This window comes from Terriglobia bacterium, assembly GCA_020072845.1.
GTDB lineage: Bacteria > Acidobacteriota > Terriglobia > Terriglobales > Acidobacteriaceae > JAIQGF01.
The window spans coordinates 230,687-288,357 of record JAIQGF010000001.1 but is presented as its reverse complement, the minus strand read 5'-3'; the positions used below and the strand labels follow the sequence as shown (position 1 = coordinate 288,357).

Sequence of the window (57,671 nt, the reverse complement as noted above, 5' to 3'; positions counted from 1 at the left end):
CGGCGAACTGCCGGAAGCCGATGTCAATGTCGTACAGCACCTCGACGTGGTCGCAAACAAACCCAATCGGCTGGATGAACACGCCGCGGTGTCCTTGGGCTTGGAGCGCGCGAATCGTGTCCTCGACCGTCGGCCCGAGCCATGTGCCGCCGGACATGCCCTGGCTCTGGAAGGCGAAGGTCCAGTCGTCGCGGTGGAGCGACGGCACGTCCATGGCGACCATCTCCGCGGTTTCCTTCGCCTGCTGCTCGTAAGGATCGCCGGCCTCGATGGTTTGCGTTGGAACACTGTGCGCGGTAAAGATGATGGGCACGCGCGCGCCCATTTCGTCGCCGGCGCGCTTCCAGCCCGCTTGCAGCTTTTCGGCAAAGGCGCGGATGAGCAGCGGGTGATCGTGCCAGTTCTCAACAAAGTCGATGGCGAACGGTGGTTCGCCCAGCGCGCGCCGGTAAAGCCCAACGCTGGCCTGAGAATTCTGCGGCGCCAGGCAAATGACGACCGCGCGCGAGATTCCGTCGGCGGACATCTGCTGGACGGCGTCGGCGACGAACGGCTTCCAATTGCGCATGCCTACGTACACCCGCGTTCGAGGGCGAACGCGCTCCAATTCGCGTTCTACGCCAGCGGCCTGCTGGAGCGTGATTTCCGTGAGCGGCGAGTGGCCGATGAGCCGGTAGCGATGCTTGACCTCTTCCACGACGTGCGGAGGGAGATCGCGTCCGGCGATGTTGCGCAGGAAGTCCGGGACCTCGTCAGGCGTGTCGGGACTGCCGTGGGCGAGCAGGAGGACCCCCGTCGACGGTCGACGGTCGGCGGTCGACGGCCGATTGGAATTCGCGGTTGGAGAGGTCATTGTGATTCGCCGAACCATTCGACCCGGGCGGCCGTCGCGTACTTCGCCGAATAGTGGTGCACGAAGTCGCAGAGGTCCTTTACGTGGTCCACGGGGGTGTCGGGCAGAATGCCGTGGCCGAGGTTGAAAATGTGGCCGGGGCGTCCGCCGGCGCGCTGCAGCACGTCTTGCGCCTGCGCGTGGATTTCCTTCTTGTTGGCGAACAGCACCACGGGATCCAGATTGCCCTGCACGGCGCCGCCGCCGATGTTCTTCCACGCGGCGTCGAGCGGGATGCGCCAGTCCACGCCGATCACGTCGGCGCCGGTTTCCTTCATCGCCGGCAGCAGCGTGGCCGTGTCGGTGCCGAAATAAATCACCGGCACGCCGGCGTGCTTGACGCGCTGCACCAGTTCCGCGGTACGCGGCAGCACGAACCGCCGGTAGTCGGCGGGGCTGAGGCACCCGGCCCAGGAATCGAAGACCTGCACCACGTCGGCGCCGCTGCGCGCCTGCTCGATCACGTAATCGCCGAGCACGGAGATGAGCTTGGCCATCATCTCGTCCCAGGCGTCGGGGGTGCGGTACATGAGCTTCTTGGTCTCGACGTAGTTGCGCGAGCCGCCGCCTTCGATCATGTAGCTGGCCAGGGTAAAGGGCGCGCCGCAGAAGCCGATGACCGGCAGCTTCGACCCGCAGTGCTGCACCACCAGCCGCACCGATTCCGCAACGTAATTGAGATCGCCGGCCAGGTCCACGCGCAACGCGTGCACATCCCCGGCGGTGCGCACCGGTTTCTCGATCACCGGACCTTCGCCCGCCTGGAAGTGGAAGGGAATGCCCATCACTTCAAGGGGCAGCAGCAGGTCGGCAAAAATGATGGCCGCGTCCACGCCGAGAATCTCCGCGGCTTCAATGGTGACCTGCGCCGCCAGCTTGGGGGTTTTGCAGATTTCGACGATCGAATGGTGCTTGCGCACCTCGCGGTACTCGGCCATGTAGCGGCCCGCCTGGCGCATGAACCACACCGGCGTTACCGGCGTTGGCTGGCCCTTGCAGGCACGGACAAAGTGGGATTCGGGGGCGGACATGAAGCTATCAATGTAGCATTTCGCGGGGGCGTTAGCCGTTGAAGGATCTATCGGTCAGTCAGTCTGTCGGTCTATCCGCCTCAAGGTTCCAGGTGACGCATCTAGACCGAAGGACCGAACGACCGACAGGCCAAGGGGTTTGACAGGGGTGGGCGGCGGAACTACTGTTTCAAGGCTGGTTGTAGCCGGGCCGAACGGCATGCCAGGCAGCGCAACAAACGTACAGCACGTGTGTTACCAATGTCAGCCACTTGGTCAACCGAAAGTTTCCCCTGCGGGCCGGTAACTCCGTGCCCCCACAGGTTGGAGGTGAACATGACATCAAGAATTACGAAGGTGGCCTTAGCAGTGGCGGTATTTTTCCTGATGACCAGCGCCAGCTTCGCACAGGCGCCCTGGTGGCAGGGCAACGGCAACGACCGCTGGGGCACCTGGGGGTACCAGAACGGCCGGGACAACGCCTATGATCGCGGGTTGCGTGACGGCCGCGAAGACCGGGAGCACAGGCGCGGCTTTCATCCGCGCAATGAAGGTCAGGCGTACCTGAACGGCTACCGCGCCGGTTATGGCACGAATGAGGGTTACAGAGGCGGCAACAATGGCGGCCCGTACCGCGGTCCCTCCGGACCCTACGGCGGCAACAATCCGTACGGCGGCTACGGCGCCAACGATCCAACCAGCATCGGGTACAGGAACGGCTATAACACCGGCCTGTCTTACGGGGGGGCGGACCGCAACAATGGTCACAGCTACCGTCCGACCTACAGCAGCACCTATCAGAACGGCACCAGCGGCTACAACTCCTCGATGGGCAGCCAGACGGCGTACAAGAATGCGTTCCGCAACGGCTATCGCGCCGGATACGACGCCGGGTACAACGACCGCGGAGGACGGAGATACTAGTCGCGCGTCGCGCGTAAGTAAGAATTGCGGGCTATACGGCCCGCAATTTTTATTAGCCAACGTAGGCGTCGGCCTCGATCTCAACCAGCATCTCCGGAGAAATCAGGCGTGCGACCGCGATCATGCTGGTGGCGGGGCGGATCTCGGCGAAGACTTCGCCGTGCGCTCGCCCGACCTTTTCCCAGTCCTCCATGTGGACCAGGTAAATGCGGGTGCGAACCACGTTTTCCAGGCGCGCGCCGGCCTGCCCCAGCGCCCATTCGATATTGCGCAGCGTCTGCACCGCTTGCGCGTAAGCGTCGCCCGCGCCAACGATGCCGCCCTCCGGCGCGGTGGCGGTGGTTCCTGAGACATGCACGTACGGTCCGATACGCACCGCGCGCGAATAGCCGACCACGGGCTCCCACGGCGTCCCGCTGGCAATGTTGAGCCGAGTCATATTCCGACCTCAGGGTTCTAGTTTGTCAGTAATTCAGTTTCTCAGTTTCTCAGTTGCCATCGCTGAATCGGACTCCTGCTGTACTGACAAACTGACATACTGACATACTGACCGGCTGAAAAACTGACTTGCTGATGAGCCGGCAGCCTGGCGGATTGCAATAAAAAGGGCGGCCCGGTTTAATACCCAAGAACCGAGGTGCAAGATGCGAGTTCTGGTGACGGGCGGCGCCGGCTATATCGGCAGCCACGGCGCGCGGGCCCTGGCGCGGCGCGGACACGATGTCGTGATCTACGACAATCTCTCCACCGGCCATCGCGAACTGGCCCAGGGCTTCGAACTGGTGGAAGGCCACGTGGGCGACGCGGCCACGCTGGGGCGCGCCCTCCGCGGCGCGGATGCCGTCATGCACTTCGCGGCTCATTCGCTGGTGGGCGAATCGGTGCAGAATCCGCGCAAATATTTCGAGAACAACGTCCGCGACGGTCTGGTGCTGCTCAACACCTGCCTGGAAGCCGGCGTCCACCGCTTCATCTTCTCTTCCACCTCGTCGGTGTACGGCGATCCGCGCGAAGTGCCCATCGTGGAAGACGCGCCCAAGGCGCCGATGAACCCCTACGGCATGTCGAAACTCGCCTTCGAATACGCCCTGCAGTCCTACGATGCCGCCTACGGCCTGCGTTTCATGAGCCTGCGTTACTTCAACGCCGCCGGATGCCACGAGAGCGGCGAGATCGGCGAGCTTCACAGCCCGGAGACGCACCTCATTCCCGCGGCGCTGCAATCGGCCACCGGGGCGCGCGCCGAGCTGCAAATTTTCGGCGACGACTACAACACGCCGGACGGCACCTGTATTCGCGATTTCATCCACGTCGAGGACCTGGCCGAAGCGCACGTGCTTGCCCTGGAATACCTGGCCGGCGGCGGCGCGTCCGGATTCCTCAACCTGGGCACCGGAACGGGTCACACGGTGAAAGAGGTGGTGACCACGATTGAGCGCGTGCTCGGGCGCGAGCTGAAGAAACGCATCGTGGGCCGCAGGCCTGGTGATCCGCCCGCCTTGCTCGCCGATCCTTCACGCGCGGAGAAGCTGCTGGGATGGAAAGCCACACGCTCGCTGGAGGATATGGTCGCCAGCGCCTGGAAATTCCATCAACTGCACTCCCAGCGCGCCCACGCCGTCTCCGAGCGGTAGGTCAGCCGCCTGGCGGCGAATGAAAATGGCCCGGCACCTCAGAGTGTGTGTGAGAGCTTCAGTCGTGCCTACGGCACTGGGCGATTTCTCCCACTAAGCCCCGCCGCTGAAGCGGCGGGCTATTCTCAATCGCCCCGCTGGGGCTGTGATTTCGCTGTTTCGTACCACGGGCACACACGGCAGACCAGTCGTCACACAAACTCTTGAGTGCCGGGAATGAATCTGTGCGAATGGAGGCGAGATGCGGGACGTCGCTGTCGCGGGACGGCGCTGCCGCTCAAGCCGCGTAGCGGCGAATGAAAATAGCCCGGCACTTCAGTGCCGGGAATGAATCCTGGTGAACACGAAGTCCCGTAGGGACGGCTGAAATTCAGCTTCTCCGCGCTTGCAGTAGCGCTGCATCGAACTCCGGGATCCTGGCCGCTTCTCCCTCCCAGAACGCTTGCGACTTCATGCTTTCCAGGTACGAATCGGAATAGCCGAACTTGCTCCACGTCTCCTGCTTGTAGCGGAAGAGCCGCTCCTTTTCCTGCCGAAGCCGGACGTCGAGAATGTCCGCGGAAGAGCCGCCGCGGAAGATGGCCTCGAACGAATCGTGCAGCGCATTGTCGGACGTCATCGGTTTGCGCTTCGCCAGATCGGCGAGGACGGAGGGATAACGATCAAAGCCATCCGTCGCAATCGTGACCACGTTGTCCTGCGGCCCGAGATTGAGATGCCGCGCCAGCCGTATTGCGCCCATGATGTTGCACACGCTGGAAATGCCGAAGACGCCGTCGAATGGGCGCAGCAATCCCGCGCGCAGCTTCAGCAGCTTCTCGAGGAACGCCTGCCGCTGCTGCAACAACTCGAGGCCGACGACGCAGTCGTCATCATGGATCAGCATCACGTAGTCGGTGGTCAGCACGTTGTGGATGAGGGTGACCATTTTGTCGCCGATGCCCTCGATGCGATGCGTTCCGCGGCCGTTGTTGGACAGCGTGGAGCACTCGCGCGGCTCCGGCGCGCAGATGACCGCGTCGGGAAATTGCGCCTTGATCGCGTCGCCCGCGGCCAGCGTACCTGCCGAGCCAGGAGCTGCGACGAACGCCGCCACCTGTCCGTTTCCGTAGGCGCGCGCCGCTTCCAGTGCGCTGCCGCCGGTCACGTGGCGGTGGAAGCGGTAATTCGGCAGCAGCTCGAACTGCGCCAGTACCTTGTTGCGCGGGTCCTTCTTGTATTCCTCGGTGCGCTCCAGTACCAGGATGACGTCGCTCTCCGATCCGGGCGTCAGATCGAGCTTGCCGCCGTATTGCCGGATGCGCTGGTAGCGCTCGGCGCTCATCTGCTCCGGCATGATGACGAGGGCGGGATACCCCATGAGCTTGGAGATATAGGCAACGCCGATACCAAAGTTGCCGGTCGAGGGGCCGATGATGGTGTTCTCGCCCCGATGGATCTCGCCCCCCAGTTCACCTTCCATCAGCGTCGCGTAGGCCGGGCCGACCTTGTGGCTGCCCGAGGGAAACTCGCGTCCCACGAGCACGATGATGTTGGCCTCCACGCCCGTCAGTTCCTTCGGAAGCACGATGTGGCGAATGGAATTGTCCGGCGCGCGCCAGGTGATGTTGAAAAGGTTGATCGGGTCCAACTCGTTGGCGCGCGCCGCCAGCGCCTTCTGCCGGATCGCGGAAGGCAGCATTTCGGGATGAAGCATTTCAGTGTAGGTCGGACCGAACCCGACTTCCGGCTTCAGGCGGGGTGCTGGCATCAGAATCTTCTCCATAATTCGCGTGCGCAGGCGGTGGCTTTTTCGGCGACGGCGCGCTCGTCCACGTGAACGAACTGCCGGTCGCGAATGACGAAGCGGCCGTTCACCAGCAGCGAATCCACCGGCGCGTGCGCAATGCCGAACAGCGCGTGGCCGAAGATGTTGTCGCGGGTGAACGGCGTGGGCGGAAAATAGTCATAGAGCACAAGGTCGGCGCGCGCGCCTGCTTCGATGCGCCCGATGTCCAGGTTCCAGACTTTACGGGCGATGGTGCGATTGTTGAGCAGCGCCAGCGCGTAAGCCTCCGCGTAGGCGACGCGCGGATCGCCGGCCCGCATTTTCTGGACGTGGAAGGCGGTCTTGAACTCGTCCCACATGCGCGGGCTGTAACCGTCGGAGCCCAGGCCGACCAGCACGCCGGCTTTCACCATCTCCAGCACGCGTGCCGCTCCCACCGCGTTGTTGCAATTCGATTGCGGGTTGTGAACCACGTTGATCTGGTGGCGCGCCAGCGCTGTAATGTCGGCGCCGCTTACGTGAATGCAGTGCGCGGCCAGCGCACGATCGTCGAGCACGCCGAGTTCATGCAGCCGGCGCACCGGAGACTTCCCGTACTTGCGGCGCGCGTCTTCGTTGTCACTGCGGTCTTCCGAGACGTGCACGTGGAACCCGGCTTTGAGCGAGTCGTTCGCTTCCACGCAGCGCCGCAGCGTGCGATCGCTCAGGGTAAACGAGGCATGCAGCCCGAAGCTGGCGTTCACCAGCCCATCTGATTTCCGTGCGCGCTCGATATGACGGACGTTCTCCTCCAACCCTTCCTGCGCGTTCTTCGGGCCGTTGCGGTCGGTGGTCTCGTAGCAGAGCACCCCGCGCAATCCGACTTCGCGAAAGGCACGCTCGATCACGTCGAGGCTGCCGCTGACCGCCGATGGACTGGAATGGTGGTCCACCAGCGTGCCCACGCCACAGCGCGCCGAATCCATGACGCCGACCAGTGCGCTGTAATAGATGTCCTGTTGGTTGAGCGCGCGGTCGAGCCGCCACCACAGCTTCTTCAGAATTTCGGGAAAATTCTTGGGCGGCGCGCCCGGCAGTGAGATGCCGCGCGCCAGCGTGCTGTAGAGATGGGTGTGGCAGTTGATGAGCGCGGGCATGAGCAAGCGGCCGCGCGCGTCAATCCGTTCCTGATCGCTGCGCGCAGCATCTTTGCCGACTGCGCCGATGCTGCCATCATCGCGCACCTCGACCGTGCCGCAATCCAGCACGCGGTTGTGCGAGTCGAAGGTCAGGATGCGGGCGTTCTCGATGATCATGGCGCGTTGAATGCCAGCGAACGGTTTCCCCAGGCTGCGAGGAGGTGCGTGCCGGCGCTGCCTTCGACCGCTTCGGCGACTTTCTCGGTCGAGGTGATAATGCACTCCTCGCCACCGTTCTCGATGAAATCAATCGCGGCCTCGATCTTCGGCCCCATGGAACCGGGCGGAAATTCGCCGGCGGCCAGCAAGCGGCGCGCATCGTCCACGCCAATGCTGCTGATCCACCTCTGCCCCGGCTTGCCGAAGGAGATGGCCACCTGGTCCACCGAAGTGACGATGATCAGCCGGTTGGCGCGCACTTGCTTGGCGAGCAGGCAGGAGGCGAGGTCCTTGTCGATGACGCCCTCGACGCCGACGAGTTTCGGGCCGTCCCATGCGACCGCAATTCCGCCGCCGCCGCAAGCAACGACGATGACCCCGGCTTCGAGCATGGCGGCGATGGATTCTTTTTCCAGAATGTCGAGCGGCCGCGGCGAGGGCACCACGCGCCGCCACCGGCCTGGTTCAATCTCCTTCATGCGCCAGTGCGGCTTCTCGACGCGCAGTTTTTCCAGCTCTTCCGGGGAATGAAACGACCCAACGGGTTTGGAGGGGTGCGCGAAATCCGGATCGTTGCGGTCGACCACCACCTGGGTGATCACGGTGGCACACTCGCGGCGGATGCCTTCGCGGCGGAACATTTGGTCGGCGACGCGCTGGATCATGTAGCCCATGCCGCCCTGCGAGTCGGAGACGCAGGTATCCAGCGGCAGCGGCGGGACGCGGCGCTCGCCTTCCTCGGAGCGGATGAGGATATTGCCGATCTGCGGGCCGTTGCCGTGCGTGATGACGAGGCGGCGGTCGCTGCGAAACAGCGGCACCAGGTGTTCCAGCGTCTCGGCCGTGTGCGCGAACTGCTGCGGAATAGTGCCGCGCTCACCGGGACGCGTGATGGCGTTCCCACCGAGCGCGATAACCAGGGTTTCCGTCATGCGCGTGCGGCCGCGGCCGGCTCCTCTTCGTACTCAATCTCGTGATCAGCCATGGTCAGCGCCATGATCGCCTTGCAGGTGTGCAGGCGGTTCTCCGCTTCGTCGTAAACCACGGAGTGCGGGCCGTCAATCACTTCGTCGGTAACCTCGTTGCCGCGGTCGGCGGGCAGCGGATGCATGTAGAGCACATCGGGCTTGGCGAGCTTCAGCCGGTTAGCGTCGCAGATCCAATGCTTGTACTGGGTGGCGATGCGCAGCGACTCCTGCGGGTTCTGGCCCATGGTGTCGAGGCAGCCCCAGCTCTTGGGAATGACGACATCGGCCGTGCGGAAAGCGTCGTCCATGTCGTTCGTGACGGAGAATTTGGTTCCGCAGCGCCGGGCGTTGTCGCGCGCCGCCTGCATAGTCTCCGGCATGAGGAAATATTCCGGCGGATGGGCCAGCGTCACGTCAATGCCGAAGCGCGGCAGCAGCATGATCAACCCTTGCGGCACCGAGAGCGGCTTGGCGTAGCTGGGCGCGTACGCCCACGAGACCGCGACCTTCAGCCCGCGCAGGTTGCGGCCGCGCTGTTCGCGCATGGTCATCAGGTCGGCCAACGTCTGGCAGGGATGGTCCACGTCGCACTGCATGTTGATGACCGGCACGTCGGCCCAGCGCGCCACTTCGCGCATGTAGGCGTTGCCCTCGCCGGGGATGAGGTCGTGGCGGATGGCGATGCCGTGGCCGTAGCGCGAGAGGATGACGCCGGTGTCCTTCGGGCTTTCGCCGTGCGAGACCTGCATCACGTCGGCAGTCAGGAAATGGGCGTGGCCGCCGAGCTGCGTGATCCCGGCTTCGAACGAATTGCGCGTGCGCGTGGACTTGTCGAAGAACATCAGGAAGATGGTCTGGTCGGGCAGGTAGCGGTGCGGAACGCGGTTCTTGAACTTGCGCTTCAGATCGGCCGAAACCGCGAGCAGGGTTTCGATCTGCGCCTCCGACCATTCCTCGGTGGTGATGTAGTCCTTACCTTTGAACAGCGCCTTATTGAGCAAGGTTGGCCCCCGTGAGTGCCGCGACATTGGCATAGTGCGCGCGCCGCGGATGGGAAACTGCGTCCATCAGGAACTTGAGCTGCAGGTAGGGCAGCATGTCGACATTATGCGGCGCGGCCGCGCCCGGTTTCAGTGACCAGGCCAGGACCGCGTGATCGGTAGTCCTGATTTGGATTTCCACGCTGCCGTCGTCGAAAACGGCGCGCTGCTGCTGCGCGACCGACGTGAGCCGGTACGGCTTGCCGGCGATGGTGCCGTGAATCGTACTGCCGCCATTGGAAAAATCCAGGAAGAAGCCATTGCGGCCGGCAAACTTCTGGTACGACTCCAGGCTGCCGAAGAAGCGCGGCTTCTCGATTTGCGGGCCGCCGTCTTCGGGGCAGAAGACGTCGCAATTGCCGCAGTCGTTGCAGGCGTCGGCATAATTGGCGAGCTGATGCGCGCGCGCCACCTTAAATGTGCCGCCGGGTACAGGGCGCGCTTCGGCGCCCCGAAGCAACTCGTAATTGCTGTAGGCGAAGTCGGCGGCGTCGGACTCGTAGACGAAATTGGCGTCGTTGGGGCAGACCGGAACGCACTTGTCGCAACTGATGCAGTCGTAGAGCCACAGCTTGGAGCCGATCTTTCGCGGCACCGCCTTGTTCTTTTCCCAACCATAGCGCGGGTCGGCGGTGGTGCGGTCCACGATTGAGGGCGTGTTGAGCACGCCCGCGGCTTCCACCAGCGTGCGCTCCAGTCCGACAAGTTCGTCCTGCAGGGCGTCGGCGAGCGAATGCGGAAGCTGCGGGATGCGGCCAGGAGTGAATTCGCGCCGGATGTCGGCGCAAACTTCATTCAGTGGTGCCCCACATCTGCCCGCAGTTGGCAGATGTGGGTCTGCGCTAGCGAGCCAGGCTTGCAGCCGCGAGGCGACGACGTCGTCAATGGCCGAGGCGGCGGCGGGAAAACGCTTTGCGAGTGCCGCCACCACGGAGTTGATGGCCACCTCGCCCTGGCCGGCGTAGCGGACGACGAAGTCATGAATCCGAGGCGCGCCGAGCTCGCGCATTTTCGCACCCAGGTTTTCCAGGTACTTGGGAAGCCGCGCGTAGCCGCCGGGGCGCAGCAGGTCGGTGCACGTGGTGACGGGCACGAAATTCATGGCAACGGCGTTGCACACGTTGTGCTGGTCGAGGCCGGCGGAAAACGAAATGGGAAACGCGGCGCCCATGTGCTCGCGGAATTTCTTCACCAGGTTGAGCGTGACCACGTGCAGCGGCGGGCCGGACATGTACATGACTTCGTCGGTGAACATCCGGCGGTGGTTCTTCACCACCAGCGTGTTGCTGAATTTGACGGCGAGGCGCTTGCCGCGGGAGCGCGCGACCCCGGCCAGGCGCGGCAGCATGGTGAGCGCATCGGCAAACTGAAGGTCGTGCTCGAAGGCGTCGGCGGCAACCTGGATGTCGCGATAGCCGAGCACGTCGTGCAGCACATGTTTCACCTGCTCGAAGCCGAGCAGCGTGGGGTTGAGCTTGATGCAGACGTGCACGTCCATCTCGGTGAGCAGGAAGGTGACGATGCCCTCGATCTCGTGCGCCGGGCAGCCGTGGAACGTGGAGAGCGTGATGCTGTCGCTGAGGCGCGTGGGGAACGGCAGATCGCGATAGCGCGCCCACGGGCCGGTGAGCGTGGCGCGCAGCTCGTCAATGATGGCGCGCGCGTCCTTCATGCTCTCGATCCACTGGCGCACGCGCGGCGAGCGGATGCCCTCCAGGCTGTAGCCCACGCTCATGTCGTAAATCGTGTCGGTGAAGGGGCCGGTGAATTCCTCGCCCAGCAGGCGCGAGGCTATGAGGATCTCGATGAACATCATCGCGCCGACGTACTCGCGCAACGATTGTTCCAGCTTCAGCTCCTGCGACCACTCGACGTTGTAGCCGACGTTGGTGGCGTCAATGCAGGGGCGCGGGATTTTGAGCTCGTCCATGATCTGCACGGTCTTGAGCTCGATGATGCGCGAGCCGGCGAGCCAGGAGAGAACGATGTTCTGCACCAGTTGATCGTGCGGGCCGGCAGCGGGCCCGACGGGATTGGCGGCGCGCCGGCCATGAAATGTCACGGAAGTATCCAGACCGCTCAGGCCGCGAAAGAACTTCGCCTTCGGCAGGTCGAAGATTTTCCCCTCGCGCTCATATTCCAGAAACGCGCGCGTGAGCTGCAGCGGGAGCGGGATGGGAATCAGCTCGGACATTTGGCAATTTGGTAATTGGGTAATCTCGTAATTTTCGAAACGCGTGCAGGCAGCGCGACAAATTACCAAATTACCAATTCATAAAATTACGAAATCCTTTACCGCGCGCCTGCCTTCGCCGTCTGCTCGCGCTCCAGCGTGTGCACGTACACCAGCGGAAACGCGGCGTAGAACTGCGCCGCCTGCACCAGGTGGTCGATCGAGACACGTTCGGTGACGGCGTGCGCGTCCACTTCGTTGCCCGGACCAAAGCCGACCGTGGGCACGCCGCACATTCCCATCGAGCCCACGCCGTTGGTGCTGAATACCCATTTGTCCACGACGGGCGCGCGGCCATGCAGTGCCTGGTAGGTCTCCACCGCGGACTGCACCAGTGGATGATCTTCTTCGACCAGCCACGTCGGATAGTACTTCTCCACCGGATACACCAGCCCGGTGTAGCTCGGCACTTCGTATCTCAGGATCTCGATCTCGGCGTCGCGTGCGCCGGATAGGGCGCGAACTTCGGCCACCGCGCTCTCTTTGGTGTCGCCGGTCGTCAATCGCCGATCGAGGTGAATCGAACACGATCCCGGAACCGCGCACAGCGAGGGCGAAAGCGAGCGAATCTGCGTCACCGTGATCGTGCCCTTGCCCAGGAACTTGTCGTCGCGCAGCCGGGTATTGAGTTGCTCGACTTCGCGCAGCAGCGTGGTCATCTTGTAGATCGGGTTGTCGCCGCGCTCGGGCGCGCTGGCATGGCAGGAGCGCCCGCGGATGTGGACTTCGATCTCCATGCGCCCGCGCTGCCCGCGGTACACCTGCAGGTTGGTTGGCTCGGTGATGAGGACGCAATCGGGCTTGATGCCGTCTTCGCGCAGGATGTAGAGCCACGCCAGGCCGTCGCAATCCTCTTCCTGCACGCTGCCGACGCACCATAGCGTGTAATCGCCGGCCAGGCCGAGTTCCTTGATCAGCTTGGCGCCGTACACCATGCTGGCCATTCCGCAACGCTGGTCGCAGGCGCCGCGGCCGTACACGTAGCCGTCCTCCACCTTGCCCTGGTACGGGTCCCACTTCCATTCCTTGAGGTCGCCGACGCCAACCGTGTCGGTGTGCGAGTCCATCATGATGACGCGCTTGCCGGACCCGATGCGGCCGAGAATGTTGCCCATTCTGTCGACGCGGACTTCGTCGAAGCCGACCTGTTCCATCTCCTGATTGATGCGCTGGATGACGGGCCCTTCCTGCGAGCTCTCGGCGGGAATGGCGATCAGGTCGCGCAGGAAGCGGACCATGGGCTGCTCGTACTTTTTCGCGCCGGCGGTTATGGCCGCGCGCTGCTGGCGAATGTTGTCGAATGGGTTCATGTCCTAGTCCGAAGCGACGGCCTTGCGCACGCCGCGAGCCGGCCTGGTGCGCGGTTTCTGTTTTTCCTGCTCGTGCAGCGCCTTGAGCACCATCTCCGGCCGGATCGGCAACTGCCGGAAGCGGATTCCGATGGCGTGGTAAATCGCATTGGCAATTGCCGGCGCCGGGCCGTTGATCGGTACCTCGGCGATGGACTTTGCGCCGTAGGGCCCGAGCGGTTCCTCGGTCTCCACCAGGATGGTCGTGAGCCTGGGCATGTCTTTTGCCGAGAAAACTTTGTAGTCGAGAAAATTCGGGTTGATCATGCGGCCGGTTTCATCGAGCAGCATTTCCTCGGTGAGCGCGTAGCCGAGGCCTTGCGCCACCGCGCCTTCGCTCTGGCCTTCCGCTGCCATGGGATTGATGGCAACGCCGCAGTCAACCGCGGTGACCAGTTCCAGGACGCGTACCTTCCCGGTTTCAGTATCAACTTCGACTTCGGCGAAGGTGGCGCAGAACGGCGGCGGGCTGTCGGTGTTCCAGTGCGAGGCGCTGTCCATGATCTGGACCTTGTCCTTGTACATGGCGTGGCGCGCGACCTCGGCCATACTCACGGCCTTGCGGCACTCGCAGGTGGTGAACGCTTCGTTGTTGCCGAGATTGACCTTGTCGGGCGTGACCTCGAGCAGGCGCGCGGCGACATCGAGAATCTGGGCGCGAACTTTTTCCGCCGCTTTCTTTACCGCGCCGCCGGAAATGATGGTCGTGCTGGAGGCGTAAGCGCCGACGTCGAAGGGCGTGAAGTCGGTGTCGCCGGAGCAGACGATCATCTTGTCGAGCGTGACGCCCAGCGTTTCGGCAGCGATCTGCGCCAGCACGGTGTCAGCGCCGGTGCCAAGATCGGCCGCCCCGACCTGCAGGTTGAAGGAACCGTCTTCGTTGATTTTCAAAAGAGCGGCGGCAAAGTCCACGCCGGCGATGCCGCTGCCCTGGATCGAACATGCCACGCCGACGCCACGGCGCAGATGCGTCGCCTTGCCCGGCAGCGCAGTTCGTTTCCGCTCCCAATCAATCGCCTTGGCGCCGCGCTCCAGGCACTCGGGCATGCCGCAACTCCGGATGTGACGCGGCAGGCCCTTGCGTCCTTCACCGAGTTGGGCGGAAAGCTCGTCAATGTCGCCGGCGCGGATCAGGTTGCGCCGCCGCAGTTCGATGGGATCCAGGCCGAGCTCGTGCGCGATCTCGTCAATCACGCTTTCCTGCGCAAAGAAGCCTTGCGGGCAGCCGTACCCGCGGAACGCGCCCGCGACCGGGCAGTTGGTGTACACCACGATGCAGTCGAACTTCATGTTAGGCGCGCGGTAGAGCGGCAGCACCTTGCTGCCGGTATTGCCCTGCACGGTGGCGGAATGGCTGCCGTAGGCGCCGGTGGTGGCGAGCACCGACATCTGGTTGGCCACGATGGTGCCGTCGCGTTTGGCGCCGATCTTCACCTTCAGGATCTGCGGATGCCGGCTGCGCGCCATATAGAACTCTTCCTCGCGCGTGTACTCGATCTTGACCGGACGACGTGTCGCCAGCGCGAGCGCGCCGGTGATGTCCTCGAGCAGCATTTCCTGCTTGCCGCCGAAGCCGCCGCCGATGCGCGGCTTGATGAGCCGGACCTTCTGCACCGGCAGTTGCAGGATCATCGCCACCTGCCGGCGCGAGTGGAACGGCACTTGCGTGCTGCTGCGGATGGTGAGCCGCCCGTCTTCGTCGAGCCAGGCGATGGAGACGTGCGGCTCCATCATCGCGTGCTGTTGGCGGTGGGTGCGGAATTCGCGCTCGATGACCACGTCAGCCTGGCGGAATGCCTGGTCAACGTTGCCCAGCTCTTTCTTGATGAACGCGGCGACGTTGTGCTTGGCATCGTGAATGCCGGTGGAGTCGGGCTCGTCGTGGATGACCGGCGCGCCGGGCTTGGTGGCCTGCTCCATATCGAGGATGGCGGGCAGGACTTCGTAATCCACTTTGATCAGGCGCAGCGCTTCCTCGGCGATGGCGCGCGATTCGGCAGCCACGGCCGCCACGCGGTCGCCCACGAAACGGACTTTGGAATCGAGCAAATAAGTATCGTAAGGCGATGGTTCGGGCCAGCTCTGGCCGGCGGTGGTATGCGGCACCCGCGGAACGTCCTTGTAGGTCAGGACGGCATGCACGCCGGGCAGCGCGCGGGCCCTGCTGACGTCAATGCGCTTGATGCGCGCGTGTGCGTGCGGGCTGGGCAGGATTTTGCCGATCAGCATGCCCGGCATGTGGACGTCGTCGGTGAAGCACGGCCGCCCGGTGACCAGCTTCACGCCATCGGTCTTCTGCAAGGAGTGCCCGACCACCAGGTGACGGCCTGCGGCGGGAGTTGCCTCGCAATGCTTGGGGCGGTTCTGCGAGACGGCCAGGACGGCCTCCACCGGCTTCTTGAAACCGGTGCAGCGGCAGAAATTGCCGGAGAGCATGTCGCGAACTTCGTCTTCGCCGGCGTGTGGATGTTCCCGCAGCAGGGCCTTGGTGTTGAGGATCATGCCGGGCGTGCAGAAGCCGCACTGCGCCGCGCCGTGGTCGAGAAACGCCTGCTGCACGGGATCGAGCGTATCGCCGTGCGCGACGGCTTCGACGGTGGTGATCTCGCAGCCGTTCGCCTGCGCCGCAAAGACGACGCACGAGTTGACCGGCTTTTCGTTCAGCAGCACGGTGCAGCAGCCGCACTCGCCGGTTTCGCAGCCGCGCTTCACGCCGAAATAACCTTCGCGGCGGAGCACATCCAGCAGCAGGTCGCCCGGAGCGATGGTCCACTCGCGGGATTCGCCGTTGATGCGAACCTTCAGTGCAATCGCGTTCTTGCCGTGTCCGTTGCGGCCGCTCATACGGTGTACTCCGCTTCTTGGGCGCACGCCAGCAGTGCGCGGCGGGCCAGCACCTGGCTGATCTCGCGGCGGTACTCCGCCGAGGCACGCTGATCGGTAATCGGCTGGACTTCACGCGCCACCGATTCGGCGGCGCGACCAATCAGATCGCGGGTGAGGGCTTTGCCGACGAGCACTGCTTCCGCTTGATCCGCGCGCATCGGGGCAGGGGCAACAGCGCCGAGCGCGATGCGTGCCCACGCGCACGTGCCATCGCGCGCGATGCCCAGGCCGGCGGCAACATTGACCACGGCAATGTCGGTTTCCGTGCGCCCGAACTTCTGGAACGACCACCCGGCCCGGCCTTTGTTCTTGGGGACGAAGATTTGCACCAGCAGTCCGCCGTTGATCCGCCGCTTCAGAGGCAAGGCGAAAAATTCGCGCAGCGTCATGCGCCGCCGGCCGCTTTTGGTTTGCACGACGACCGATGCGTCCATGGCGAGCAGCGGGGTCGCGGTATCGGCCGCGGGGGAACCGTTGGCGAGATTTCCGCCGATGGTTGCCAGGTTGCGAATCTGGATGGAGCCGCAGGTGGCGGCGGCGCGGGCAAGAATGCCGCCGGCGAGTCCACGTACGATCGGCGAATGTTCCAGCGCCGACATGGTGCAGGCGGCCCCGATGTCACATCCATTGCCATCGCGGCGGATGTAGTCGAGGCCGAGATGCTTGATGTCAACCAGGAACCGGACAGAGCGGTCGCGCAGCAGCGCAAGATCGGTGCCCCCGCCAAGGACGCGGCCCGGGCCGCTGTGCAGCAGGCGTACCGCCTCGCGGACGCTCCTCGGCTGATAGAAAGCTTGAATGTGGTCAAACACCGCGTTCTCCAATCTCCGCGTGGGGGGAGCACGGGCGAGAACTGCAAAATTGGTAAGCTAAGACAAACGGTCAATATATCAAAATATCAAAGCAGCGGAGTGCGGCCAACGATTCTTGCGGCGATGCGGCGGTGACGGTGCAGGATCGGGACAAGCGAAACACCTTGCAGGACGCCGCCTTCCACCACCACCCGGCCCTCGATGACTAAGGTACTGACGCGGGTCGGCGCGCACAGCAGCAAGGCGGAGAGCGCGTCCTCGGCGCCGCTGTAGCCGATGTCGCGCAAATCGAAGAGCGCGATGTCGGCGCGCTTGCCCACCGCGATGCTGCCGATGTCGTCGCGGCCGAGACAGCGCGCGCCCTCCAGGGTGGCCATGCGCAGAGCGTCATGCACCGTGATGGCGGAAGCGCCGCGCGCCAGCCGGTTCAACAGCAATGCCTGGCGCGCTTCGGCCAGCATGTTGGAGCTGTCGTTGGACGCGCTGCCGTCCACGCCCAACCCGACCGGCGATCCGGCGCGCTGCAACTTTTCCACCGGACAGATTCCCGAGGCCAGGCGCATGTTCGAGGTCGGGCAGTGCGCCACGCCGACCCCCGCGCGGCCCAGCCGGCCACATTCGCCGGCGTTGAAATAGATTCCGTGCGCCACCCAGGTATCTTCGTGCAGCCAGCCGCAGTCGCGGAAAAAGTCCAGCGGGCGTTGGCTGAAGCGCTTGCGGCAGTACTCTTCCTCGTCACGCGTCTCCGCCAGATGCGTGTGCAAGCGGACGCCATGCCGGCGAGCGAGCGCGGCAGTCTGGCGCATTAGTTCCGCGTCTACCGTGAAGGGAGAACACGGCGCGAGCGCGATGCGCAGCATCGAGCCCGGGCGCGGGTCGTGATATTTGCGAATCACGCGCTCGGAGTCTTCCAGGATTTCGCCCGTGGTCTGTACGACGGAGTCGGGCGGCAGGCCACCGCGGCTGACGCCCACGTTCATGCTGCCGCGCGTGGGATGAAAGCGGATGCCGAGGCGGCGCGCCGCCGCGATCTCGGCGTCAATCAGCTTCTTCTGCCCGCGCGGAAAAAGATAATGATGATCGCTTGTCGTTGTGCAGCCGCTGAGCATCAGTTCCGCCATGCCCACCAGCGCTGCCGTGTGCACCGCTTCCTCGTCAATGCGCGCCCAGCGCGGATACAGCGTGGTCAGCCAGTCGAACAATTCGGCATTGGCGGCGGCGGTGCAGGCGCGCGTCAGCGTCTGAAACAAATGGTGGTGGGTGTTGATGAGCCCCGGCACGGCGACGGCGTAGGGCGCGCGGATGGTTTTCGCGGCACGCAGGCCGGGCGGAACACGTGTGCCGACTTTCTTGATCTCGCCGTTTTCGCAATAAATGTAGGCGCCGCGGAGCAGGGGCGTGCCGGTGTGGCCCGGGTCTTTGACCCGGGAGCGCGGGTCGGAGACCCGCGCCACACGATCTGAATCATTTCCCTCCATCGAGACCAGCGTGTGAATGTCGCGAATCAGCAGCGAATTGGGCGTGGGCTTCGGGCTCATGAGGTGGCGGCGGATTTTGCGGAGGGAATCAGGCTCTGGCGCGCCAGGATCTCCTCCAGGCCACTGCCGTCGGGCGGAACTTCGAAGGGCTTGCCGGCCGCCTGCTGTGCGGCGCGAATGTCCTTCAACCCGCTGCCGGTCACCACCGCCAGTGCGCGAGACTTGCGCGGCACCAAGCCTTCGCTGAGCGCGCGCTTCAATCCGGCGACGGCGGTGGCGGCCGCGGGTTCGGCAAACACTCCGGTCAGATGGCCGGTGTAGCTCATCGCATCCAGGATTTCGTCGTCGGCGACATTGATCATGGCGCCGCCGGATTCCTCGATCGCCGTCACAGCTTTTTTCCAATTGCGCGGCACGCCGACGGCGATGCTATCGGCGATGGTGTTCGGCTCCATCGGCTTCATCGGCTGGTGGCTGCGAAACGCTTCGGTAATGGGCGCCGCGCCCGCCGCCTGGACTCCGAGCATGCGCGGCGTGCGCGCGATCAAGCCGATGGTTTTCAGTTCGCGAAACGCTTTCCATGCGCCGGCGATGCTGCAACCGTCGCCCACCGACATGGCAATCCAGTCCGGCGGATTCCACGCGAGCTGTTCCGCGATTTCCAGCCCGACCGTCTTCTTGCCTTCGACGAGATAAGGATTGATGGCGCAGTTTCGGTTGTACCAGCCCCAGCGCTCGCAGGATTGCTGGCACAGTTCGTATGCCTGCTCGTAGCTGCCGCCGACGCGCAGCACAGTGGCGCCGAAGATGAGCAGTTGCGTCACCTTGGGCTCGGGCGCGCGCTGCGGCACAAAAATCGCGCTGCGCAATCCCATGCTCGCCGCCATGCCCGCCAGCGACGAGGCGGCATTGCCGGTGCTGGCGCAGGCGATGATCTTACGGCGCTTCTCCACCGCCTTCACCACGCCCAGCGAACTGGCGCGGTCTTTCAGCGAGCCGGTGGGATTGCGTCCGTCGTCCTTGATGAGCAGTTCACGAACTCCCAAATGGCGCGCCAAGCGGCCGGCTGCGACGATCGGTGTCCATCCCACCGCCAGCGATGGAAGCGGCGCGCGCTCCGCGATGGGCAGCAGCTCGCGGTAACGCCAGTGGCTGTGATCGGTGCGCGCCGCGAGCTTGCGGCGGGTCAGCGCCTTCCGAATGGCGGGGTAATCGTATTGCACATCGAGAATGCCGGTGATCCCGCACCGCGGACACGTGTATCCCACGCGGGGAGAAAATTGCGAGCGGCAAAAAACGCAGCGCAGCCCTGTGACGAAGTTCGGCATAGTTGAGGATATCGTGCGCCAGTCACTATACAGCGGATCGGTAGGAGTGCGGATGACAGGAGAGTTCGAGAGCGCTAGTGAGTGGACGCGCCCGCTTGCGCCGCCGCAGACGCCGCCACCGGCATGAGCCGGCCGACGGCGTGGACGGTGATCTCAACCTTGTTGCTGACCCGCAGCAGCAGCACGCTCGGGTTCCTCATGCCCCATTGCTGGTACGGGACCACGAAGCGCAGGTCGGCGGAGACCTGGTCACCATTGATCTGCACGGGACCGGTGGCGGTCATGGCGTGGGTCTGGCCGTGCATCGTCATCAGCCCCTGGATTTCCATCTGCGACGCGCCTGCGCCCGCAATTTTTCCGATCACGTGCTGCGGTTGGAAGGTGATGTCGGGATAGGTGGCGCTCTCCAGCACCTGCTGGTGCATTTTGCGGTCGCGGCCCTTGCTGCCGCTCTCGCCGGTGGTGGCGTCCACGATCAACTGGCCGGAAGCGCCGCCGTTCTGCGCGTCGAAGCGCAGGAAACCGTTCTTCAAATGAAAAGCGCCGTGGACCGTGTGCACCACATCGGCAAGAACAAAATCGACGTGCGACTGCGCAGGATCAAGTTCGAACGCCAACTCCTGTGCGAAGCTTGTCGCCGCGAAGCAAACCGCCGCAACGATACACGCGGCGATCGCAATTGGGGAACGACGCAACATAGGCTTGCTCCAACCTCTCATGCCGTCAAGATCTCCCACCCCAAGTCCAGGAATCCGGGAATCGCAAACTTCAGCAACGAGAGTTCTCCGACGTGAACCGCCAGAAGCTGCCGGAACAGGCTGGGTTTCGCGGTCAGCGCGCACAACGCACGCCGGCGCACCCACGGGCGTTGGTCCATCAGCAGCATGGTGCGGCCCATGAAGTGGGGCATCCTGCGAATGTCGTCGTGCGCCGCCTGGTAGAGGGAAAGGTTGTCGGCGGCGAGCGCACGCGCGAGCGCGATGGCCTGGCGAAACGACATGGCGAGTCCCGCGCCGGTGATGGCGTCCGACGAACCGGAAGCTTCGCCGACCAGCGCGAACCGGCCGCGCGCCACCGACTTCAGCTTGCGGGTCACGGTGACCGCGCCCTTCATCTCGGTGGTGGTGTGCGCCGCTCCTAGCCGGCGGCGCAGAGCCGGAAATTCCTGCAACGCGGATGCGAAGTCGCTCACCGGCTGCCTGGAGAGCAGCGCGACGCAAACTTCGCGCGTTCCAATCGGGGTCACGTAAGCCTGGTTGTGCTCGCCCCAGTAGATCTCGACGTATTCGCTCCACGGCTCAATTGCGAAATGCAGCCGCACGCCGAGGCGGCGGTCGAATTCGCGTTCGCCGCTCAGCCCCGCCCAACGGCGCACCTGCGAGTTGTGACCGTCGGCGCCGATAATCCAGCCGCACGGAACGGCTCGGCCTTCCACCAGCACCGCGCCATCGCGCGCGGCCGCAACCCGCGCGCCCCACAACATGGTTACGCCGGCATCCTGTGCGCCTTGTACAAGGGCTTGATGCAGCAGAGTCCGGCGGATGCCGACGCCGCGGCCGTGCGGGAAGTCGGCTTCGACCACGCCTTCGTCACCGATAAAACGAATGCCGCGAAACGCGCCGGTGTCGAGATCGTCGAGATCGAGGCCAAGCTCGCGCAGGGCGGCGACGGAGTCGGGCATGAGTCCCTCGCCGCAAGCCTTGTCAATGGGCGGGCGAAACACGTCGGCAACGGTGACGCGGAACCCCTGCCGGCGGGCCGCGATGGCTGCGGCAAGTCCGGCGGGTCCACCGCCGACGACGAATACATCGGTTCGCTGGGGTACGGCTGACATCATCACCACCGCAACAGCACCACCTCGGAGCTGAATCCCGGTCCTAAGGCGGCGAGCACGCTGTAGGAACCCGGAGCGCCGCGCCGACGTGCCAGAAAATCCTGCAGCACGCACAACACCGATGCCGAGGAGAGATTGCCGACCTTGCGCAAGCACTCCCACGACGCATCCAGCGCGCCGTCCGGCAATTCCAGCGTGTCCTGCACCGCTTCCAGGACCTTGGGGCCGCCGGTGTGAAGGATCCAACTGGTGATGTCCTTGCGGCTGAGGCCGTGATCGGAGAGGAACGTATCAACGTCGGACCGCAAATGCTCTTTCACCACTTTAGGAACATCGGGCGAGAGCACGATGCGGAAACCATTCTCGGAAATGTCCCACCCCATGACCTCCTCGGTATCGGGATAGAACACGGAACGGGTATCGACAATCTGCACGCCCGGCAGTCCGCTCTCGGCGCCCGCGATCACCACGGCAGCGGCGCCATCGCCGAACAGGCCGGTGGCAACCAGGTTGGCGGCGGAAACATCGTCGCGGCGCCAGGTGAGCGAGCACAATTCCACGCACAGTACGACCGCAATCTGCTTGGGGAAGGCGCGCACGTAGTCAGCGGCGCGCGCGATGCCGGCCGCGCCGGCGACGCAGCCCAGGCCGAAGATCGGAACGCGCTTGATATTGGGCGACAGCTCCATGCGGTTGATCAGCTTGGCGTCCAGCGATGGGCTGGCAATGCCCGTCACCGACGCGACATAGAGCGCATGGATGTCGGAGGGAGCGATGCCCAGCGGCGTGATGGCGCGGCACATTGCCTGGTAGCCGAGCTCCTCCGCTTTTTCGATCCACAGCGAGTTCGCTTTTCCCCAGGTGTCCAAGCCGGCGTAGGCTTCGGTGGGCAGGACCAGGTGACGCTGCTCCACGCCGGTGCGCGCGTGCAGCCGCTCCAGGAGTTCCGGGCGTTCGAGCCGCTCGCCCCAGTAGTCCTTCAACGCGGCGACAATCGCCGGCTGGTCGTAGACATATTGTGGAAAGGCGCTGGCCGCGCCGGCTATTCTCATTGTCCACCTGAAGCGAGGAATTCACCCACACCCACTGCGAGAGCTGTTATTTCGTCTAAACGCGAGCCGCCGGCAAAAGTTGTCGTTGGTCCGAGGTTGATCTCCATGATCAAGAGACGCTCGGCCCGCGCGCTGGTTACATCTTATTGCAGCTTCGCCAGCTCGTTCCGGTAGAGGCGATTCTGCGGGAAGTTGGCCGCCAGGTCCTGCAGCAAGGCGCGCGCGCGAATGCGGTCGTTGTCGCGCAGCGCGGCGACGGCGAGCAGCAGGCGCGCATAGGGCAGCAGGTAATGTCCTTTATCGGCGGTGATGCGCAATTTCTCGATGCCCATTGCCTTGTCCGTCTCCGCGCCCGAGATGCGCAGGATCCAGCGCACCGGCGCCGGTTTCAGGCTGAGCAGGTAATTCTCGACGCCTACCGCCAGGTACGCGTCATAACAGGCCGGATCGGCCGCCAACAAACGCTCCGCGATCGAGCGGCCCTCTTTCATCAATTTCAGCGCCTGCATATCCCGCTTCTCGATCAGCGCCAGGTAATCGCCTTCCAGGCCGTCGGCCAGCACGTTGGAGAGCAACGCGTTGACGTCGTGAGGATCGCGCGCCAGCGCTTGTTGCGCGAGCTGGCGTGCCTTAGCCAGTTGTGACTCAAACGCCCGCTTCAATTCCGCATTGGGAGCCGGCCGCGAACGGCTCTCGAATTTCTGGTCGTTAACGAACAGTTCGCTTTCCAGGATGTGCAGCCGGTCGAACTCGGTAAACAGGTAAGCGGCGGCGTCGGACACCGGGCCCAGAGGATCGTCCGGATGTTCCTGCTGCCAGTTCTGGAATGCCTTGTGCGCCTCGTCGAATTGCAGGTTGTACATGTGGCGGTAGCCGGCATCCAGTTGCGTCGCAGTTATGGTATCGACAGCAATGCACGGTATCGCGCCCAGGCAGAGCAGCGCGCACACTGCAACCGCGATTTTGTGCCGGAGCTTCATCACCCACATCGAGACCGCTTGGTGAATATCAACCCCCGATAAGGATAAGAGTTGCAAAAAGGGCTGCCGTTACAAGGCAGCCCTTGGTTTGGACCCGTTCCTCCGGTCAATACTGCTTCTGCGCGATGCCCACCAGCACCCGGGTGCTGTCCGACTCCAGGAATAGCGCATCGCCGCTATCGGCGATGTACATGTTAAAAGTAGCGTTCGAGAACGCGTTTGGCGTCGTTGTGAGTGAGGGAATCGCACCGTGCCCGGAGGCAGTGACGGAATAGGAAGCTGACAGCGCGGCGGAGTGCGTCAGTACCCCGTTATCGCTGATGTCCACCGATCCCGTAATCGCGCTGCCGCCGTTCGGGAGCATTTGCCCCACCAAGTCCTCCTCGCCGGGATTCACCACAAAGTCATTCCCGGTGAAATTGAAGGCGTAGTTACCTTGGAACGACCCGCCGCTGAAGGGCCCGAGGGCTTGTGCCAACGCCCTGCCGGCGACGACGTTGGAGGTATCAATCTCAACCATGCTTAAGGCGCCGTTGGTCTGCGGATAGAGCGCGTATAGGTAAGTCGAACCGCCGACCGTCAGATTGGCCGTGGTCCTTCCGGTGGTTGCGTCGGCCACGTTGTACGTGCCCGACACGGCCAGCGAATTCTGCGGATTGCCATGTGCGTTGATGTCAATTGTGCTCGTGGCGCTGGTCACGTTTCCCGTGCCGTCCAGGGTAAGCACTCCACCCTCGCCGAATGCGCCGGCGCTGGTGGACCCGAGGAGCGCGAAGACGAACCCGCCGCGAACGCTGGCATTGGTAAACGGGCCGACCGGCTGCTTGTACACGTCGCCGACCAGTTGCGCGCCCGCATCCGTCTCGACCACCTTGATGTGCGTGGCGTCCACCACGTAATACGCCAGGTTTTGCGTGCCGAATGCGCTGTTCAGAGTCATGGTGCCTCGGCCCGAAGCGTTCGGTGCGGCATAAGTGCCCGCCAGGCTCAGGCCGGCCGAAGGACTGCCGGCGTTGTTGACGTCCAGCGCGCCACTGCTGATGATGCCGCCATTCGCGGCAAACGCGCCCGCCATCGCCAGCGATCCCGGCCGGTTCGTGCCGTTTGCGCCCGATAGGTTGAAAGCATAGTTTCCGGTGACCCCCGCCAGCGTGAATTGCGAAGCATCCTGAAGCTCCATCGTGCCGCTGGCGCTCTGCACTCCGGAGTCGAAGCGTTCCACGAAAACGCGCGCGTGGTTTACTACCGCGAACTGCCAGTTGACCGTGCCGCCGGACGTCACCACATTGGCATTGCCGCGTCCGTCGGTGCCGATGTGGTAGGTGCCGCTCGTGATGGTGACCGCTGAAGCTCCACCACTGTTGATGTCTTCCGTGCCGGCGGTGATGTTGCCGTTGCCGTCGAAGCTGATGCTGCCCGCCGCCACGTAGGACGCGCCGGCATTCTGGCCGGAGAAGGTGAAGGCGTATTTCCCGTTCAAAGTGCCGTTGGAGAATTGCACCGTGATCACGGCGCCGGCCGGCGGCACGCTGTTGTCTTGCGCCGTGGCAGTCACGGTCACGTTGGCGCCCGGCGGCGGCGACGGCGGCGCGGTGTACACGCCCGCCGTGGTAATGGTTCCGCAAGCGCCCGCCACCGCGGACTGGCAGTTCAGAGTCCAATTTACCGCGATGGGGATACCGCTTACCGTCGCCGAAAATGTCTGCTGCCCGCCGGCGGGGACGGTGACTGTTTGCGGGGCGACAACCAAGGGCGCCGCAGGAGTCGCGGGCGCGACAATCGTCACCTGTACGGATATCGTTACGGAGGTGTCCGCTTGCGAGGTTGCGGTGACGGTCACCGGGTTCGGAGTCGGAACACTGTTGGGCGCAGTGTACAGCCCGGTGGAGGAGATGAACCCGACCGTCGAATTGCCACCGACGATGCCGTTCACCGACCACGACAAGGCCGTGTTCGTGGTGTTGGTGACCGTGACCGTGAACTGCTGCGTCAACCCGGTGGTCACCGACGCCGATGTCGGCGAAATGGAGAGGACTACCGTGCTTGTCGATGTCGACGAACTACTACTTCCGCCACAGCCTGCCAGTACCGCGAGGATCAGGAACACTACCGCCCCTGACAAGATGACCCGTTTCATCAATCACTCCTGACTAGTGCCGAAGAATGCCGATCACGTTGTGAAAAGCTGGAAATGCATTATCTGCGCCCGGCTCGGTTTAATTCAAGCGGCGTGCAGCACTTCTTCGCCATGAGCGGATTCCTTGAGCTTCATTTCCGGCGATCTCGTCATGGTCCTGCTGCACGGATGAAACAAATTCCACTCCGTGTTCATCGGAGGAAGCTCTATCCGCAGTAACGGTCGTGAGCAAGCGCGTATGGCTACCGCCTTGCCCCCCGCCCTTGTCCACTGTGTCACCCCTGACACGCTCGTGTCCACCCGGACACATCCTGCACTGAAGCCACACTAATAACTATAACCTTATCAATAACTTACGTTATGGCAGCGGTAGTGCCCTATGCCTAAGCCGAGAGGCAAGGGCGATGAGCAAGATCAACGGAAACTCGATGCGGATGGCGAAGGCGAAGTGGATCGTGGCAGTCCTGCTGATGGTCACCGCCGACGCCCTGGCGCAGAAACAGCAGCCCGCGCGCCAGGTGCTGGTCAGCATCCCCGACCGCAAGCTCGCGGTCCTGGAAGACGGCCGCGTCCTCAAGGTATTCCCGGTTGCGGTCGGCGCCGACGACAGCCCCAGCCCCGACGGCGAGTTCCAGATCGTCAACCGCCTCAGCAACCCGACCTACTACCACCCGGGCAAGGTCATCCCCGCCGGGCCGGCCAATCCGCTGGGTTCGCGCTGGATTGGCCTGAGCCTCAAGGGATACGGCATTCACGGCACGAACGCGCCGCGCTCCATCGGCAAGGCTGCCTCGCATGGCTGCATTCGCATGGCGAAGCGCGACCTCGAGCACTTTTTCGAGATGGTGCGCGTGGGCGACACGGTGGCCATCCGCGCCGAAGCCGATGCCCAGACGGCGCAGATCTTCGGCTCGACCGAGACGGTTGTTGCCCAGGCGGAGACCACCTCGACAGTTGCGGCAGGCCAGTAGCCGATTCCTGACTACTGAGACGAGAGGAGAACGCAATGCAAGACGCGATGACAGCAACGGTGGCGGTAGCCGGGCTTTTCTTCTCGATCATGTGCGCGCTGCTGCTGGAGGAATTTATTTTCGGCGGACTGTTCCACCTGCTGCGTCCGATGCGGCGCAATGCGACCCGGCCGCGTCCGCAAGACGATCTTTTCGGTAACTCGGAATTGAAGTAACGGAGGAAGTCATGCTCGCACTGAAGTATTTGCTGCTGGCCGGCGCGATTGGGATGTTCATCGCCGCGCTCGCCGTCGTGGCGTACGATTTGTACGTCGAACTCCAACACCGCCGCGGCGTCACGCGCGGCGTCACCGGCTACCCTGAACCCGAACCGCTGCGCTGGCGCACCGCGGTCGCGCTGGTCGCCGTCGCCTGGGCGCCGCTGCTCATCGCCCTGAGTATCATCGTGGTCCCTAGCGGAATGGCTGGCGTGCGCGTCAGCCAGGTTGTGGGGACGCGTCCCGGAACGCTCTACCCCGGCGTGCACCTGGTCACGCCGTTCATTGATCGGGTGGAGATGTTCGACACGCGCGACCACCTCTACACCACCGGCGTAAGCAGCGAAGTCGCCAAATCCATGGACAAGAAGAAGCCCGAGCCCTTGAACGTGCAGGCAAAAGAAGGCCTGACGCTCGGACTCGCCATCACCGTCCGCTACAGCCTCGATCCCAACCGCCTCGACCACATTCAGAGCCACTTGCCGCAGCCGGTGGACACCGAACTGGTGCCTCCGGTGGTGGCCAGCGCGTGGCGCGAACTTGTGCCCAACTACACCGTGCGCGACGTCTTCTCCGCCAAGCGGGAAGAGGTCCGCCAGCGCGCGGAAAAAATCATCACCCAAAAACTCGGCCCCGACGGAATCCGCGTCAAGGAGGTCATGCTGCGCGACATCCAGCTTCCCCCGGAGTACGCCAAGGGCCTGGAAACCCTGCTGGTGCGCGAACAGGAGAACGACCGCATGGGCGTGGAAACCGAGATCCAGCAGAAGCAGGTGCGCATCTCCGAACTCCAGGCGGAAGCGCAAAAGGTGCGCGAAGTGAAGGGCGCCGAAGGACAGGCGCAGGTCCGCGTGCTGCAGGCCAAGGGCGAATCCGACGCCATGCAGTACACCCTGCCGCTGAAGCAGAAGCAGATCGAGCAATCGCGGCTGGAAGCCGAAGCGCGCAAGGAAACCACCATCAAGAACGCCGAAGCCGCCGCGCAAGCCAAGGTGATTGACAGCAAGGCGGAACTGGAGCGCCGCAACCTGCTCGCCGACGCCGAGGCCAACCGCATCCGTGTCACCGCCGCCGCCGACGCCGAGCGCATGAAGTCGGAAGCGCTGGTGCTCAAGCAGAATCCGCTGCTCATCAACAAGATCGTTGCCGAGCGACTCTCCGACAAGATCCAGGTGATGATGGTTCCTTCCGACGGGAAATTCTTCTTCGCCAACGACGTGTTCCGCAGCATGGGCGCGCCGCCGCAGTCTGGAGGCGAAGACGATCCGCCGCCGCGCGGGAAACAGGGCCAGCAGTGAAACGAGTCTACGGTCTACGGTCGACGGCTGGCAGCAATCGGCCGTCGACCGTCGACCGCCAACCGTCGACACGAGGAACCATGTTCATCCCGCGTTATAATCCGCGCAGCTTCATGACCCGCAAAGCAATCCGGCTCTGCGTCCTGGCCGCACTCGCACTCGCATTCTGCCTCCCCGCCGCGGCGCAATGGACAGAGCCCAGCGCCCAACTGGCGCGCGACATTGCCGCCATCACCGGGCCGGGCACGGTGACGCTCACCGTGCACAACGTTTCCTCTCTCACCGCCGACTACATTCCGGTCATCAAGCGCGATTTGCAGAACGACCTCCGCTCCGCCGGCGTGCGCGTGGTTGGCGCCAACGCCGCCGCCGACATCAAGCTCACGCTTTCGGAAAATGCCCAGGGCTACGTCTGGGTCGCCGAAGTGCATCAGGCCAACGAAACCAAGGTCGCCATGGTCACCGCACCGCGCTCGCAAGCCTCGGTGCCGGCGCTGAACGGGCCCTTGGTGGCCATTCGCAAGACGCCACTGTGGTCGCAGGATTCGCCCATCCTTGATGTCGCGCAGGTGCAGGCCGGCGCCGAGCCGCACATGATCGTGCTCGATCCGGCCGCCATATCGCTCTACAAAATGACCGCCGGCCGCTGGACGCCCGAGCAGCAGTTCGCCATCCCGCACGTGCGCGCCTGGCCGCGCGACATGCGCGGACGCCTGGTGCTGGCGCGCGATCATCTCTTCGACGCCTACCTTCCCGGCGTGGTGTGCGCCAGCACCGCGCAACCGCCGCTGACGGTGAACTGCCGCCCCGGCGACGATCCCTGGCCCATCGCCGGCGTGCAGACCGCTCTGTTCGGCGCGTCGCGCAATTTCTTTACCGGCGTGGTGACGCCCGCAATCGGCAAAGCGACCAGCGTGCCGGCGTTTTATTCCGCCGCCGGCATTCCGCGACCGACATACACGCTCTGGGTTTTCGCGCGCGCCGATGGTTCCGTGCACCTGATGGACGGTGTCAATGATGTTGGAGTGCGCTCGGCGCGCGATTGGGGCAACGACCTGGCGGCGGTCAAGAGTTCCTGCGGCGCGCAAACCCAGTTGCTGGTCACCGGAACCGGAGATGGCGACGCGCCGGACGTGGTGCGCGCTTTCGAGATCGCCGACCGAGAGCCGGTTGAGGTCAGTGCGCCGGTGGAGCTGGCTGGGCCAGTGACCGCGTTGTGGACTTCCTCAGACGCGCGCAGTGCCACCGCCGTCGTGCGCAATTTGAAAACGGGCAACTACGATGCGATCGAGCTTGCGATTACTTGCGGCCAGTAGACGACACAGGGTGGGGATTTTCCTCGCTTTGCTGCTGATCTCTCACGCTTCCGCGGAAACCCGCCCGCGCTACGGCGGCACGGTGCGGGTGGAAATGCGCGCCGCACCGCCTTCGCTTGATCCCGCCGCGCCTGCCACCGGCGACGACCCCAGCTTTGCCCAAATTGCGCCACTGGTTTATGACACCCTGGTTCGGCTGGATGCCACAGGCCGCGCAACGCCGTCGCTGGCATCCTCCTGGCAACAGGAAAGCGAACATCGCTGGCGCTTCACGCTGCGAGCCGGCGTGCACTTTTCCGACTCGACCGGGCTGACCTCCGCCGTCGCTGCGCAGTCCCTTCACGACTCCAATCCCGACTGGAATGTACGTCCGCTCAGCGACTCCATCATCATCGAATCCGAGCAGTCCTTGCCCGGCTTGCCCGCCGTGCTCGCGCTGCCACGCAATTCCATCGTGCTGCGCGCCGACGGCAAAATCCTCGGCACCGGCCCGTTCCGCGTCAACGATTTCCAGCCTGGCCGCCGCCTCACGCTCGCTGCGCTGGAAGAGGGCTGGCACGAGCGTCCATTCGTTGACGCCATCGAAATCCAGTTCAACCGCGGCGCGCGCGAGCAGATGATGGACCTGGAACTCAACCGCGCCGATCTGGTCGAAATCGCGCCCGACCAACTCGCCCGTCTCAACCAGTCCGGCCGGCGCGTCTTCTCCAGCGATCCGGTTGACCTGCTCGCGCTGCGCTTCAGCCATTCCAACCTGCGCGACGCCCGTGTGCGCGAGGCCATCGCTCTTACCGTCGATCGCGACTCGATTTACAACGTTCTTTTGCAGCGCCATGGCGAATCGGCCGTCGGCCTGTTGCCCAACTGGATCACGGGGTATTCTTTCCTGTTCGCGGCCACGCCCCAGGTGGCGCGCGCCCGCCAGTTGCGCACCGAGGCCAAGCAGACCGCCGCGCTGACGCTGGTGTATGACGCCGCCGATCCGCTGGCGCGCCTGGTGGCAGAACGGGTCGCTCTCAACGCCAACGATGCGGGAATCACCTTGAAGACGCTGCCCAGCACGCAAAACGTTACCGTGCCCGATATCGAACTGGTGCGCGTGCGCCTGGCGTCCGCCGATCCCGTTGTCGCGCTGGCGGAAGTCTCGCGTACCGACCGCCTGGCGCTGCCCGTGCCGGAGTTGGTTGCCCCACCCTTATCCGCTCCCGGTTCTGGAGCGGATAGGGTGGGTCTATCCGACGTTTATCGCGCCACCACCGCGGCGTTGCAGGATCATTGGGCCGTGCCCATCGCCTACTTGCCCGCCGCCAGCGCCGTCGGCCCGCGCGTCCGCAACTGGACACGGACTCGCGACGGAAGCTGGCAGCTCGAAAATGTCTGGCTCGCTCCGGAGGCACGATGAGTTTTCGCCGCCGGCTGCTGATCGCGCTCGCGCTCATCGTGCTGGTCACCGTGGGCGCGGTCTCGACGGTTGTTTCCTGGCGCACCCGCAGCGCCTTCGAGCGCGCCGATGGCGAGCGCACCGACGCCCTGATCGCGCAGTTCCGCCGCGAGTTTACCCGCCGCGGCGACGACGTTGTCCGCCGCGTTGATGCCATCGCCGCCGGAGACACCGTCTCGCGCATGGCTCTCGATCTCAGCCACGGCGCCGATTCGTCCGCCTACGTCACCGAAGCCAGGGCCGTCGCCGAAAGTCACCAGCTCGACCTGCTCGAGTTCGTCAACGCCGGCGGCAGCATCATTTCCTCGGCGCAATGGCCGGCGCGCTTCGGCTACCAGGAAGAGGTCGCGCCCGATTTGCCGTCCCAAGGCGCTGTGCTCCGCCTTGTCCCGCTGCCGGATGGCGCCACTCTCGGCCTGCTCGCCGCCCGCGCAGTCAATATTGGTGACAAGCCCCTCTTCATACTCGGCGGCCGGCGCCTCGACCGCGACTTTGTTTCATCGCTCACCCTGCCGGCAGGCATGCGCGCTCTGCTCTATCGCAACCTGCAACCGGGCTTTGCCGCGCCATCGCTCATCGGTCCCGCCGGTGCCGTGGACAATGCCGAGCGGCTTGCGCCGCTCATCGTGCGCGTGCAACAGCAGGGAAGCGACGCCGACGAAACCGTGCAGTGGTCCGCCGACACCGCCGACAGCGAGAGCTTCCACGCCATTCCGCTCAAGGGCGCGAACGGCGCGCTCCTGGGCGTGCTGCTGGTCGGCAGTTCACGCCGCAGCCTGATCGAGCTGCAGCGGCACATCGGCGCCTTCGCGCTCATCGTCGGCGGCATCGGAATCCTGCTCGCGATTCTGCTCAGCGGCTGGGTGGCGGCGCGCGTCACGCAACCCATCGAACGTCTGGCCGAAGCCGCGCGCGAAGTCGCCGCCGGCAATTGGGACGCGCACGTCGCAGTTACCTCGCGCGACGAAATCGGCCAGCTTGCCGAATCGTTTAATTCCATGACCCATCAACTGTTCGAACAGCGTGACCGCGCCGTGCAGGCCGAGCGGGTTGCCGCCTGGCGCGAACTTGCCCGCCGTCTGGCGCACGAGCTCAAAAATCCGCTCTTCCCGCTGCAAATCACGGTGGAGAACCTGTTACGCTCGCGCAGTTCCGCCGAATTCGACGAAGTCTTTCGCGAGAGCACCGCGACCTTGCTGGCTGAACTCGGCAACCTGAAGGCCATCGTCGGACGCTTCAGCGACTTTTCCAAAATGCCGCAGCCGCAGCTCCAGCCGGTGAACGTCAACGACATCGCGCGCCAGGCGGTCAGCCTGCACGACGCGCAGTTCCGCGCCGACGGCCGCCCGCCGGTCACCGCCAAGCTGGAGTTGGACGATTCGCTGGCGCCGGTTGACGCCGATCCCGACCTGCTGCACCGCGCCTTGTCGAACCTTGTGCTCAACGCGCTCGACGCCATGCCGGAGGGCGGCTCCATCACGGTCCGCACCAGCGCCACGCCCGAGCACGTGCGCATCGAAGTCTCCGACACCGGCAGCGGCCTGACACGCGAAGAATGTGAGCGCCTGTTCACGCCCTACTACACCACCAAGCGCCACGGCACCGGGCTGGGCCTGGCGATCGTGCAGTCGGTGGTGAGCGATCACGGCGGCAGCATCACGGTGGACAGCACGCCCGGCAAGGGAACAACATTTCGCATCGACCTGCCGCGGACAAGTTCCGCGCCCGCGGCATCGAACGATATGTTCAAATCGGCGATGCTGAATAATTAGCCACAGAGGACACAGAGGAAATAAAGAATCTAGCCACAGAGGAAACAGAGGAAACAAAGAATCAATGATCGACGCATTGCAGATTGAGTCTTCCTCTGTGTCCTCTGTGGCTAACCTGTAACCGAGGAATTGTGACGAAAGCGCAACTCCTGATCGTTGACGACGAGGCGAACACGCTGGCTTCGCTGTCGCGTGCCTTCCGCCTCGCCGGCCACGAGGCCACGGTCTGCGACAATGCCGCCAAAGCGCTGGAGCTGGCCCGCTCGCGCGAGTTCGACCTCATCCTCTCCGACGTGGTCATGCCCGGCCGCGACGGCTTGGCGCTGCTGGAAGACTTGAAGGCCAGCGGAGTCACTGCGCCCGTGGTGATGATGTCCGGCCAGGCGCACATCGAAATGGCGGTGCGCGCCACCCGGCTGGGCGCGCTCGACTTCCTGGAGAAACCGATCTCCACCGACAAGCTCCTGCTCACCGTCGACAACGCGCTCAAGCTCAAGCGCCTGGAGCAGGAAAATCAGCAGCTCAAGGCGCGGCTGGGCAAGCACGAAATCGTCTGCTCGGGCGAGGCGATGCAACGCGTGATGGCGCAGATCGAGCGCGTCGCCGCCAGCGTCACGCGCGTCTGCATCTGCGGCGAGACCGGCACCGGCAAGGAACTGGCCGCGCGCACGCTGCACGACAAGAGCCCGCGCCACGGCGGTCCCTTTGTCACCTTGAATTGCGCCGCCGTGCCCGCCGAGCTGATTGAATCCGAGCTCTTCGGCCACGAAAAAGGTTCCTTCACCGGCGCCGCCTCGCGCCATATCGGAAAATTCGAGCAGGCCAACGGCGGCACGCTCTTCCTCGACGAGATCGGCGACATGCCGCTCGCCATGCAAGCCAAACTGCTGCGCGTGCTGGAGGAGAGCGAGGTGGAGCGCATCGGCGGCGACCGCCCGGTCGTGGTGGACGTCCGGGTCGTGGTCGCCACGCACCGCAATCTGGAAGAGCTGGTGCGCGAAGGAAAATTCCGCGAGGATTTATTTCACCGCATCTATGTTTTTCCGCTGGTGCTTCCGCCGCTGCGCGCCCGCAGCGAGGACATCCCCGCGCTCGTCGAGCACTTTTCGCGGCAGGTGTGCGCCCAGAACGGCTGGAAACCCATGCGCTTCGCTCCCGAGGCCGTCGCCGCGCTCCTGCGCTATGGGTGGCCGGGCAACATCCGCGAGCTGAGAAATGTCGTGGAACGACTTATGTTGCTGGCCGTGAGCGGCGAGGTGGACGCCGCCACCGTCGCACTGGCATTGCCGCAAGCCCCGGCCACCGGTTCATCCACAACGGCCACCGGCACACTCTCCGAGCGCGCCGCCGCCTTCGAGCGCGAGACCATCCTCGCCGAGCTCAAGGCGCACCATCACCACATCACCAACACCGCCCGCGCCCTCGGCCTGGAGCGCAGCCACCTGTACAAAAAGTGCCAGCAGCTTGGTATTGACCTGCGCTCCGCCCGCGGCGGTTCAGCCTAAAACCTTTTTTTCTTCTTTGTCATTGGGGGCCGGGTTTTGACCCAGCGAGGAATCTGCTTTTCTCCGAGCTTGGCCTGCACACTGCGCGGCAACTTGCTCCGAATGTTCCGATACGACTCCGCAATCACCTCGCGCATCTCCGCATCGCGCAGCAGGTCCATGCGCTCCAGTTCCACCCAATCGTGCTTGCCGATATACGGCGCGCGCCGGATGCCCTCGATCTCCAGCAGTTCGGCGCAGCGCTCGGGCGTGCACTTCACCCAGACCCGCGGCGGCGTGTCGGCCAGAGTGACGTTGACGAAGAATTTGTTGGCCACGCGAAACAGCAGGCACTCGCCCCATTGCAGCCCTTCGCTGGCGCCGGGGAAAGAGAGGCAGTGTGCGCGCAGAGAATCCAGGTCCATTTACGAGTTGTTAGTTGCTAGTTGTTAGTTGCTGGCGGAGTAGGGGGCTTCTTTCCCCCACGGCTCAGGTCAGACCCGATGAGCCCATTAAGAATCTTCCCAAGCTCGTCAGCCATCTTGTGGATGACTTCATATTGCGCTGCGCTCAGGAACTGCAACCGGTACGCTATCTCTATTTGGGTCTGCAACTCCCATAGCGAACCTCTTGCCTGTCCCAGAAAATGCTTGAATTCTCCTTCGGTAAGCCGGCCCTGTCCCTCAGCGATGTTGCTCGGGACAGACACTGCCGCCCGCCTCAATTGAGATGTCAGGCCATAGATCTCTTCCTTCGGGAACGTAGCCGTGGCCCGGTAGAGAGCAACGACGAATTCCACGCCCTTTTGCCACGCAATGAGCTCGCGATATGAGTACGGCATCCCTGCCTCGTTTATCACCATTCGTAGAGGGCACGCAGCAAATCTAACAACTAACAACTAACAACTGATTCAGGCCTGTTCCCTCGCTTCCCCCAACGTCACTTTCACATCCATCTTCTCGTGCCCGCGGAAGATGGTGACGGTCACGATGTCTCCGGCGCGGTGATTGTTCATGATGTGCGACAGGTCCTGCTGGTCTTCCACCTGCTGGCCGTCAATGGCGACGATCAAGTCCCCGCCCAGCATGATGGGCATGTTTCCCAGGAACGCGCGCTTGGTGCCGCCGCGCAGGCCGGCATGTTCCGCCCCGCTTCCGGCAATGACGTCGTTGATCAGCAATCCATAGTCGGAGGAGAGGCCGAGTTGCGACGCCAGCTCCGGCCCGATGGGAATGGTATGCACGCCCAGCGCCGGCCGCCGCACCCGGCCCAGCGACACCAGGTCGTTGAGCACCGCCTTGGCCGTGTTGATGGGGATGGCGAAACCGATGCCCGCGCTCTGTCCCACGCTGGAGGCGATCAGGGTGTTGATGCCGATCACCTCGCCGCGCGAATTCAGCAGCGGACCGCCGGAATTGCCCGGGTTGATGGCGGCATCGGTCTGGATGGCCTCGTCAATGCCGGCGCCGCCCGGTTCCTGCACCGAGCGGATGGAACTGACGATGCCGCGCGTCATCGTGCCGCTCAGGCCGAACGGATTCCCAATGGCGAAGACTTTCTGTCCTACCTGCAGCCCGCGCGAGTCGCCCAGGGTCGCCGGCGTGAACCCGCCGCCATGAATCTGGATGACCGCCAGGTCATGCGCGCGATCCACGCCGACCACGTCGGCCTTGTAGGTCTTGCGGTTGTAGAGCGTGGCTTCGATCTGGCGCGCGGAGCCGGTGCCGGCGGCGTTGGCGATCACGTGGTAGTTGGTGAGAACGTGGCCTTCCTTGTCGAGGATGAACCCCGATCCCTGGCCTTCCTCGGGCACCACGCCGTAGAAAAAGTTAAACGACACCGAGCGCGACTTGATGTTCACCACCGAGGGCACGCCCTTCTTGTACACCGCGACGTTGACCTGCTCCTCGGGGTCGAGCGCCTCCGGCCCGGCCGCCTCGGTCAACTCCAGCTTGCCCGCTCCGCCCCCGAACCAGTTCGTGGGCGCTATTCCCGCGCGGTGCGAGGTGGTGTAGAAATAAAATGCGCCGACAAGCACGAGCGCGAGCAGCAGTACGCGTATTCCTCTCATAAAGGCAGCTCTTAGCTATTAGCTCTTAGCCTTTAGCTGTTAAGCGACAGCCAACGGCCAACGGCTAAAGGCTGATGGCTAACTGCTTCAGTTCACGAAAAACTTGTTCCACTTGCCGTTCCGTCTCCGCAGGCGAACCCGAATTGTCGATCACGTAATCCGCCGCGCGAATCTTTTCTTCATCCGAACGCTGCGCCGCCTGTCGCCGCGCAACCTCCTGCCGCGCCACTTCCACCGTGATGCCCTGGCGCTCCGCAAAGCGCGCCGCCTTCTGCTCCGGCCGGCAGGTCACCATGATGATCTTGTTGAAGCGCTTCTGTACGCCCGCTTCCACGATCAGCGCCGCCTCCACGATGACCACCGCGTTGCGATGGCGCGCCGCCTCCTCTTCCATCCAGCGCTCCTGGTGCGCTATGACCGCGGGATGGACCAGCCGGTTCAGTTCCTCGACGCGCCCGCCGCCGAAGGCCGCCTGCGCCAGCTTCTGCCGGTCGATGGTCCCGTCCTCATGGACGATGCCGCGGCCGAAATGTCGCACGACTTCCTGGTACACCGGCTGCCCCGGCCGCATGAGCCGGTGCGCGATCTCGTCGGCCTTGATCAGCCTGGCCCCGCGGGCCACGAGCATTTCGCCGACCGTGGACTTGCCGCATGCCACGCCGCCGGTCAACCCCACTTTGAGCAACCGCTGCCTCGCTCGATAAAAGTCGTATTACGACATGGTTGAATTACCGCGCCTCCGCCATCGCCGGAACCTTTGCGCCGTGGCGCATCTTGCACGCCCGGAGCGTGTTCACCATCAGCATGGCGATGGTCAGCGGGCCGACGCCGCCGGGCACGGGCGTGATGGCGCCGGCGATTTCCGCCACGTGCGGGTCCACGTCGCCGATCAAGGTCGAGCCCCTCTCCGCGAACGATTTCTCCCGCTTCTCGTTGCCCTTGAAAAATTTGTCGAACTCGGCGCGGTCGGTGATCTTGTTCATGCCCACGTCAATCACGGTCGCGCCCGGCCGCACGTAATCCTGGTTGATCATGCCGGTGCGGCCCATGGCGCACACCAGAATGTCGGCGCGGCGGCAGACGCCCGGCAGGTCGCGCGTCTTGGAGTGGCAGATCGTCACCGTCGCGTGGTTGTTGGTGAGCAGCATCGCCGTGGGCTTGCCGACGATGTCGCTGCGTCCCACCACCACCGCTTCCGCGCCCATGATCGGGATGTCGCTGCGCCGCAGGATTTCGATGATGCCCTCGGGCGTGCACGGCACCAGTCCCGGGCGCTGCGTCGAGAGGAACCCGACGTTGACCGGGTGGAACCCATCCACGTCCTTCGCCGGGTCCACCGCCATCAGCACCCGCTTGGAGTCCACCTGCTTGGGCAGCGGAAGCTGGACCAGGATGCCGTCAATTTCGTCGCGCGAGTTCAGGTCGTGCACCAGCGCGAGCAGTTCCTCGGTGGTGGAGGTGTCGGGCGGAGTGTGCTTCTCGCTGAAGATGCCCAGCGCCTCGCAGCTCTTCACCTTGCCGCGCACGTAGATTTCCGACGCGGGATTGTTGCCCACCAGGATGACCGCCAGCCCCGGCCGGATGCCGGCAGCGTTCATGCCCTTCACCTCGTCGGCAACCTCGGCCTTGATGGCGGCGGCGATTTTTTCGCCGTCCAAAATTCTGGCAGCCATGATTCCTCGCACAGTAGGAAGATAAATACAGCAGAACATTGTACTTTAGGCGCGAGGCATGCATACGCTGATATGAAGCCACAAGCGCAGGAGCGTCGTGTCGGACTGGCACGGGCGATGTCGAAGCGCGGGAGCTGCTCGCGTTCGCAGGCGAGCGAGCTGATCCGCGCCGGGCGGGTGCGGCTGAACGGCAAAGTGCGGCGCGATCCGGAAACGCCGGTGCGGCTGGAACAGGATCGGATCACGCTCGACGGACAGCCGCTCCAGGCACAAGAGAAGGTCTACCTGATGTTGAACAAGCCGCGCAAGGTGGTGACGACGGCATCGGACGAAGCGGGGCGGAAGACGGTGTATGCCTGCCTGCCACCGGGGCTGCCGTGGGTGGCGCCGGTGGGCCGTCTGGACATGGCGAGCGAGGGCCTGCTGCTGATGACCAACGATTCGGAGTGGGCGGCGCGGATCACGGCGCCGGAGTCGCACCTGGACAAGAGGTATCACGTGCAGGTGGGCGCGAGGCCGGAAGAGGAATTGCTTCAAAAGATCATGGCGGGCGTGGAGAGCGAGGGCGAGTGGTTGCAGGTGAAGCGGGTTGAGGTGCTGCGCCAAGGAGGGCGCAATTGCTGGCTCACGGTGGTGCTCGACGAAGGCAGGAACCGGCAGATTCGCAGGATCATGGAGGCACTGGGAGTGGAGGTGTTGAGGCTGGTGCGGGTAGCGATCGGGCCGGTGGAGTTGGGGGAATTGAAAAAAGGGCAGGCACGGAGGTTGAGCGCGGAAGAGAAGAAGGCGCTGGATGATTTGTGATTTAGTGATCTAGCGATTTGTGATTTGCGGGAACCGTCAGTCTGCGGCCGTCAGGCCAATGAATGAGGAGCGAAGACTGAAGCGCAATAGCTTCAGTGCCAGAAGGGATCGCCGATGCCGGTTGGCTTGAGGGCGGAGTCGGTCGCGTCTGCCGTACTGCTGAATTTTCCGGGCCCGGAATCGCGCTGCGGTAGCGGCGGAAAATCGGCTTCGCTACAGCCGCACGGATTCAGGTTCGAGTATTCGGAATGACAATTAGGGCAAACCATGGGATCGCCTCCCTATACAGATACGAGCTTAGGGAAATCCTGGCAGGCAGGGAAATTCAAAATTTTGCTGGGCGCGATTAAGAAAAACAATGGAAGAGCGGGGCGTGTGCGGTTTGCGAACGGGTGACAGCCGAGGCTTATTAGGAGTTCAGGAGGCAATTCCCGACTCGGGACTCGGGTCTGGCGACTCACTTGTGGTTTAATCCTGTTTCCATGTTCCGCTTTATCACTGCCGGAGAATCGCACGGAGAAGCGCTGGTGGCGGTAGTGTCGGGAATGCCGGCCGGGGTGGCAATTGAGCAAGTGTTTCTCGACCGCGAATTGTGGCGGCGTCAGCAGGGATATGGACGCGGCGGGCGAATGAAGATCGAGCGCGACACGGCGCACATTGTGTCGGGCGTGCGGCAAGGGAAGACGATTGGGTCGCCGATTGCGATCCTGCTGGAGAACAAGGATTGGAAGAACTGGCAGGAGTCGCTGCCGGTGGGCGAAGGCGATCCGGCGAAACATAAAAAGGTGGCGTCGCCACGGCCGGGCCACGCGGATTTGGCGGGCGCATTGAAGTACAACTTTCCCGAAGCGCGATACGTGCTGGAACGCTCGTCGGCGCGGGAGACGGCGGCCCGCGTGGCGGCAGGGGCGTTGGCGAAATTATTTTTGCGCGAGATCGGCATCGAAGTTCTGAGCCACGTGGTTGCGGTGGGAGCGGTGTCGGTGGAACGCGAGGTGACGTGGGAAGAAATCGCGCGGCTGTACGGGCGCGACGAGGTTGTGCTCAATTGCGCCGACGCGGACGTCGAACAGCGGATGAAGGCGGAGGTGGAGAAGGCGATCGAGGCGCGCGACACCGTCGGGGGCGTATTCGAGGTGCGGGCGCACAACGTGCCGCCGGGACTGGGCACGTACGCGAACTGGGACGAGCGTCTGGACGGGCTGCTGGCGCAGGCGGTGATGTCGCTGCAGGCGGTGAAGGCGGTGGAGATCGGTAGCGGGATCACGGCGGCGGGCGCCATGGGATCAAGCGTGCACGACGAAATCGGCTATGCGAAACAGGGCGGCGCCTTCACCGGCTTCACCCGCAAGTCGAACCGCGCCGGCGGCCTGGAAGGCGGCGTGTCGAACGGGCAGGACATCGTGGTGCGCGGGTATTTGAAGCCGATCTCGACGCTGCGGCGTCCACTGGAGTCGGTGGATTTCGCCACGCGCGAGCCGGTAAAGGCGGCGTACGAGCGCTCCGATGTATGCGTGGCGCCGGCGGCGGGCGTGGCGGCGGAGGCGATGGTCGCGCTCACCCTGGCGCGTTGCGCGCTGGAGAAATTTGGCGGGGACAGCATTGGGGAGACGAAGAGGAACTATGCCGGATATCTGGAGCAAATACGGAGGTTCTAGGATTTGTAATTTGTAATTTGTAATTTGCAATTGCTTACGCTCGATATCGCACGAGCGAAAATTGCAAATTACAAATTGCAAATTACAAATCAGCACGCATGATCTATCCCATCGTGAAGTTCGGCAACCCGGTGCTGGACAAGCCGGCGGAGAAGGTGACGAAGTTCGACGACGAGCTGCACAAGCTGCTCGACGACATGTTCGAGTCCATGTACGCGGCGCATGGCGTGGGCTTGGCGGCGCCGCAGATCGGCATTTCGAGGCGCATCGCGGTGATTGATATCAGCTTCAAGGAAGACCAGGACGCCAAACTGGTGCTGATCAATCCGGAGATCATCCACAGCGAAGGGCGGCACACGCAGCAGGAAGGCTGCCTGAGCCTGCCGGAGTTCCGCGAGAACGTGACGCGGCCGCGCGTGGTGACCGTGCGCGCGCAGGACGCGAAAGGAAACTGGTTCGAGAAAACCGGCGAGGACCTGCTGGCGCGTGCGCTGCTGCACGAGACCGATCACCTCAACGGGAAGCTGTACATCACGCACATTTCGGCGCTCAAGCGCGACCTGATCAAGCGCAAGGTGCGCAAGCTGATCAAGCAGGGAGAATGGAAGTGATTTGGTAATTTCGTAATTTGGTAAGTTGGTAATTTAAACAACCTCATGCGGTGCGGCAGACCTCTCCAAATTACCCAATTACCAAGTTACCCAATTACCAAATGGACGTAATCTTCTGTGGCACTCCGCAATTCGCCGTACCCGCGCTGCAGGCGCTAACCAACGCCGCCGCCGGGCATTCCGTGCGCCTGGTCGTGACCCAGCCGGATCGCCCCAGCGGGCGCGGCATGGAACTGAGCGCGCCGCCGGTGAAGCAACTGGCGCAAAGGCTAGGCCTCGAGGTGACGCAGCCGGAAAAGATCAAAAACAATTTGGACTTTCGCGCGCGGCTGGAGGAGATCCGGCCGGAGGCGATCGTGGTGGTCGGCTACGGGCGCATCATTCCGCAGTGGATGATTGACCTGCCGCCGCTGGGGAACATCAACCTGCATGGTTCGCTGCTGCCGAAGTATCGCGGCGCGGCGCCGGTGCAGTGGGCGATTGCGTCGGGCGAGACTGTCACCGGCGTGACCACCATGCGGATTGACCCCGGGCTGGATACGGGCGACATCCTGCTGCAGCGCGAGACACCCATTGCGGCGGAGGACACGGCGGTCACGTTGGCGCCTCGGCTGGCGGAGATGGGCGCGCCGCTGATGGTGGAAACACTCGCGGGATTGCAGGCGGGCACAATCACGCCGCGCAAGCAGGATAATGCGCAAGCGACCCTGGCGCCGATTCTCAAGAAAGAAGACGGGCAGATTGATTTTCGGCGCAGCGCGCGCCAGATCTGCAACCGCCTGCGCGGGTTTCAGCCCTGGCCGGGCGCGTACACCACGTTTCGCGGCAAGACCCTGAACGTGTGGGCGGCAAGGCCGGTAGAGGAGTCAGGAGTCAGGCGCCAGGAGTCAGCGGTCGCGCCCGGCGAGCTGAGCGTGGAAAAGGACCGGTTATTTGTCTTTTGCGGCGAGCGGACCGTGCTGGAGGTGCTGACCGTGCAGCCGGAAGGAAAGAAGCGGATGGCTGCGCGGGACTTTATTCACGGGTATCATCCTAAATCGAGCGAGCACCTCGGCACGGAAGAACACAGGGACACAGAGGCACAGAGGTAATTCTTCTTTCTGGGTCTCTGTGACTCTGTGTTCAGCTTTTTCATTGGGTCACCATGCCTTCTCCTGCGCGCGAAGCCGCGTTCGACATTCTGCTCCGCGTGGAGCAGCAGCAGGCGTACGCCTCCGAGCTGCTGCACTCCGATCGCCTGGAACAACTCTCCCAACAGGACCGCGCGCTGTGCACCGAGCTGGTGATGGGGACGCTGCGCTGGCGATCGCGGCTGGACCTGGGCATTGGCGCGGTGTCGTCGCAGCCGCTGGAAAAGCTCGATCCGGAGGTGCTGACGGCGTTGCGACTGGGCGCGTACCAGATCGGATTTCTGCGGCTGCCGGCGCGGGCGGCGGTGCATGAGAGCGTCGAACTGGTGAAGCGGGCGCGGCGGCGGTACTCGGTGCCGTTCGCCAACGCCGTGCTGCGCAAGCTGGCCGAGAAGCCCGAGCTGATGGAGCCGGCGCCATTCCCGCGTGGGAGGAGCGTGCCCGCAACCGCCGCGCTGCATGCCCATCCGCTGTGGCTGGTGGAGCGATGGGCGGAACACTACGGCATCGAAAACGCGGACAGGATCTGCGCATTCAACCAGCAGGTGCCCGAAACCGCGCTCCGGCTGCGCGATCCGGCGGCGGAAGAGGAGTTGCGGCGCGAGGGCATTCAATTGAAACGCGGCGCGCTGCTCGCTTCTGCACGGCGAGTGGTCAAGGGCGACGTGACCGACACGGCGGCGTTTCGCACCGGGCGGGTTGCCATCCAGGACGAGGCGTCGCAACTGGTAGGACTGCTGGTGGGAAGCGGTGAGCGATTGCTGGACTGTTGCGCGGCGCCAGGCGGCAAGACGGCGATCATGGCGGAGCGCAATCCCGAAGCGGAGATCATCGCCACCGACATTCATCCGCACCGGGCGGCGCTGTTGCAGGAGCGGCTGGCAGCGCTGCCCAACGTCACCGTCATGATGGCGGATGCGACCGAGCTGCCGGTATGCGGGCTGTTCGACTGGGTGCTGGCGGACGTGCCCTGCTCCGGCACCGGGACGCTGGCGCGCAATCCGGAGAGCAAGTGGCGGCTGACGGCCGCGGACCTCGCCGATCTGCACGCGCGGCAAGTGGCCATCCTGAAGGCGACCATGCAACACGTTCGCAGCGGCGGATGCCTGGTCTATTCCACCTGCTCGCTGGAGGCGGAAGAAAATGTGCAGGTGGTGGAAGAGGCGTTGCAGTCGCGCGCGGACTTCGAAATCGTGGATTGCCGGGCAGAGCTGGAGCGGCTGAAGGAATCGGGCGAGCTGGCGTGGGAGGACATTGACGCGTTACTCGACGGGCCATATCTGCGGACGATCCCGGGCGCGCCGCCGGGAGATGGTTTTTTCGCGGCGATGCTGGAAAAAGCTTAACCACGGATTGTCACGGATGAACACGGATCAGATTAGTGGAGCGCAGACGCGAGGAGGCCTGTGGCAGTCGTTTCTTGGGGCATCTACACAGCAGCCCCGTTGGGGCGCCGAGGCCGACAGGTCATTCTGAAAAATTGCCTTTCTACGATCCGTGTGCATCCGTGGAAATCCGTGGTCGACTACTTTGCGACTTCCAGCTCGACGCTGCTGCCGCGGGCAACTCTTTGTCCCGCGGTTGGAGATTGCCTGCTCACGACGGTGGGTGCGCCGGCGTTGGTGGCTGTGAGGTCGACCGCGGCGGTGCGCACATTGCCGAGCTTCAGCCCGGCGTCCTGGATGGCACGAGCCGCATCGGAGAGATGCCGGCCGACCAGGTTCGGCATGACGAAGGCGAACGGCTCCGGCGGCAAGGCAAACAGCATATTCACCTTGGGCGATGCCACGCCGACGGCAGCGGGCGGCGGGCTCTGCGCGATCACCTGGTCTTCGAGCCGGCCGGGGAGGTGCGCGTAGGCGACGGTGCCGGGCTCCAGGCCGCGGCGGCGAAGATTGATTTCGGCGGCGCGGCTGCTTTGGCCGACGACGTCGGGAATGACCACGTGCTGCGGGCCGAGGCTTTCGGCGAGCCGCACATGCCAGCCGCGGCGGACCTTCTCCCCGGCAAACGGCTCCTGCGACAGGATGCGCCCTTGCGGGATGTCGGTGCTGTAGAAGCGGTTCTCGAATTCAACCAGCAACCCATTCTGCAGCGCGAGGCGCTCCGCTTGTGCGGGCGTGAGGCCGACCAGTTTGGGCACCACGACTTCGCGCCCGTGAATGGCGACCCGCATGGCGGTCAAGGCCGACGTCATGGCGACGATCAGCAACACCAGTCCGAGGAGGAGGAATCGGAAAAATCCGCGCATGGCTGAGGGTCACGATTGTAGCGCGGAGCGGGGTGCGTGCGGCGGTTGGCGGCGGCCGGCGCCCCAACCGTCAGTGCCACGACTTTAGTCAGCCCCGGCAGGGCGGCGGGGCCTGCAGGCTGCGCGGCGAGACTGGGTCTAGTGGCTTACGGCGTCGCTGGGGCGGAAGTCGGGCGTGTCCACCCTGGCGGCGTTGTTGCGCGGCAGATCGGGAGGAGGAGTGAAGTCTTCCTTGTCGCGGCCCTTGAGCGCGACCTTCATGAAGTCAATCCAGACGGGCAGGGCGGCCAGCGCCCCGGTTTCTTTCTTGCCGAGCGTCTTCTTCTCGTCGTAGCCGATCCAGACGCCGCAGGCGATGGAGGGCGAGAAGCCGACAAACCAGGCGTCGGTGAAATCGTTGGTGGTGCCGGTTTTCCCGGCGAGCGGATGCTTGAGCTTGCTGGCCTGGTAGCCGGTGCCGTGCAGCACCACCTCGCGCAGCAGGGAAGTCATGATGCGCGCGGTGCGCGGGCTGATGACGTCTTTCACGTCGGGATAGTTCTCTTCCAGGGTGCGGCCGTCGTATCCCACGACCTTGCGAATGTATCGCGGCACGACACGAACGCCGTCGTTGGGGAAGGTGGTGAAGGCGGAGGTCTGCTCCATCAGCGTCATGTCGGCGGCGCCAAGGGCAAGCGGCAGCACCGGAGGGAGAGGCGAGGTGACGCCGAACTTGCGCGCGTACTCGATGACGGTGCTGATGCCGACGCGGGCCGCGGTCTTGAGCGCCGGAATATTGCGCGACTGCGCGATGGCGCGCCGCAGCGTGATGTTGCCCTCGAATTTTCCGTCGTAGTTGTGCGGCGAGTAGGGGCCGGAGGCGGTGGAGTAGGTCACGGGCGCGTCGAGGATGATGTCGTCGGGGGTGGCGCCGCCGTCAATTGCGGCGGTGTACACGTAGGGCTTGAACGAGGAGCCAACCTGCCGCATGGCCTGGGTGGCGCGGTTGAATTTCGATTCGTCGAAGTCGCGCCCGCCGACCATCGCCTTGATATCGCCGGTGGCGTTGTCAATGGCGAGCAGCGCGCCCTGCGTGCCCGAGTCCTGCTCGAGCGACACTTTGGAGGGGCCGGTTTCGGAGAGCGACACGACTTTGACGTAGGCAATGTCGCCGCGGGCGAGGATTTCATCCGGCGACTTGTGCGTGGTCCAGGCGATGTCCGCCGGCGCCAGGGTCGCCGTGTACCGTGCGAACTTTACCGTCGCCGCGGCCTTTCTGACGTCGAGAACGAGCGCGTGCACGTAGCTGCCCGGCGTCATGGGTTCGTCCCAATCGGGGTTCTGGTACTTGTCGATGTCGAGGCCGGCGGCGACCATGTTGGGCAAGTTGCCCTTCCAGCCGTGGCGGCGTTCGTAAGCGGCCAGGCCGTCGAGCAGGGCGCGGTTGGCGGCTTCCTGCATTTCCTGGTTGAGCGTGGTGTAGACGCGCAGGCCGCCCTGGTGGACCTCGTCGGTGCCGTACTTCTTCTCCAGATAGCGGCGGACTTCTTCCGCGAAGTAGGGCGCCAAATAGTTGGGGTCCTTTTGGAGGTGCAGCAGGATGGGCATGGACTTGGCGTGCGCGGCCTGGTCGGCGGTGATCTTGCCGTCCTCCAGCATGGCGTTGATGACCAGGTTGCGGCGGCGGGCGGCGCGCTCGGGATTGTTGAGCGGCGAATAGAAGTTCGGCGCCTTGGGCAGGCCGGCCAGCAGCGCGGCTTCCTCGATCGTCAGGTCCTTGGCATGCTTGCTGAAATAGAGCAGCGAGCCGGCTTCGAAGCCGTAAGCGCCGTGGCCGAGAAAAATCTGGTTGGCATACAGGGTGAAGATTTGCGGCTTGGTGAAGCGCCGCTCAATCTGGATGGCCAGCATGATCTCCTGGATCTTGCGATGGAAGCGGCGCTCGGGCGTGAGGAACAGGTTGCGCGAAAGCTGCATGGTGAGCGTCGAGCCGCCCTGCGCCTTCTGGCCGAGCGCGATGTCCTTGTAGGCGGCGCCGAGAATCCGCCAGAAGTTCACGCCCCAGTGTTTTTCAAAATCCTTGTCTTCGACGGAGATGATGGCGTCGCGCAGGACTTTGGGGAAATCGTCGTAACCGGCCACCACGCGCCGCTGCAACGCGAAGGAGCCGACCACGCGCCCCTGGTCGTCGTAAAGCTCGGTGATGGTGGAAGGGTGATAGCGCTGCAGTTCGCCGACCTCGGGCAGGTCGGTGGAATAGACCAGCAGCAGGCCGCCGAAGGCGCCGATCAGCGCGGACGCCAACACCAGCAGGGCGAAGACCACGCGTCCCACCAGCTTGGTTCCCGCCACTTCCACGGGCGGCAGCTCGGCATAGATCGACTTCATGGAAACTCAACGGGGCGCGAAATCAGAATAGCACGGGACGACGGCGGAGGTGGTTACCAGGAGAACTCCAAGAGATTGGACCCGGCCAGCATCGATTCGATCTTGCTGGCGAGATCGCCGGGCCCTTCCCTGGGGAGAATCATCTTGCCATTAAAAAAGACCGGGCACAGATTCAAAGATGCGCGGTGAAGAGATGCCAGGTGCTGCAGCAGCTTGATGCCGGTGTTACATTCGCGCGGAACCCGCATCACGAAGATTCCTGCCCGGTGGCCTCGGCCTGCCTGACCGCGTCGCCAAAGGAAAACGTGACCGGGACTTCCGCCAGTTCGGCGACGTGCTGAACTTCCGGCGCTGGCGGCCGCGGAACCGAGCTTGGCTTGACCGCGCGGGCGAGGGACATCTTCCAGGTCGCTTCCAGGAATCCGCCGCGCTGCGGCAAAGCTTCGCAAGCCGTGGCCATGAGCTGGCGCAACGTCTCCTCGTAGCGCTTGGGAGCTTCATCGCTGTCGAGCTCACCCTTCAAAGGCGCGTTGGCCAGATAGTCCGGCTTGCCGACCAGGAAGGCGACGAGCTGGCCCGGCCGCTCGGCCTTGATGTCGCGGCAAAGCTCTGTCGCGGCGCCATTTTCGTGGCGCAGGTCAAACAGGACCAGGTCATAGGTGTCCGGGTGCCAGAGCATGCGCGCATCGCCGATGTGATTGGCGCACACCACCTCCAGCCCGTGCTTCCGCAAGACATTGACGCGCAGGTTGTTCTTGGGGCTGCGGGTTACCACCATCAGAACGTGTTTCTTGACGGCAGAGAGGCTGGCTGCTCGCACTGGCGGCGGTCGTTTCATGCCCTACACCTATATCTTTCTGGCTGACCGGTTGGCGGATTGAAACCGTGGACATGGCCTCGAGTTACAGGCCCTAGATCGCGAAGGCGCAAGCGCAGGATCTGGTGCATCTCAGCGCTGGGTTCAGTATACGCCGAGTAGCGCGGCCCCTGCGGGTAATTCGCGCGCCACGCACCCTAATGAGGAAAGAAAAAACCCGGCCGAGGGCGGCCGGGCTACACATTTCACGAGAAATGAACGCCGGCTACTTGGCGGCGCTGGCGACCTTGGCGTCGCGGCTCTTCAGCACCTCGATGGCGCGCTTGAGCTGCTCATCGTTCTGCAGCGTACGCTGTTTCTTCGGCTGGTCGGGCGCGCCGGAGTTGTCGTCGTCGTCCGGCAGCACGAAGTCGTCGTTGCTATCGGCGACCAGGATGTTGGGAGTAATCGCCGTGTCCTGGATCGCCTTGCCGGCGGGCGTGTAGTACTTGGCGATGGACAGGATCAGCGCCGAGCCGTCGGGGATCTCGATCACTTTCTGCACCGAGCCGACGCCAAAAGTCTTGTCGCCCAACACGTCGCCGCGCGCGTTCTCCAGGATGGCGGCGGCCACGATCTCGGCCGGGCCGGCGGTGCCGCGATTCACCATCACCACCAGCGGCAGGCCGGTGACCACCTTATTCAGGTCGGCATTGAAGGTCTCGCGCGGGTAGCGCTGCCCCTGCAGATAGGCGATGATGCCGTGGTCCAGGAAAAGGTTGGCGGTGGCGACGCCTTCCTGCACGTCGCCCTCGGCGCAGTCGCGCAGGTCGAGAATGATCTTCTTCGCGCCCTTCAACTGGTCGGCCTTGAGCTTGTTGGCGATCTCCTGCGCCTTGCCCTTGTTAAAGGCATCCACCTTGATGTAGACGATGCCGTCCTCAAGACTCTTCTCGCTGACGTCGGGAATCTTGACGGTATTGCGGGTGATGGTGACCTTCTGCGGCTCGGCGCGCCGCGCGCGCACCACCGAGACGTTCACGTTCGATCCCGGTTCGCCCGCCAGCAGCGACTGAATTTCTGCCAGCGACATCTCGCGCGTGGTGCGCCCTTCAATGGCTTCGAAGATGTCGCCATTCTCGATGCCCGCCTTGTCGGCCGGGCCGCCGGGGATCACCGAGATCACCGCGCCGTAGCCGAAGCGCTTGGAAATGGTGGCCCCGATCTGCCCCTTGGCTTCGGCCTTATGCGAGCGATACTTCTTGTATTCGGCCGGCGTCAGATAGCTGGAGTTGGGATCGAGTGATTCCAACAGGCCGTGCAGCGCGCCGTCGGTCACCTGCGGGATGTTGGGCTCCTCCACATACTCGCTGCGGATGCGCGACAACACCTCGCTGTAAACACCGAGCTGGCGATAGGCGCCGTCGTTCGACGCCGCGCGGACTCCCAGCCCGCCGGCGATGGTGAACAGAACGATGGCGATGGAAACCGTCAGGATTACTGCTTTGACTTTCTTGGACATGAAACTCCCACGCGCTGCTGATTCGAGCCGACTCACTGGTGAGCCAGTGGCTCACATTATACCTGTGTTTGGATGCGGGAACCCTGCCCGACGCTACCGTTCTTTTCCCTCGAGGGGACATGGCCCGCGGTGAAAGTTTGACACTGTTTCCACGCGACTCATAGAATTGGAAGTGGTCTCGCTTGCCGCGCCACCGGGCGCGGCTTCCTATGTGGCGGTGTAGCTCAGGTGGCTAGAGCGAGGGTCTCATAATCCCTAGGTCGTTGGTTCGAGTCCAACCGCCGCCACCAGTTTCCCCCTCAGATCGGCTCTCAAGAGGTCCTTCGCCAAAGGCGGGCTCAGGATTTCGCCAGCGGGCTCCCGCTCCCCCTCGGCTGCGCTCGGGGTCGCTCACGCCCGCAAACCGGCTCAAGTTCGAGTCCAACCGCCGCCACCAGTTCCACTTCTCGAGGTTTTGGTCTGATTCTTCCGCGAGTTACAGTCGTAACCACCGCCGTCTCCGGCGTGGGATGAATTCAGGAATTCCTGTTGACACCTAAGCGCAGAGCGATAATATGCAGCCCTCCCCCGTTAATTCGAAAGCCGTAGTCCTCAACGGATTACCGCGGGTCGCAGCCATGTGAGTGGGGGCGGCGACCGCTGTGGAGTGTCGAAATGACCCAGCCATCAGTGTCCGCCCGGACCTTCATGAAACTACGTGCGTTTGTTGTCCTCGCACTCTTGTGCCTGGGGATTGGCAGTATAGCCATCGCACAGGCCCCGCCTTTTGCGTTTCCCACCGGCAGCATGAGCACGGCGCGGTATCAGCATACCGCCACGCTGCTGAATGACGGTCGCGTGCTGATTGCGGGCGGTCTCAACGGCAGCAGCACCCTCAATACCGCCGAACTCTACGATCCGGCGACCGGCACCTTCACGGCAACCGGCAGCATGGGCACGGCGCGGGGCTACCATACGGCAACGCTGCTGAATGATGGCCGCGTCCTGATTGCCGGCGGGTGGAACGGCGGCAACATCGTCAGCAGCGCCGAGGTCTACGATCCGGCGACGGGCACGTTCACGCCCACCGGCAGCATGAGCGCGGCGCGATACGGACACACGGCCACTCTGCTGAATGACGGCCGCGTCCTGACTACGGGCGGCATCAGTAGCAGTGGCGCTTCGGCCAGCGCTGAGGTTTACGATCCGGCGACGGGCACGTTCACGCCCACCGGCAGCATGAGCACGGCGCGGCAAGACCATACGGCCACGCTACTGAATGATGGCCACGTCTTAATCGCTGGCGGCTTCAACGGCAGCAGCTATCTCAGCAGCGCCGAGGTCTACGACCCGGCCTCGGGCACGTTCTCTGCCACCGGCAGCATGGGCACGGCGCGGGGCTACCATGCGGCCACGCTGCTGAAGGATGGCCGCGTCCTGATTGCGGGCGGTAGCAGCAGCAGCAGCAACCTCAGCAGCGCCGAGGTCTACGATCCGGCGACGGGCACCTTCACGGCATCCGGCAGCATGGGCACGGCGCGGCTAGACCATACAGCCACGCTACTGAATGATGGCCGCGTCCTGATTGCGGGCGGTTACAGCGGCAGCAGCTATCTGAGCAGCGCCGAGGCGTACGACCCGGCGACGGGCACGTTCACGGCAACCGGCAGCATGGGCACAAATCGGGCCTACCATACGGCCACGCTGCTGAAGGATGGCCGCCTCCTGATTACGGGCGGTTACAACGGCAGCTATCTCAGCAGCGCCGAAGTCTTTACCCCCTTCACCCCCACCACCGGCAGCATGAGCACGGCACGGGCGTACCATACGGCCACCCTGCTGAATGATGGTCGCGTGCTGATTGCGGGCGGCGCTCTCTTCGGCAGCAGCTATTTCAGCAGCGCCGAGATCTACGATCCGGCGAGCGGCACATTCGCTGCAACCGGCAGCATGAGCACGGCGCGGTACTTCCATACGGCCACGCTGCTGAATGACGGCCGCGTACTGATTGCGGGCGGTAACAACGGCGGCAGCGTTCTCAGCAGCGCCGAACTCTACGATCCGACTACAGGCACATTCACTCCGACCGGCAGCATGAGCACGGCGCGATACGTGCATGCGGCCACGCTGCTCAATGATGGCCGCATTCTTATCACCGGCGGTTTCAACGACACGAGCGGCTATCTCAGCAGCGCCGAGGTCTACGATCCGACGACCGGCACCTTCTCCCCAACCGGCAGCATGGGCACGGCGCGGTTCGCCCATACGGCCACGCTGCTGAATGATGGCCGCGTCCTGATTACGGGCGGCTCACCCAACGGTAGCGCCGCGCTCAGCAGCTCCGAGGCCTACGACCCGACAACGGGCACGTTCGCTGCCACCGGCAGCTTGGGCACGGCGCGGTACCTCCACACGGCCACGCTGTTGAACAACGGCCGGGTTCTGATTACGGGCGGCTCACCCAACGGTAGCGCCGCGCTCAACAGCGCCGAGGCCTACGACCCGACAACGGGCACGTTCGCTGCCACCGGCAGCATGGGCACGGCGCGGGACGCGCATACGGCCACGCTGCTGCAAGAAGGCCGCGTCCTGATTACGGGCGGTTTGAGTAGCATCGCGCTCAGCAGCGCCGAGGCCTACGACCCGACGACGGGTACGTTCGCTGCAACCGGCAGCATGGGCACGGCGCGAGGGATCCATTCCGCCACGCTGCTTAAGGATGGCCGCGTCCTGGTCGCGGGCGGCTTTGGCGGCGGCGGCGACCTCAACAGCGCCGAACTTTACACCGCCGCCAGCCTCACCCCGCCCAACCTGGTCTCCATCGCCATCTCGCCTGCGGCCCCAACCCTGGCTGTCGGCACGGCCCAGCCGTTCGTGGCGACCGGCACCTTCGCCGATAGTCACACCGAAATTTTGCAATCCGTCACTTGGAGCTCTTCCACCACCACGGTTGCTTCCATCACCAACGACGCCACCAATCATGGCCACGCCTACGGCCTGGCATTAGGGTCCACGAGCATCTCTGCCTGTGCCGGCTCGGTGTGCAACCAGACATCGTTGACCGTGACCGTGTCGGCAGGCGCCGATCTAGGCATCAGCATGTCCTCTCCGGTGGGCGCCACGCCGGCCGAGGGTACGACGTATGCCTACACCATTGTCGTGACTGACAACGGGCCGAATCCGGCGTCCTCCGTGGTGGTGTCCGGGGCTATGCCCACCAACCTCACCGTGAACAGCGTCATCGCCGGCCAGGGCACGTGTTCCGGCCTGCAGACGTTTACCTGCAGCTTGGGTACGGTAGCGTTTCCTGGAGCAGGCGTGGACGTCACAGTGAACGTTACTGCCAACACCCTGGCAACGCCGCCGGTCGGACCCACCATGACCGCCACGGCCACGGTGTCCACCGCCGCCGACGATCCCGTGCCGACGAACAACGCGACCTCAATGTCGGTGACCGTGCAGCGGCGGGCGGATTTGACGATTACCGGTATCAGCAGCCCCAGTTCCGTCACCAATGGCACTGCATTTAACTATTCCGTCACCGCCGCCAACAACGGTCCCAGCACCGCCACGGGCATCATTGTCAGCTACCCCTTGCCGGCAAGCGTGACGTTCAACCAAGGGGCATCGACTGCGGGCTGCGCTCTCTCTGCCGGCACGGTCACTTGTCCCGTCGTGAATCTCACGCCCTTTTCCAGTACGGTCATCGTCATCAACGTCACCCCGCACCTCGCCGGTTCGCTGAGCGCCACCTTTACGGTTTCCAGTTCGCAGGTGGTGGACGACGGCCCCAACGGCGGGCCGGGCGCGAACAACACGCCGCCGCCTTTTACCGTTACCGTCAAAGCCAACGTCAATCTTTCTGTGACCTTGGCGACGACTTCCCCAGTCGTTCCCGTCGGCGGCAGCGCCGCCTTCAATATCACCGTTACCAACAACGGGACGGATACGGCGACCGGCGTGTCTTTTACCGGCAGTAGCCCGACGGGCCTGTCGTACGTGGGCTTCTCTTCCTCCTCGGCCGGTGTGTCCTGCAGTGCCGCGGGGCAGGTCACCTGCACGCTGCCCGACATCCCGAGCCTGGGCACCGTCTCCTTTACCATCTTCGCCAGCGCGGCGCTGCAGGGAACCTACGTCGCGAACGCCTCGGTCAGCTCCTCGGTCACCGACGCCAACTCGGCCGACAACTCGGCCTCGACGACGGTCACGGTTACCGGGGCGCTAGGTTCCAATCTCACCACGCTGCTCACCGACTACGAAACCAGCACGGTCCAGGCCTACAGCGGCTACCCCAATCCCGCCCCGCTGTGCTGTGGGCTACCGACCCAGGTCGGCGCCAACCCCTCCAATGTCGTCATTGCGCCCAACGGCCGGCTCGCCTTTACCGGCAATGTCAATGGCAGCTACATCTCGGTGGTGGATCTCACGATTCAGGCGGAGATCGCGCGCATTCGCGATGTCGGCGGATGGAGCATCGCCATCACCTCGGATGGCCAAAAGCTGGTCTCGGTCAGCTACAACCGCGATGAGTTGGACATCATTGACATAGCGACCTTCGCCGTGACCAGGATCAGCCTCGACGGCAAGGTCCTCGACGCTGCGGGGGTCAACGACATCCATCCTTTCTCACTGGCACTGGTCGGATATCAAGCGTATATCGCCAACGAGTTCGGCCCGGTGATGGTGGTGAATTTCGCCAACCCGGCTTCGCCGGGCATTTCAACCGTGACCGGTACGGCCGCTTTGCTCGCGCTTCACGCCGGCCACCAAGTCGCCGCCACTCCCGACGGCAGCACGGTTGCCGTCTTCGATCGTCTGAAGACAGGCGGTTCGGCGCTCGTCTACCTGATTAGCACCTCCACCAATACGCTGTCACAAACGGTGACGATGACATTTGGGGGCGCGCGAACCATCGCCATCACGCGCAATCCGAACGCGGCCAGCGGTGTCGTCGCTTTCTTGGGATTCCCTGGCGGCGCGATTCGCGTCCTCGACTTGCGCAGCGGGTCTGCCACCTATGGCCAGTTGCTGACCGGATCGGTGGCTCTGGGGAGCCCGGTCACGGACATGGCGCTGACTCCTGACGGGAATACGCTTCAGGCCGTGAATGGGGTGTTCCAGGGATCCGCCGGCCCGCACAGCACGCTGTACACCTTGAACGCGGCATTGATCGTGACCAGCCCGTCAACCGCGCTCGTGTCCACGGTCGTCATCCCGAACTCGATTTCGGTGCGCGGGCTGGCCATCGGTTACGTGCAGAATTTCCCGCTGCCCTCAGCACCGCAAGTCTCCGACGTGGTGCCGCAGGAAATCACCAACGAAGCGCCCAAGCTCGTCCGCATCTTCGGCGACAACTTCACTGCCGGCGCCCTGGTCCGCATCGGCAACCTCGACCCGCTGCCCTCGACCTTCGTTTCGCCGCAGGAAGTTACGGTCACGGTTCCCGCCGGCGCCGCAGTACAGGTCGGGAGCATCGTGGTCACCCTGCCGAACTCGGCCGCCGGTGCGCTGGCCGCCAACGTCAGTGGCGGCGGTTCGTACGGCGGCGGGGAGAAACTGCGAATTGATCCTCCGGCGACCTTCGCGCCCTCGCATCCCGTCGCCATCTCCGGTTACGGCGTTCCGAAGCTCTCGCTTCTATTCCGCGATTCCGCGCTCCTGCCCGGCGGACCGTTTTCGCCCGGCATCGCCATTTCCCCGGACGGCTTGTACGCCTATTCCGGTTTGGCGGAAGTGGACGTTACCAATCTGGACACGCAGCAATCTCTGTCGCCCATACTCGGTCCAACATCGGGTTTCGGATCCCAGACCTTCTACGATTGCATTGGTGGAGGTGACAATTACGCCATCGCTCCCGACCCGACCACCGGCAAGAAGGTCCTTTACCTGGTAAGCTGCGACGCCGCCACCGAGAGTTCGGACACCTTGTATTTCGTGGATGTTGATCCGTCCTCGACCACCACGCGCAACACCTTGCTGGCGCGCACCATCCAGGTGCCGAATACGGACTTCTTCTCCTCGCAGGGTCTCGCCGTCACCCCCGACGGCCGCTACGTCTACTCCGTCGACGCCCGCAACGTCAGCCCAGCGGTTTCACGCCTGGTCATCTTCGATGTGCTGAACAGCACCTCGACCATCATTGCCGACATCACCACCCTGGGCGCCGATCCCACGCAGCAACACATCCACGTGACCCCCGATGGCCACTCGCTGCTGCTGAGCGGCACCGGAGGCGCCAGCATCAAGGTGTACGACATTCAGGGCGCCAACGCGCTTGCGCCCGTCCTGGTCAAGACCATCACCGGCTCCGGCGCCAATCCGCCGCTGCTGTACTGGTTCCAGGTCGTAGGCGCGCGGCTGTTCGCCTATGCCAGCGACCAGCGCTACGTCGAGGTTTTCAATTTCGACCGCGCGAACAACAACTTCGCTTCCATCGGTTCCTACACCATTCCCAGCCCACCGGGGAGGTTTGCCGGTGCACCCATGGCCGTGACCCCCGAGGGCACGCTCATCTATGCCGTCCTGGAGAGCGAAGACGCGGTCGCCGTGCTGGAATACAATCCGGTGGCCCTCAGCAACCCGATTTCACTCATCACCAAGATGAGGACGGCGGTCAACCCGGCCAACGTGGCGGTGAGCCCGCGCGGCAACGCCAGTGCTGACCTGGAAGCCGGCATTTTTAGTGCGCTGCCGTTGCAGGTCGACAGCACAACCGGCCTCGCCGCCCTGAACACGCCCTTCGACCTCTCCGTCCACGTCCTGAACAACGGCCCCTCGGCCGCCACCGGCGTCAACATGACGCTGGCCATTCCTGCCGGCGCGGTGGTGAACTCGGCGTCCGTTATCAGCGGGCCGCTCAGCATTGTGTGCACAATCACCACGAGCCAGGTCGCCTGCCCGGTGGGCACGTTAGGCACTTCCAATTCCATCACTGTCGACGTCAACGTGACGGCTACTTCCCTGGGCACGCTTGCCTTTACCAACACCGTCTCCGGCAACGAGAGTGACCCCAACCCGGCCAACAACGCCGCCACACTCAATGTTATGGTGGCGAACGGCGCCGACCTGGCCATCACGGGCAGCGTGTCGCCGAATCCTGCCGTCGCCGGCAGCCCGAACACGCGCACCTGGGTGATCACCAACAACGGACCCGACGTGGCTTCTGCCGTCACCGTTAACTTCTCCTCCACCGCGCATTCGCCCTCGACCTACACTTCCACTCAGGGTGGGTGCACGTCGACGCCCGGCGCCACGATTTGCTCGCCAGGCAACATTTTGCCGGGCGGGCAAGTGACCATCACATTCACCTCGACGTTCGTTGCCAGCGACGCGTCCGCGAACGGCACGGTGACCATCACCGGCTCGGTCTCTGCCAATACGGCCGATCCGAACTTCGCCAACAACGTCTTTGTCCTCAATCTGCCGCTCACCAATGCCGCGACCCCGATCGAGCACCTGTTCGTTGGCGACTTCTACACCGGTACCCTTACGTCGGTGAATGTCAGCGATAACGCCATCGTCGCCAGCGACATTCCAGGCGGCGTTGGGCCTAATGCGATCGCTTTCTCACCCAACCGTCACCTCGCGTTCGTAACTAACCAAGTTGACTACCTGACGGTGGTGGACCTGCCCACGCGCAGCGAGCTCAAGCGCATCCCGATCGTCGGTAGGGCACAGAATGCGGCCGTCACGCCGGATGGCAGCAAGCTGGTGGTGCCGAACTCCAATCAGGACAAGGTGCTGATCATCGATACGACGACCTTCCAGATCGTCCAGACCATCAACCTCAACGGCCTGGTGGGAGACAACGCGGCGGTCACCAACGATATTCAGTTCGGAAGCATCGTGATCGCCAACAACAAGGCCTACATCGCCACCACGAACACTTCTCCTAAACTGGGTGTGATCGTCATTAACCTTGCCACCAATGCGGTTTCGGTGGCGGCGGGCTCGAATCTGGCACACGGGATCAGTCTTCTGACCTCGACTATTGCCGCCCTGCCGGATGGATCCGCCGTGATCGTGCCCCAGCAGGGCCCCAATCAACTGATCCGCATTGACACTACCACCGACACGGTGACCGCAACGCTGCCGCTGTCGTTCACACCCGATGGCCTGGTAATCACTCCCAGCGCCTCCAACCCGACGGGGGTGTTTGGGTTTGTGACGACGTCGTCTTTCTTCCCGCCGCGACTGCAGCGGGTGAACGTGACCTCCGGCTTGGCCCTGCTGGGTTCAGGGTTCAGTCTGCCGCTGGACGACGATAGCTATATGGCCATCAATTCGGATGGCACGCGCCTCTACGTTGTCGCTTCAGTTGACCCGGCGGCATACGGCGCCACTCCTTTCAACGTCGCGGTCATTGACACGACGGTGTTCGCGTCCAACCCCAGCGCCTCGGTAGTGACGAGGCTGGCGATCGGCCATGGGCCGCAATTGGCCGGGGTCGGCTTCACCGACCTGCTCCCCGCGCCTGGTTCACCTGCGATCACGCAGGTTTCGCCGCAGGTCTTCACCAATGATGTGGCCACAACGCTGACCATCTCCGGCGCCGGCTTCGCTTCCGATTCCACGGTCAAGATTGGCACGCTGGCTGCGCTGCCGGCGA

Annotated in this window: 43 protein-coding genes and 1 tRNA gene (2 of these 44 running past the window's edge); 16 read left to right on the top strand and 28 right to left on the bottom strand. The window is 63.9% G+C overall.

Translation table 11 applies throughout. The features are described 5' to 3' along the window. Together hemH and hemE are read right to left on the bottom strand one after the other, a co-directional pair. Positions 1 to 853 carry the 5' portion of a ferrochelatase gene (hemH, locus tag LAN70_01290; GenBank protein MBZ5509782.1) on the bottom strand. 143 nt of this gene lie to the left of the window's left edge, so the window shows 853 of its 996 coding nt (coding positions 1–853); its start codon is at positions 851 to 853; the stop codon falls past the left edge of the window. Continuing rightward, positions 850 to 1,923, bottom strand: a complete 1,074-nt coding sequence (hemE, locus tag LAN70_01285) for a uroporphyrinogen decarboxylase (GenBank protein ID MBZ5509781.1) — start codon at positions 1,921 to 1,923, stop codon at positions 850 to 852. Before hemE ends, hemH begins: the two co-directional genes overlap by 4 nt. Before the next feature lie 315 nt (positions 1,924 to 2,238). Between hemE and LAN70_01280 the strand changes: the two genes are divergently transcribed. After that, a complete protein-coding gene (locus LAN70_01280; protein MBZ5509780.1) occupies positions 2,239 to 2,826 on the top strand; it encodes a hypothetical protein in 588 nt (195 codons plus the stop codon). Positions 2,827 to 2,878: 52 nt separating this feature from the next. On the opposite strand, the gene LAN70_01275 is transcribed toward LAN70_01280, so the two are convergent. Then, positions 2,879 to 3,265, bottom strand: a complete 387-nt coding sequence (locus tag LAN70_01275; GenBank protein MBZ5509779.1) for a RidA family protein — start codon at positions 3,263 to 3,265, stop codon at positions 2,879 to 2,881. Positions 3,266 to 3,470: 205 nt separating this feature from the next. Between LAN70_01275 and galE the strand changes: the two genes are divergently transcribed. Beyond that, on the top strand, positions 3,471 to 4,460 hold the full coding sequence (gene galE / locus LAN70_01270; GenBank protein MBZ5509778.1) for a UDP-glucose 4-epimerase GalE: 990 nt from the start codon (positions 3,471 to 3,473) through the stop codon (positions 4,458 to 4,460). A gap of 370 nt (positions 4,461 to 4,830) precedes the next feature. On the opposite strand, the gene LAN70_01265 is transcribed toward galE, so the two are convergent. The 15 genes from LAN70_01265 to LAN70_01195 all read right to left on the bottom strand — a co-directional run bounded on the left by LAN70_01265 (position 4,831) and on the right by LAN70_01195 (position 25,662). After that, entirely contained in the window at positions 4,831 to 6,210 is a 1,380-nt protein-coding gene (locus LAN70_01265; protein MBZ5509777.1) for a pyridoxal-phosphate dependent enzyme, read from the bottom strand. Then, positions 6,210 to 7,523, bottom strand: coding sequence for a putative aminohydrolase SsnA (ssnA, locus tag LAN70_01260; protein MBZ5509776.1), 1,314 nt, complete (start codon positions 7,521 to 7,523; stop codon positions 6,210 to 6,212). Before ssnA ends, LAN70_01265 begins: the two co-directional genes overlap by 1 nt. After that, positions 7,520 to 8,497: a carbamate kinase gene (locus LAN70_01255; protein ID MBZ5509775.1), complete on the bottom strand. Its 978-nt coding sequence runs from the start codon at positions 8,495 to 8,497 to the stop codon at positions 7,520 to 7,522. The genes ssnA and LAN70_01255 overlap by 4 nt, the downstream gene beginning before the upstream one ends. Next, complete coding sequence (locus LAN70_01250; GenBank protein ID MBZ5509774.1) at positions 8,494 to 9,561, bottom strand: ornithine carbamoyltransferase; 1,068 nt, start codon at positions 9,559 to 9,561, stop codon at positions 8,494 to 8,496. Before LAN70_01250 ends, LAN70_01255 begins: the two co-directional genes overlap by 4 nt. Then, a complete protein-coding gene (locus LAN70_01245) occupies positions 9,524 to 11,767 on the bottom strand; it encodes a glutamate synthase (GenBank protein MBZ5509773.1) in 2,244 nt (747 codons plus the stop codon). Before LAN70_01245 ends, LAN70_01250 begins: the two co-directional genes overlap by 38 nt. A 98-nt stretch (positions 11,768 to 11,865) precedes the next feature. Then, entirely contained in the window at positions 11,866 to 13,116 is a 1,251-nt protein-coding gene (locus LAN70_01240; GenBank protein ID MBZ5509772.1) for a YgeY family selenium metabolism-linked hydrolase, read from the bottom strand. Between the two features lie 3 nt (positions 13,117 to 13,119). Then, on the bottom strand, positions 13,120 to 15,999 hold the full coding sequence (locus LAN70_01235) for a molybdopterin-dependent oxidoreductase (GenBank protein MBZ5509771.1): 2,880 nt from the start codon (positions 15,997 to 15,999) through the stop codon (positions 13,120 to 13,122). Next, positions 15,996 to 16,853, bottom strand: coding sequence for a xanthine dehydrogenase family protein subunit M (locus tag LAN70_01230; protein MBZ5509770.1), 858 nt, complete (start codon positions 16,851 to 16,853; stop codon positions 15,996 to 15,998). The genes LAN70_01235 and LAN70_01230 overlap by 4 nt, the downstream gene beginning before the upstream one ends. 86 nt (positions 16,854 to 16,939) lie before the next feature. Next, on the bottom strand, positions 16,940 to 18,331 hold the full coding sequence (locus LAN70_01225; protein ID MBZ5509769.1) for an 8-oxoguanine deaminase: 1,392 nt from the start codon (positions 18,329 to 18,331) through the stop codon (positions 16,940 to 16,942). 56 nt (positions 18,332 to 18,387) lie between these two features. Next, complete coding sequence (locus tag LAN70_01220; GenBank protein MBZ5509768.1) at positions 18,388 to 19,659, bottom strand: threonine synthase; 1,272 nt, start codon at positions 19,657 to 19,659, stop codon at positions 18,388 to 18,390. Between the two features lie 74 nt (positions 19,660 to 19,733). Continuing rightward, entirely contained in the window at positions 19,734 to 20,357 is a 624-nt protein-coding gene (locus LAN70_01215) for a YceI family protein (protein ID MBZ5509767.1), read from the bottom strand. A gap of 17 nt (positions 20,358 to 20,374) precedes the next feature. After that, positions 20,375 to 21,493 (bottom strand): FAD-dependent monooxygenase, encoded by a 1,119-nt coding sequence (locus LAN70_01210; protein MBZ5509766.1) that lies wholly within the window; start codon positions 21,491 to 21,493, stop codon positions 20,375 to 20,377. A gap of 2 nt (positions 21,494 to 21,495) precedes the next feature. Then, positions 21,496 to 22,545 carry a type III polyketide synthase gene (locus LAN70_01205; protein MBZ5509765.1) on the bottom strand — a complete coding sequence of 350 codons (1,050 nt, stop codon included), beginning with the start codon at positions 22,543 to 22,545 and terminating at the stop codon, positions 21,496 to 21,498. Positions 22,546 to 22,688: 143 nt separating this feature from the next. Continuing rightward, the gene (locus tag LAN70_01200) at positions 22,689 to 23,525 is read right to left on the bottom strand and encodes a hypothetical protein (protein ID MBZ5509764.1); all 837 of its coding nucleotides are present in this window, start codon (positions 23,523 to 23,525) and stop codon (positions 22,689 to 22,691) included. A 106-nt stretch (positions 23,526 to 23,631) separates the two neighbouring features. Beyond that, positions 23,632 to 25,662, bottom strand: coding sequence for a hypothetical protein (locus tag LAN70_01195; protein MBZ5509763.1), 2,031 nt, complete (start codon positions 25,660 to 25,662; stop codon positions 23,632 to 23,634). 404 nt (positions 25,663 to 26,066) lie between these two features. Between LAN70_01195 and LAN70_01190 the strand changes: the two genes are divergently transcribed. The 7 genes from LAN70_01190 to LAN70_01160 all read left to right on the top strand — a co-directional run bounded on the left by LAN70_01190 (position 26,067) and on the right by LAN70_01160 (position 34,222). Then, positions 26,067 to 26,633 (top strand): L,D-transpeptidase, encoded by a 567-nt coding sequence (locus LAN70_01190; GenBank protein ID MBZ5509762.1) that lies wholly within the window; start codon positions 26,067 to 26,069, stop codon positions 26,631 to 26,633. Positions 26,634 to 26,668: 35 nt separating this feature from the next. Beyond that, positions 26,669 to 26,848: a hypothetical protein gene (locus LAN70_01185; protein ID MBZ5509761.1), complete on the top strand. Its 180-nt coding sequence runs from the start codon at positions 26,669 to 26,671 to the stop codon at positions 26,846 to 26,848. Between the two features lie 11 nt (positions 26,849 to 26,859). After that, positions 26,860 to 28,188, top strand: a complete 1,329-nt coding sequence (locus LAN70_01180; GenBank protein MBZ5509760.1) for a hypothetical protein — start codon at positions 26,860 to 26,862, stop codon at positions 28,186 to 28,188. Positions 28,189 to 28,268: 80 nt separating this feature from the next. Next, complete coding sequence (locus LAN70_01175) at positions 28,269 to 29,504, top strand: hypothetical protein (protein MBZ5509759.1); 1,236 nt, start codon at positions 28,269 to 28,271, stop codon at positions 29,502 to 29,504. A gap of 28 nt (positions 29,505 to 29,532) precedes the next feature. Then, positions 29,533 to 30,906 carry a hypothetical protein gene (locus LAN70_01170; protein ID MBZ5509758.1) on the top strand — a complete coding sequence of 458 codons (1,374 nt, stop codon included), beginning with the start codon at positions 29,533 to 29,535 and terminating at the stop codon, positions 30,904 to 30,906. Further along, positions 30,903 to 32,717 carry a HAMP domain-containing histidine kinase gene (locus LAN70_01165; GenBank protein MBZ5509757.1) on the top strand — a complete coding sequence of 605 codons (1,815 nt, stop codon included), beginning with the start codon at positions 30,903 to 30,905 and terminating at the stop codon, positions 32,715 to 32,717. The genes LAN70_01170 and LAN70_01165 overlap by 4 nt, the downstream gene beginning before the upstream one ends. Positions 32,718 to 32,845: 128 nt before the next feature. After that, entirely contained in the window at positions 32,846 to 34,222 is a 1,377-nt protein-coding gene (locus tag LAN70_01160; GenBank protein ID MBZ5509756.1) for a sigma-54 dependent transcriptional regulator, read from the top strand. Here the strand turns inward: LAN70_01160 and LAN70_01155 are convergent. From LAN70_01155 to LAN70_01135, 5 genes are all read right to left on the bottom strand, one after another. Then, positions 34,219 to 34,626: an MmcQ/YjbR family DNA-binding protein gene (locus tag LAN70_01155; protein ID MBZ5509755.1), complete on the bottom strand. Its 408-nt coding sequence runs from the start codon at positions 34,624 to 34,626 to the stop codon at positions 34,219 to 34,221. The two genes, LAN70_01160 and LAN70_01155, sit on opposite strands and share 4 nt — an antisense overlap. A 17-nt stretch (positions 34,627 to 34,643) precedes the next feature. Next, a complete protein-coding gene (locus tag LAN70_01150; GenBank protein MBZ5509754.1) occupies positions 34,644 to 35,042 on the bottom strand; it encodes a four helix bundle protein in 399 nt (132 codons plus the stop codon). 69 nt (positions 35,043 to 35,111) lie between these two features. Then, positions 35,112 to 36,272 carry a trypsin-like peptidase domain-containing protein gene (locus LAN70_01145; protein ID MBZ5509753.1) on the bottom strand — a complete coding sequence of 387 codons (1,161 nt, stop codon included), beginning with the start codon at positions 36,270 to 36,272 and terminating at the stop codon, positions 35,112 to 35,114. Between the two features lie 64 nt (positions 36,273 to 36,336). Then, positions 36,337 to 36,957, bottom strand: a complete 621-nt coding sequence (coaE, locus tag LAN70_01140; GenBank protein ID MBZ5509752.1) for a dephospho-CoA kinase — start codon at positions 36,955 to 36,957, stop codon at positions 36,337 to 36,339. A gap of 43 nt (positions 36,958 to 37,000) precedes the next feature. Beyond that, on the bottom strand, positions 37,001 to 37,945 hold the full coding sequence (locus LAN70_01135; protein MBZ5509751.1) for a bifunctional 5,10-methylenetetrahydrofolate dehydrogenase/5,10-methenyltetrahydrofolate cyclohydrolase: 945 nt from the start codon (positions 37,943 to 37,945) through the stop codon (positions 37,001 to 37,003). 72 nt (positions 37,946 to 38,017) lie between these two features. Here LAN70_01135 and LAN70_01130 point away from each other — a divergent pair, with 72 nt between their 5' ends. The 5 genes from LAN70_01130 to rsmB all read left to right on the top strand — a co-directional run bounded on the left by LAN70_01130 (position 38,018) and on the right by rsmB (position 43,494). Next, positions 38,018 to 38,749 carry an rRNA pseudouridine synthase gene (locus tag LAN70_01130; protein MBZ5509750.1) on the top strand — a complete coding sequence of 244 codons (732 nt, stop codon included), beginning with the start codon at positions 38,018 to 38,020 and terminating at the stop codon, positions 38,747 to 38,749. 482 nt (positions 38,750 to 39,231) lie between these two features. Continuing rightward, on the top strand, positions 39,232 to 40,407 hold the full coding sequence (gene aroC, locus LAN70_01125) for a chorismate synthase (GenBank protein ID MBZ5509749.1): 1,176 nt from the start codon (positions 39,232 to 39,234) through the stop codon (positions 40,405 to 40,407). Between the two features lie 98 nt (positions 40,408 to 40,505). After that, positions 40,506 to 41,018, top strand: coding sequence for a peptide deformylase (gene def, locus LAN70_01120; GenBank protein ID MBZ5509748.1), 513 nt, complete (start codon positions 40,506 to 40,508; stop codon positions 41,016 to 41,018). A gap of 101 nt (positions 41,019 to 41,119) precedes the next feature. Further along, positions 41,120 to 42,109: a methionyl-tRNA formyltransferase gene (fmt, locus tag LAN70_01115; protein MBZ5509747.1), complete on the top strand. Its 990-nt coding sequence runs from the start codon at positions 41,120 to 41,122 to the stop codon at positions 42,107 to 42,109. 53 nt (positions 42,110 to 42,162) lie between these two features. Continuing rightward, positions 42,163 to 43,494, top strand: a complete 1,332-nt coding sequence (gene rsmB / locus LAN70_01110) for a 16S rRNA (cytosine(967)-C(5))-methyltransferase RsmB (GenBank protein ID MBZ5509746.1) — start codon at positions 42,163 to 42,165, stop codon at positions 43,492 to 43,494. A gap of 179 nt (positions 43,495 to 43,673) precedes the next feature. On the opposite strand, the gene LAN70_01105 is transcribed toward rsmB, so the two are convergent. The 5 genes from LAN70_01105 to LAN70_01085 form a co-directional block, all read right to left on the bottom strand. Next, entirely contained in the window at positions 43,674 to 44,399 is a 726-nt protein-coding gene (locus LAN70_01105; GenBank protein ID MBZ5509745.1) for a PASTA domain-containing protein, read from the bottom strand. Between the two features lie 138 nt (positions 44,400 to 44,537). Beyond that, a complete protein-coding gene (locus LAN70_01100) occupies positions 44,538 to 46,766 on the bottom strand; it encodes a PBP1A family penicillin-binding protein (protein ID MBZ5509744.1) in 2,229 nt (742 codons plus the stop codon). Positions 46,767 to 46,819: 53 nt separating this feature from the next. After that, positions 46,820 to 47,014: a hypothetical protein gene (locus tag LAN70_01095; protein MBZ5509743.1), complete on the bottom strand. Its 195-nt coding sequence runs from the start codon at positions 47,012 to 47,014 to the stop codon at positions 46,820 to 46,822. Then, complete coding sequence (locus tag LAN70_01090) at positions 47,014 to 47,604, bottom strand: response regulator (GenBank protein MBZ5509742.1); 591 nt, start codon at positions 47,602 to 47,604, stop codon at positions 47,014 to 47,016. Before LAN70_01090 ends, LAN70_01095 begins: the two co-directional genes overlap by 1 nt. Positions 47,605 to 47,848: 244 nt before the next feature. Beyond that, positions 47,849 to 49,084 (bottom strand): PDZ domain-containing protein, encoded by a 1,236-nt coding sequence (locus LAN70_01085; protein ID MBZ5509741.1) that lies wholly within the window; start codon positions 49,082 to 49,084, stop codon positions 47,849 to 47,851. 213 nt (positions 49,085 to 49,297) lie between these two features. On the opposite strand from LAN70_01085, the gene LAN70_01080 reads away from it, so the two are divergent. Together LAN70_01080 and LAN70_01075 are read left to right on the top strand one after the other, a co-directional pair. Beyond that, a tRNA-Met gene (locus LAN70_01080) sits at positions 49,298 to 49,374 on the top strand. A gap of 364 nt (positions 49,375 to 49,738) precedes the next feature. Further along, positions 49,739 to 57,671: the 5' portion of a DUF11 domain-containing protein gene (locus LAN70_01075; GenBank protein MBZ5509740.1), read on the top strand. 5,045 nt of this gene lie beyond the right edge of the window; the window shows 7,933 of its 12,978 coding nt (coding positions 1–7,933); the start codon lies at positions 49,739 to 49,741; its stop codon lies off the right edge, out of view.

What these genes read in the sequence shown, in the direction of transcription:
- hemE (MBZ5509781.1), bottom strand. Translation starts at nt 1,923, where the DNA reads ATGTCCGCCCCCGAATCCCACTTTGTCCGTGCCTGCAAGGGCCAGCCA.
- LAN70_01280 (MBZ5509780.1), top strand. Translation starts at nt 2,239, where the DNA reads ATGACATCAAGAATTACGAAGGTGGCCTTAGCAGTGGCGGTATTTTTC.
- LAN70_01275 (MBZ5509779.1), bottom strand. Translation starts at nt 3,265, where the DNA reads ATGACTCGGCTCAACATTGCCAGCGGGACGCCGTGGGAGCCCGTGGTC.
- galE (MBZ5509778.1), top strand. Translation starts at nt 3,471, where the DNA reads ATGCGAGTTCTGGTGACGGGCGGCGCCGGCTATATCGGCAGCCACGGC.
- LAN70_01265 (MBZ5509777.1), bottom strand. Translation starts at nt 6,210, where the DNA reads ATGCCAGCACCCCGCCTGAAGCCGGAAGTCGGGTTCGGTCCGACCTAC.
- ssnA (MBZ5509776.1), bottom strand. Translation starts at nt 7,523, where the DNA reads ATGATCATCGAGAACGCCCGCATCCTGACCTTCGACTCGCACAACCGC.
- LAN70_01255 (MBZ5509775.1), bottom strand. Translation starts at nt 8,497, where the DNA reads ATGACGGAAACCCTGGTTATCGCGCTCGGTGGGAACGCCATCACGCGT.
- LAN70_01250 (MBZ5509774.1), bottom strand. Translation starts at nt 9,561, where the DNA reads ATGTCGCGGCACTCACGGGGGCCAACCTTGCTCAATAAGGCGCTGTTC.
- LAN70_01245 (MBZ5509773.1), bottom strand. Translation starts at nt 11,767, where the DNA reads ATGTCCGAGCTGATTCCCATCCCGCTCCCGCTGCAGCTCACGCGCGCG.
- LAN70_01240 (MBZ5509772.1), bottom strand. Translation starts at nt 13,116, where the DNA reads ATGAACCCATTCGACAACATTCGCCAGCAGCGCGCGGCCATAACCGCC.
- LAN70_01235 (MBZ5509771.1), bottom strand. Translation starts at nt 15,999, where the DNA reads ATGAGCGGCCGCAACGGACACGGCAAGAACGCGATTGCACTGAAGGTT.
- LAN70_01225 (MBZ5509769.1), bottom strand. Translation starts at nt 18,331, where the DNA reads ATGGAGGGAAATGATTCAGATCGTGTGGCGCGGGTCTCCGACCCGCGC.
- LAN70_01220 (MBZ5509768.1), bottom strand. Translation starts at nt 19,659, where the DNA reads ATGCCGAACTTCGTCACAGGGCTGCGCTGCGTTTTTTGCCGCTCGCAA.
- LAN70_01215 (MBZ5509767.1), bottom strand. Translation starts at nt 20,357, where the DNA reads ATGTTGCGTCGTTCCCCAATTGCGATCGCCGCGTGTATCGTTGCGGCG.
- LAN70_01210 (MBZ5509766.1), bottom strand. Translation starts at nt 21,493, where the DNA reads ATGTCAGCCGTACCCCAGCGAACCGATGTATTCGTCGTCGGCGGTGGA.
- LAN70_01205 (MBZ5509765.1), bottom strand. Translation starts at nt 22,545, where the DNA reads ATGAGAATAGCCGGCGCGGCCAGCGCCTTTCCACAATATGTCTACGAC.
- LAN70_01200 (MBZ5509764.1), bottom strand. Translation starts at nt 23,525, where the DNA reads ATGAAGCTCCGGCACAAAATCGCGGTTGCAGTGTGCGCGCTGCTCTGC.
- LAN70_01195 (MBZ5509763.1), bottom strand. Translation starts at nt 25,662, where the DNA reads ATGAAACGGGTCATCTTGTCAGGGGCGGTAGTGTTCCTGATCCTCGCG.
- LAN70_01190 (MBZ5509762.1), top strand. Translation starts at nt 26,067, where the DNA reads ATGAGCAAGATCAACGGAAACTCGATGCGGATGGCGAAGGCGAAGTGG.
- LAN70_01185 (MBZ5509761.1), top strand. Translation starts at nt 26,669, where the DNA reads ATGCAAGACGCGATGACAGCAACGGTGGCGGTAGCCGGGCTTTTCTTC.
- LAN70_01180 (MBZ5509760.1), top strand. Translation starts at nt 26,860, where the DNA reads ATGCTCGCACTGAAGTATTTGCTGCTGGCCGGCGCGATTGGGATGTTC.
- LAN70_01175 (MBZ5509759.1), top strand. Translation starts at nt 28,269, where the DNA reads ATGTTCATCCCGCGTTATAATCCGCGCAGCTTCATGACCCGCAAAGCA.
- LAN70_01165 (MBZ5509757.1), top strand. Translation starts at nt 30,903, where the DNA reads ATGAGTTTTCGCCGCCGGCTGCTGATCGCGCTCGCGCTCATCGTGCTG.
- LAN70_01155 (MBZ5509755.1), bottom strand. Translation starts at nt 34,626, where the DNA reads ATGGACCTGGATTCTCTGCGCGCACACTGCCTCTCTTTCCCCGGCGCC.
- LAN70_01150 (MBZ5509754.1), bottom strand. Translation starts at nt 35,042, where the DNA reads ATGCCGTACTCATATCGCGAGCTCATTGCGTGGCAAAAGGGCGTGGAA.
- LAN70_01145 (MBZ5509753.1), bottom strand. Translation starts at nt 36,272, where the DNA reads ATGAGAGGAATACGCGTACTGCTGCTCGCGCTCGTGCTTGTCGGCGCA.
- LAN70_01135 (MBZ5509751.1), bottom strand. Translation starts at nt 37,945, where the DNA reads ATGGCTGCCAGAATTTTGGACGGCGAAAAAATCGCCGCCGCCATCAAG.
- LAN70_01130 (MBZ5509750.1), top strand. Translation starts at nt 38,018, where the DNA reads ATGAAGCCACAAGCGCAGGAGCGTCGTGTCGGACTGGCACGGGCGATG.
- aroC (MBZ5509749.1), top strand. Translation starts at nt 39,232, where the DNA reads ATGTTCCGCTTTATCACTGCCGGAGAATCGCACGGAGAAGCGCTGGTG.
- def (MBZ5509748.1), top strand. Translation starts at nt 40,506, where the DNA reads ATGATCTATCCCATCGTGAAGTTCGGCAACCCGGTGCTGGACAAGCCG.
- fmt (MBZ5509747.1), top strand. Translation starts at nt 41,120, where the DNA reads ATGGACGTAATCTTCTGTGGCACTCCGCAATTCGCCGTACCCGCGCTG.
- rsmB (MBZ5509746.1), top strand. Translation starts at nt 42,163, where the DNA reads ATGCCTTCTCCTGCGCGCGAAGCCGCGTTCGACATTCTGCTCCGCGTG.
- LAN70_01105 (MBZ5509745.1), bottom strand. Translation starts at nt 44,399, where the DNA reads ATGCGCGGATTTTTCCGATTCCTCCTCCTCGGACTGGTGTTGCTGATC.
- LAN70_01100 (MBZ5509744.1), bottom strand. Translation starts at nt 46,766, where the DNA reads ATGAAGTCGATCTATGCCGAGCTGCCGCCCGTGGAAGTGGCGGGAACC.
- LAN70_01095 (MBZ5509743.1), bottom strand. Translation starts at nt 47,014, where the DNA reads ATGCGGGTTCCGCGCGAATGTAACACCGGCATCAAGCTGCTGCAGCAC.
- LAN70_01090 (MBZ5509742.1), bottom strand. Translation starts at nt 47,604, where the DNA reads ATGAAACGACCGCCGCCAGTGCGAGCAGCCAGCCTCTCTGCCGTCAAG.
- LAN70_01085 (MBZ5509741.1), bottom strand. Translation starts at nt 49,084, where the DNA reads ATGTCCAAGAAAGTCAAAGCAGTAATCCTGACGGTTTCCATCGCCATC.